Origin of the sequence: Mangrovicoccus algicola, assembly GCF_014903745.1 — a bacterium.
GTDB lineage: Bacteria > Pseudomonadota > Alphaproteobacteria > Rhodobacterales > Rhodobacteraceae > Mangrovicoccus > Mangrovicoccus algicola.
Genome location: NZ_JACVXA010000043.1, coordinates 1 through 43959, shown reverse-complemented (window position 1 = coordinate 43959; position 43959 = coordinate 1). Strand labels below are relative to the sequence as shown.

35 protein-coding genes and 5 tRNA genes are annotated in these 43959 nt (G+C 69.8%); 17 read left to right on the top strand and 23 right to left on the bottom strand.

Translation table 11 applies throughout. The features are described 5' to 3' along the window. Together xseA and ICN82_RS13985 are read right to left on the bottom strand one after the other, a co-directional pair. Positions 1-934: exodeoxyribonuclease VII large subunit (xseA, locus tag ICN82_RS13990; RefSeq protein ID WP_193183841.1), on the bottom strand; the 934-nt coding region annotated here is incomplete at its 3' end. Between the two features lie 56 nt (positions 935-990). After that, positions 991-1236 (bottom strand): hypothetical protein, encoded by a 246-nt coding sequence (locus tag ICN82_RS13985; RefSeq protein ID WP_193183840.1) that lies wholly within the window; start codon positions 1234-1236, stop codon positions 991-993. 171 nt (positions 1237-1407) lie between these two features. Between ICN82_RS13985 and purD the strand changes: the two genes are divergently transcribed. The 3 genes from purD (at position 1408) to ICN82_RS13970 (ending at position 6589) form a co-directional block, all read left to right on the top strand. After that, positions 1408-2670: a phosphoribosylamine--glycine ligase gene (purD, locus tag ICN82_RS13980; protein WP_193183839.1), complete on the top strand. Its 1263-nt coding sequence runs from the start codon at positions 1408-1410 to the stop codon at positions 2668-2670. Positions 2671-2771: 101 nt separating this feature from the next. Further along, entirely contained in the window at positions 2772-3896 is a 1125-nt protein-coding gene (gene ftsY, locus ICN82_RS13975) for a signal recognition particle-docking protein FtsY (protein ID WP_193183838.1), read from the top strand. Positions 3897-4252: 356 nt separating this feature from the next. Continuing rightward, positions 4253-6589, top strand: a complete 2337-nt coding sequence (locus ICN82_RS13970; protein ID WP_193183837.1) for a Tex family protein — start codon at positions 4253-4255, stop codon at positions 6587-6589. A 114-nt stretch (positions 6590-6703) separates the two neighbouring features. Here ICN82_RS13970 and argE read toward each other — a convergent pair whose 3' ends face one another. The 13 genes from argE to ICN82_RS13905 all read right to left on the bottom strand — a co-directional run bounded on the left by argE (position 6704) and on the right by ICN82_RS13905 (position 22142). Then, positions 6704-7795, bottom strand: a complete 1092-nt coding sequence (gene argE, locus ICN82_RS13965) for an acetylornithine deacetylase (protein ID WP_193183836.1) — start codon at positions 7793-7795, stop codon at positions 6704-6706. Continuing rightward, positions 7792-9405 carry an amidohydrolase gene (locus ICN82_RS13960; RefSeq protein ID WP_193183835.1) on the bottom strand — a complete coding sequence of 538 codons (1614 nt, stop codon included), beginning with the start codon at positions 9403-9405 and terminating at the stop codon, positions 7792-7794. Before ICN82_RS13960 ends, argE begins: the two co-directional genes overlap by 4 nt. 55 nt (positions 9406-9460) lie before the next feature. Beyond that, positions 9461-10474 (bottom strand): extracellular solute-binding protein, encoded by a 1014-nt coding sequence (locus tag ICN82_RS13955; protein ID WP_226898493.1) that lies wholly within the window; start codon positions 10472-10474, stop codon positions 9461-9463. 48 nt (positions 10475-10522) lie between these two features. After that, positions 10523-11329 carry an ABC transporter permease gene (locus ICN82_RS13950; protein ID WP_193183833.1) on the bottom strand — a complete coding sequence of 269 codons (807 nt, stop codon included), beginning with the start codon at positions 11327-11329 and terminating at the stop codon, positions 10523-10525. Beyond that, positions 11326-12207: an ABC transporter permease gene (locus tag ICN82_RS13945; RefSeq protein WP_193183831.1), complete on the bottom strand. Its 882-nt coding sequence runs from the start codon at positions 12205-12207 to the stop codon at positions 11326-11328. Before ICN82_RS13945 ends, ICN82_RS13950 begins: the two co-directional genes overlap by 4 nt. After that, positions 12204-13277, bottom strand: a complete 1074-nt coding sequence (locus ICN82_RS13940; protein ID WP_193183829.1) for an ABC transporter ATP-binding protein — start codon at positions 13275-13277, stop codon at positions 12204-12206. Before ICN82_RS13940 ends, ICN82_RS13945 begins: the two co-directional genes overlap by 4 nt. Before the next feature lie 42 nt (positions 13278-13319). Beyond that, positions 13320-15383: an oxidoreductase gene (locus tag ICN82_RS13935; RefSeq protein ID WP_330999008.1), complete on the bottom strand. Its 2064-nt coding sequence runs from the start codon at positions 15381-15383 to the stop codon at positions 13320-13322. A 182-nt stretch (positions 15384-15565) separates the two neighbouring features. Further along, complete coding sequence (locus ICN82_RS13930) at positions 15566-16501, bottom strand: LysR family transcriptional regulator (RefSeq protein WP_193183825.1); 936 nt, start codon at positions 16499-16501, stop codon at positions 15566-15568. A 73-nt stretch (positions 16502-16574) separates the two neighbouring features. After that, complete coding sequence (locus ICN82_RS13925) at positions 16575-18056, bottom strand: aldehyde dehydrogenase (RefSeq protein ID WP_193183823.1); 1482 nt, start codon at positions 18054-18056, stop codon at positions 16575-16577. After that, complete coding sequence (locus ICN82_RS13920; RefSeq protein ID WP_193183821.1) at positions 18056-18730, bottom strand: DUF1028 domain-containing protein; 675 nt, start codon at positions 18728-18730, stop codon at positions 18056-18058. Before ICN82_RS13920 ends, ICN82_RS13925 begins: the two co-directional genes overlap by 1 nt. 14 nt (positions 18731-18744) lie before the next feature. Then, positions 18745-19158, bottom strand: coding sequence for a RidA family protein (locus tag ICN82_RS13915; RefSeq protein ID WP_193183819.1), 414 nt, complete (start codon positions 19156-19158; stop codon positions 18745-18747). Between the two features lie 21 nt (positions 19159-19179). Next, entirely contained in the window at positions 19180-20454 is a 1275-nt protein-coding gene (locus ICN82_RS13910) for a flavin-containing monooxygenase (RefSeq protein ID WP_193183844.1), read from the bottom strand. Positions 20455-20552: 98 nt separating this feature from the next. Next, the gene (locus ICN82_RS13905) at positions 20553-22142 is read right to left on the bottom strand and encodes a GMC family oxidoreductase (protein ID WP_193183817.1); all 1590 of its coding nucleotides are present in this window, start codon (positions 22140-22142) and stop codon (positions 20553-20555) included. A gap of 279 nt (positions 22143-22421) precedes the next feature. Between ICN82_RS13905 and ICN82_RS13900 the strand changes: the two genes are divergently transcribed. The 4 genes from ICN82_RS13900 to rpmB all read left to right on the top strand — a co-directional run bounded on the left by ICN82_RS13900 (position 22422) and on the right by rpmB (position 27946). Next, on the top strand, positions 22422-23270 hold the full coding sequence (locus ICN82_RS13900) for a class I SAM-dependent methyltransferase (protein WP_193183815.1): 849 nt from the start codon (positions 22422-22424) through the stop codon (positions 23268-23270). Between the two features lie 69 nt (positions 23271-23339). Next, positions 23340-25640 carry a ribonuclease R gene (gene rnr / locus ICN82_RS13895; protein ID WP_193183813.1) on the top strand — a complete coding sequence of 767 codons (2301 nt, stop codon included), beginning with the start codon at positions 23340-23342 and terminating at the stop codon, positions 25638-25640. A gap of 565 nt (positions 25641-26205) precedes the next feature. Next, positions 26206-27495 (top strand): lytic murein transglycosylase, encoded by a 1290-nt coding sequence (locus ICN82_RS13890; protein ID WP_193183811.1) that lies wholly within the window; start codon positions 26206-26208, stop codon positions 27493-27495. Between the two features lie 163 nt (positions 27496-27658). Then, a complete protein-coding gene (gene rpmB / locus ICN82_RS13885) occupies positions 27659-27946 on the top strand; it encodes a 50S ribosomal protein L28 (RefSeq protein WP_193183809.1) in 288 nt (95 codons plus the stop codon). A gap of 127 nt (positions 27947-28073) precedes the next feature. On the opposite strand, the gene ICN82_RS13880 is transcribed toward rpmB, so the two are convergent. After that, positions 28074-29180, bottom strand: a complete 1107-nt coding sequence (locus ICN82_RS13880) for a mannitol dehydrogenase family protein (RefSeq protein WP_193183807.1) — start codon at positions 29178-29180, stop codon at positions 28074-28076. Positions 29181-29280: 100 nt separating this feature from the next. Here ICN82_RS13880 and ICN82_RS13875 point away from each other — a divergent pair, with 100 nt between their 5' ends. Then, complete coding sequence (locus ICN82_RS13875) at positions 29281-30156, top strand: GntR family transcriptional regulator (RefSeq protein ID WP_193183805.1); 876 nt, start codon at positions 29281-29283, stop codon at positions 30154-30156. A 3-nt stretch (positions 30157-30159) separates the two neighbouring features. Here the strand turns inward: ICN82_RS13875 and ICN82_RS13870 are convergent, their stop codons facing one another. After that, entirely contained in the window at positions 30160-31302 is a 1143-nt protein-coding gene (locus tag ICN82_RS13870; RefSeq protein ID WP_193183803.1) for a lytic murein transglycosylase, read from the bottom strand. Between the two features lie 187 nt (positions 31303-31489). On the opposite strand from ICN82_RS13870, the gene ICN82_RS13865 reads away from it, so the two are divergent. Further along, entirely contained in the window at positions 31490-32341 is an 852-nt protein-coding gene (locus ICN82_RS13865; protein ID WP_226898492.1) for a glycoside hydrolase family 25 protein, read from the top strand. A gap of 54 nt (positions 32342-32395) precedes the next feature. Here the strand turns inward: ICN82_RS13865 and ICN82_RS13860 are convergent, their stop codons facing one another. Together ICN82_RS13860 and ICN82_RS13855 are read right to left on the bottom strand one after the other, a co-directional pair. Then, positions 32396-32734, bottom strand: coding sequence for a hypothetical protein (locus ICN82_RS13860; protein WP_193183801.1), 339 nt, complete (start codon positions 32732-32734; stop codon positions 32396-32398). Then, the gene (locus ICN82_RS13855) at positions 32731-33018 is read right to left on the bottom strand and encodes a rod-binding protein (protein WP_226898491.1); all 288 of its coding nucleotides are present in this window, start codon (positions 33016-33018) and stop codon (positions 32731-32733) included. The genes ICN82_RS13860 and ICN82_RS13855 overlap by 4 nt, the downstream gene beginning before the upstream one ends. A gap of 185 nt (positions 33019-33203) precedes the next feature. Between ICN82_RS13855 and fliK the strand changes: the two genes are divergently transcribed. From fliK to ICN82_RS13820, 7 genes are all read left to right on the top strand, one after another. Further along, positions 33204-34541 (top strand): flagellar hook-length control protein FliK, encoded by a 1338-nt coding sequence (fliK, locus tag ICN82_RS21665; protein WP_193183799.1) that lies wholly within the window; start codon positions 33204-33206, stop codon positions 34539-34541. Positions 34542-34544: 3 nt separating this feature from the next. Continuing rightward, the gene (locus ICN82_RS13845; protein ID WP_193183798.1) at positions 34545-35234 is read left to right on the top strand and encodes a flagellar hook capping FlgD N-terminal domain-containing protein; all 690 of its coding nucleotides are present in this window, start codon (positions 34545-34547) and stop codon (positions 35232-35234) included. A gap of 129 nt (positions 35235-35363) precedes the next feature. Beyond that, positions 35364-35439, top strand: a tRNA-Val gene (locus ICN82_RS13840). Positions 35440-35740: 301 nt separating this feature from the next. Then, the gene (locus tag ICN82_RS13835; RefSeq protein WP_193183789.1) at positions 35741-36679 is read left to right on the top strand and encodes a pirin family protein; all 939 of its coding nucleotides are present in this window, start codon (positions 35741-35743) and stop codon (positions 36677-36679) included. Between the two features lie 91 nt (positions 36680-36770). Next, positions 36771-36847 (top strand) — tRNA-Asp (locus tag ICN82_RS13830). 145 nt (positions 36848-36992) lie between these two features. After that, complete coding sequence (gene fucP / locus ICN82_RS13825; RefSeq protein WP_193183787.1) at positions 36993-38315, top strand: L-fucose:H+ symporter permease; 1323 nt, start codon at positions 36993-36995, stop codon at positions 38313-38315. A 49-nt stretch (positions 38316-38364) separates the two neighbouring features. Further along, positions 38365-38441: transfer RNA gene (locus tag ICN82_RS13820), tRNA-Asp, on the top strand. 111 nt (positions 38442-38552) lie between these two features. Here ICN82_RS13820 and ICN82_RS13815 read toward each other — a convergent pair. From ICN82_RS13815 to mscL, 3 genes are all read right to left on the bottom strand, one after another. Continuing rightward, positions 38553-39590 (bottom strand): M42 family metallopeptidase, encoded by a 1038-nt coding sequence (locus tag ICN82_RS13815; protein WP_193183786.1) that lies wholly within the window; start codon positions 39588-39590, stop codon positions 38553-38555. Between the two features lie 77 nt (positions 39591-39667). Further along, positions 39668-41860, bottom strand: a complete 2193-nt coding sequence (gene selD, locus ICN82_RS13810) for a selenide, water dikinase SelD (RefSeq protein ID WP_193183784.1) — start codon at positions 41858-41860, stop codon at positions 39668-39670. A gap of 106 nt (positions 41861-41966) precedes the next feature. Next, entirely contained in the window at positions 41967-42413 is a 447-nt protein-coding gene (mscL, locus tag ICN82_RS13805; RefSeq protein ID WP_193183782.1) for a large-conductance mechanosensitive channel protein MscL, read from the bottom strand. A 142-nt stretch (positions 42414-42555) separates the two neighbouring features. Between mscL and ICN82_RS13800 the strand changes: the two genes are divergently transcribed. Further along, positions 42556-42645 (top strand) — tRNA-Ser (locus tag ICN82_RS13800). A 918-nt stretch (positions 42646-43563) separates the two neighbouring features. Here ICN82_RS13800 and ICN82_RS13795 read toward each other — a convergent pair. Continuing rightward, a tRNA-Cys gene (locus ICN82_RS13795) sits at positions 43564-43637 on the bottom strand. Positions 43638-43959 lie beyond the last annotated feature (322 nt).

Here is a 43959-nt window from a genome sequence, read left to right as displayed (position 1 = left end):
CGTGGTCGCGCAGCCGCTGGCGGCGCAGCACCACCCCCTGGCCCGCGGCCCGGCCCAGCCGCGCCCCCTGGCCGTCGAGCCAGGCCATCAGCTCCAGCCGCACCGGCACCGCCATCTCGGCCGCGGCGGTAGGCGTCGGCGCGCGCCGGTCGGCGGCGAAATCGATCAGGGTCGTGTCGGTTTCATGGCCCACCGCGGAGATCAGCGGGATCTCCGAGGCAGCAGCGGCGCGCACCACGATCTCCTCGTTGAAACCCCACAGATCCTCGACCGAGCCGCCGCCGCGCGCCACGATCAGCACGTCCGGCCGCGGCAGCGCGCCGCCCGGGGTCAGCCGGTTGAAGCCGCGGATCGCGTTTTCCACCTCGCGCGCGCAGCGCTCGCCCTGCACGGCGACCGGCCAGACCAGCACCTTGCGCGGGAAACGGTCGCGCAGCCGGTGCAGGATGTCGCGGATCACCGCGCCGGAGGGAGAGGTGACGACGCCGATGATCTCGGGCAGGTAGGGCAGCGGGCGCTTGCGCTCCGCGGCGAACAGCCCCTCGGCCTCCAGCTTGGCCTTGCGCTTCTCCAGCATCGCCATCAGCGCGCCGACGCCCGCGGGGGCCATGTCCTCGATCACCATCTGGTACTTGGACTGGCCGGGGAAGGTGGTCAGCCGCCCGGTGGCGATGACCTCCATGCCTTCCTCGGGCTGCATGGCCAGACGCGCCGCCTGGCCCTTCCAGATCACGCCCGACAGGACCGCGCGGTCGTCCTTGAGATCCAGATAGACATGGCCGGAGCGCGGCCGCGAGATGCGGCCCAGCTCGCCGCGCACGCGGACATGGGAGAACCCGCCCTCCACGGCGCGCTTCACCGCGCCCGAGATCTCGGACACGGTGAATTCCGGCGCATTGCCACCGCCTTGCGGCTCGTCTTCGAACAGGTCCATCTCTCGCCTCCGTCGCGGGAGGCCAGACTAGCGCCGGGGCGGGCGGAGGAAAAGGGTCAGGCGGTCGCCGCCTCGAATTCCGGCGAGCCGACATAGCACGCGGGACAGCACAGCGCGCAGGCATTGACGTCGCGATGGGCGGCGCGGGCCTGCTGGAGCGCCGGCGCACAGCTTTCGAACGCGCCCAGCGGCTCGGCTCCCTCGCGGGGCATCACCTGGCACTTGTCGCTGTGGACCACCCGGGCGGCGCCGGTTTCCGGTCCGGGGGCGAGATAATAGGCGGAGGTCAGGGGCAGGGGCATCGGGTCGTCTCCTTCGGGGTCAATGCAGGGCTCTGCCGGGGCAACGGCGCGCCCCGGACCGGGTTCCGCGCCGCGTCCGGGGCGGGGCGGCGCGCGGCGGAAACGCGCCTCCGCGCTTGCCTCGCGGCCCGCCCGGCCCTAGGAGGCGGGCAGACACGCGACGGAGGCGGCATGAACATTCTCATTCTCGGTGGCGGCGGGCGCGAGCATGCGCTGGCCTGGGCGGTGAAGCAGAACCCGAAATGCGACCGGCTGATCGTCGCGCCCGGCAATGCCGGGATCGCGCAGATCGCCGAATGCGCGGCGCTGGACATCAATGACGGCGGCGCGGTGGCCGAATTCGCGGGCGAGAATTCCATCGACCTGGTCATCATCGGCCCCGAGGCACCTCTGGTCGCGGGGGTCAGCGACCGCCTGCGCGAGGCGGGCATCCGCTGTTTCGGTCCGTCCAGGGCCGCGGCCGAGTTGGAAGCGTCGAAATCCTTCACCAAGGCGATCTGCGATGCCTGTGCCGCGCCCACGGCCGCCTATGCGCGGTTCGAGGCGGCAGGCCCGGCGCTGGATTACGTGCGCGCGCAGGGCGCGCCCATCGTCATCAAGGCCGACGGCCTGGCGGCGGGCAAGGGCGTGATCGTGGCGATGGAGCTGCAGGACGCGATCGACGCGGTCGAGGACATCTTCGGCGGGGCCTTCGGCGCGGCCGGTGCGGCGGTGGTGATCGAGGAGTTCATGACCGGCGAGGAGGCGTCCTTCTTCGTGCTCTGCGACGGCGAGACGGCGCTGCCCTTCGGCACGGCGCAGGACCACAAGCGCGTGGGCGAAGGCGATACCGGGCCCAATACGGGCGGCATGGGCGCCTATTCCCCCGCCCCGGTGCTGAGCGATGCGGTGATCGCGCAGACCATGGCCGAGATCATCCGCCCGACCCTGGCCGAGATGGCGCGCCGCGGCACGCCCTATATCGGCGTGCTCTATGCCGGGCTGATGATCGAGGACGGGCGCGCCCGTCTGGTCGAGTACAATGCCCGTTTCGGCGATCCCGAATGCCAGGCGCTGATGCTGCGGCTCGGCGGCCAGGTGCTGGACCTGATCGAGGCCTGTGTCGAGGGACGGCTGGATGCTATGCAGGTCAGCTGGGCGCAGGATCACACCATGACCGTGGTGATGGCGGCGGCGGGCTATCCCGGCAGCTATGCCAAGGGCACCGAGATCCGCGGCCTCGACGCGCTGGAGGAAGACGGCAACCGGGTGATGTTCCATGCCGGGACCACCGCGCAGGACGGCAAGGTGCTGGCCACCGGCGGGCGCGTGCTGAACGCCACCGCGCGCGGCGCGACGCTGGCGGAGGCGCGCGAGCGGGCCTATGCGCTGATCGACGCGCTCGACTGGCCCGAGGGCTTCTGCCGCCGCGATATCGGCCACCGCGCGCTCTGAACGGGACCACGCCCCCCGGGTTGCGGCATTCCCCGCCCCGGGGGCTTTTCTTGCCGGGCGAGGAAGGCTAGGCAGGCCCGAAGCCAGACGGAGCCCGCCCCATGTCGTTCTTCAAGAAAATGAAAGACCGGATGTTCAAGTCCTCCTCGAAGATCGAGGACGGGCTTGATGCCATCGTGGGCGAAGAGGCCAGCGTCGATGTGCCGGAGCCGCCTGCGGCCCCAGTGCCTGATGCGCCGCCCGCACCTGCCGCCGGGACCCCGCCCATGCCCGCGCCCGTGCCTGCCGCCCCTGTGCCGCCCGTGCCCGCGGCCATGCCCGCACCCGGGGCGGAGCAGCGGGGCGGCCTGCTGGCGCGGCTGACCGGGCGGGCCGACGGGGCGGGCGCGCTGCGCCGGGTCCTGGATGACGACATGCTGGAGCAGATCGAGGATCTGCTGATCACCGCCGATATGGGGGTGGAGACGGCCGCGCGCGTCACCTCGAACATGGCCGAGGGGCGGATGGGGCAGCGCCTGTCCACGGCCGAGCTGAAACGCCTCATGGCCGAGGAGATCGCGCGCATCATGGAGCCGGTGGCGCGGCCGCTGCCGCTTTACCCGAAGAAGCCGCAGGTGGTTCTGGTCGTCGGCGTCAACGGCTCGGGCAAGACCACCACGATCGGCAAGCTGGCCTCGCAGTTCCGCGCCGCCGGGAAATCGGTGGTGATCGCGGCCGGCGACACGTTCCGCGCCGCGGCGGTCGAACAGCTGCAGGTCTGGGGCACGCGCGCGGGCGTGCCGGTTCTGACCGCGCCTGCCGGGTCGGATCCCGCCAGCCTGGCCTGGGACGCGATGGAGCGCGCCGAGCGCGACGGTGCGGATCTGCTGATGATCGACACGGCCGGGCGGCTGCAGAACCGCGCCGACCTGATGGAGGAACTGGCCAAGATCGTCCGCGTGATCCGCAAGAAGGACCCCGAGGCGCCGCATAACACGCTCCTCGTGCTCGACGCGACGACCGGCCAGAATGCCGTGACCCAGGTGGAGGTGTTCCGGCGGCTGGCCGATGTCTCGGGTCTGGTGATGACCAAGCTGGACGGGACGGCCAAGGGCGGCGTGCTGGTGTCGCTGGCCGACCGGTTCGGGCTGCCGATCCATGCCGTGGGGCTGGGCGAGCAGATCGACGACCTGGCGCCCTTCGATCCCGAGGAATTCGCCGCCGCGCTGACCGGGCTCGACATCTGACTGCGCGCGCCGGGTCCCGGTGCGGCGGCGGCGCCACGCTCCGGGATCCGGTCCTGCCGCGGCCGCCCGCGCCATGCCCGCGCGGCCGGGGGGACGCGTGCCTCCCGGAAATGGTGCCGCGGCAGGCAGCCTCCGGCCGCGGCGCGGATGGTCGCCGCGGGCCCGATCCGGATGCCCTCGGGAAGGAAGGCGCGGGGGTGGCCGGGTCGGGCCTTGTCTTCCGCCCCGCCGCGGCGCCGGACCCGGCTGTGGCCGGGGGCCGGGAATGGGCCCATATCCGCGCGCGCCCGCCGCATCCCCTTGGCAGCGGCCGCGGCCGCGGCTAGGACTGGCCTCCCCGAACAGGAGGATCTCCCTTGGACCAGACCGCCGACCGCATCTCCCGCGCCATCGCCTCGGAAATCTCCGCCACGCCGAAGCAGGTCACGGCGGCGGTGGAGCTGCTGGATGGCGGCGCGACCGTGCCCTTCGTGGCGCGGTACCGCAAGGAAGTCACCGGCGGGCTGGACGACACCCAGCTGCGCACCCTGTCGGAACGGCTCGACTACCTGCGCGAGCTGGAGGCGCGGCGGGCCTCCATCCTGGCCTCCATCGAGGGGCAGGGCAAGCTGACCCCCGAGCTGGCCCGCGCCGTGGCAGGCGCCGGGACCAAGGCGGCGCTTGAGGATATCTACCTTCCCTACAAGCCCAAGCGCCGCACCAGGGCGATGATCGCGCGGGAAAACGGGCTGGAGCCGCTCCTGCGCGCCATTCAGGAGAGCCGCGGCGCCGATCCCGAGGCGCTGGCCGCCGCCTATGTCACCGAGGCCGTGCCGGGCACCAGGGAGGCGCTGAACGGGGCGCGCGACATCATCGTCGAGGAGCTTTCGGAAAACGCGGCCCTGCTGGGCCGCCTGCGCGATTTCATGCGCGCCGAGGCGGATATCTCGGCCGCCGTGCTGCCCGGCAAGGAGGCCGAGGGCGCCAAGTTCTCCGATTATTTCGACCATCGCGAGAAATGGAAGGACATCCCCTCGCACCGGGCGCTGGCGATCCTGCGCGCCGCCGCCGAGGAGGTGGTGACGCTCTCCATCGCCCCCGATCCGGAAACCGGCGCCGAGCGCGCGGCGGGCATGATCGCCGCCGAGATCGGCATCCGCGGCGACGCTCCCGGCGACAGGTGGCTGCGCAAGGCCGCGAGCTGGACCTGGAAGGTCAAGCTGGGCCTGTCGATGTACATGGACCTGCTCGGCGAGCTGCGCAGCCGCGCCCATGACGAGGCCATCCAGGTTTTCGCGCGCAACCTCAAGGATCTGCTGCTGGCGGCGCCTGCCGGGCCGAAGGCGGTCCTGGGGCTTGATCCGGGCATCCGCACCGGCGTCAAGGCCGCCGTCGTCGACGCGACCGGCAAGCTTCTGGATACCGCCACGATCTATCCGTTCCAGCCGAAGAACGACCTCCGCGGCGCCCAGACCGCGATCCTCGACCTCATCAGCCGCCACGGGGTGCAGCTGGTCGCCATCGGCAACGGCACGGCCAGCCGCGAGACCGAGCGCCTGGTGGCCGACACGCTGCGCATCCTGCCCGAGCGGCTGGCGAAGCCCGGCAAGGTCGTCGTCTCCGAGGCCGGGGCCTCGGTCTATTCGGCCTCGGAACTGGCGGCGAAGGAATTCCCGCAGCTCGATGTCAGCCTGCGCGGCGCCGTCTCCATCGCCCGGCGGCTGCAGGATCCGCTGGCGGAACTGGTGAAGATCGAGCCCAAGGCGATCGGCGTCGGCCAGTACCAGCATGATGTCGACCAGCGCAGGCTGGCCAAGACGCTGGAAGCGGTGGTGGAGGATGCGGTGAACGCGGTCGGGGTCGATCTGAACACCGCCTCCGCGCCGCTGCTGTCGCATGTCGCCGGGCTGAGTCCGCGCCTGGCCGAGGCGATCGTGGCGCATCGCGACCTCAATGGCGCGTTCCGCTCGCGCAGGGCGCTTCTGAAAGTGCCGGGGCTGGGCCCGAAGGCCTTCGAGCAATGTGCGGGCTTCCTGCGCATCCAGGACGGGACCGAACCGCTCGACGCGTCTTCCGTGCATCCCGAGGCCTATGGCGTGGCGCGGCGGATCGTGGCCGCCTGCGGCCGCGATCTGCGCGCGATCATGGGCGATCCCGCGGCGCTGAAGGGCCTGCGGGCGCAGGATTTCGTCGATGCGGATTTCGGCCTGCCCACCGTGCGCGACATCCTGGCGGAACTGGAAAAGCCCGGCCGCGACCCGCGCCCGTCCTTCAGGACCGCGACCTTCGCCGACGGGGTGGAGGAGATCAGGGATCTCAAGCCGGGGATGCGGCTGGAAGGCACGGTGACCAATGTCGCGGCCTTCGGCGCCTTCGTCGATATCGGCGTGCACCAGGACGGGCTGGTCCATGTCAGCCAGCTGGCCGACCGGTTCGTCAAGGATCCGCATGAGGTGGTGAAGGCCGGGCAGATCGTGCAGGTCACGGTGACCGAGGTCGACGTGGCCCGCAAGCGCATCGGCCTGTCGATGAAGAAGGATGGCGGCGCCTCGGCGAAGGAGGAGCGCAAGGCCCGCGGCCCGGGCGGGCCGCGCGGGGCGGGACCCAGGGGCGGCGGGCCGAAAGGCGGCAGCGCGGGACCGAAGGGCAAGCCGCAGGACGGCACGGGCGCCTTCGGCGCGGCGCTGCTGGATGCGATGAAGAGGAAACGCTGACCTCCGGCCGCGGCGCGGATGGTCGCCGCGGGCCCGACTCGGCCGCCCGTGGGCAGAAGGGCCGGAGGGCAGCCGGGTCGGGCCTTCCTGTCCGCCGGGCCGGGCGCCGCAATGTCAGGCGAGGCGGGCGAGCAGGCTGCGGCAGGCTTCCAGTTCGCAAAGGGCAATCGATTCGTCGGGCTGGTGGCCGTCCTTCATCGTCCCCGGCCCGCAGACCGCGGTCGGGATGCCGAGACCGGCAAAGAACCCGGCCTCCGTCCCGTAGGCGACCTTGACCGGCGCCGGATCGGGCAGAAGCCCTGCAAGCGCCGCGATCGCCGGATCGGCGGGATCCGCAGACAGCCCCGGATAGCTGCCGGTCCGGGCGATCTCGATCCCCCGGGGCAGCCCGGCTGCGATCCGCGCCAGGATGTCCTCCGCGGTTTCCTCCGCCAGATGCCGGATCTCGAACGCCACCTCGGCCAGTTCCGGCACCATGTTCAGCGCCACGCCGCCCGACATCTTGCCGGCATGGACGGTCGAGCAGGGCATGTCATGGGCCGCATCCTGCGCACCCTCGCGCAGCAGCCGCGCCTGTTCGGCCCGCAGCGCCCCGATCAGATCCGCCGCCAGGTGCAGCGCATTGACGAAGTTCGGCGCCATCGCCGAATGGCCCGGCTCGCCGCGGCAGGTGGCCAGATAGCTCGCCTTGCCCTTGTGGCCGGTGCAGAGCCGCATCGAGGTCGGCTCGCCGACGATGCACAGGTCGGGCCGCCCCAGCACCGGGATCACGCGGTCGATCATCCCGGGGATGCCCCTGCAGCCGATCTCCTCGTCCCAGCTGAGCGCGATCATCACCGGGCGCGCGGGGGGCGCCGCCTTCAGCCGCCCGGCCAGCGCCAGGGCGCAGGCGAGGAAGCCCTTCATGTCGGTCGCCCCGCGCCCGACCAGCCGGTCGCCGCGCCGGGTTAGGGTGAAGGGGTCGGTGCTCCAGGCCTGTCCGGCCACCGGCACGACATCGCTATGGGCCGACAGCAGCACGCCGCCGGGGCCCGCGCCGAACCGCGCCAGCAGCCCGGCCTTGGTGCCGCAGGCGGAGGGCACGCGGGTCACGGTGAAACCGCAGCCCTCCAGATGGTCCGAGACCCAGGAGATCATCTCCAGGTTGGGGCCGTCGGTGATCGTCGGGAAGGCGACGAGACGGGCGAGGATCTCGGCTTCGGTCATGGCAGGGCCTCGTGGGTGATCGCGCCGCCGCAGACGGTCAGCGCCGCGCGGCAGGCGCCGGGGCCTCGGGCCAGCCCGGCCGGGTCGCCTTCGAGCAGCACCAGGTCGGCTTCCATGCCGGGGGCGAGGCGGCGGCGCCGGTCCTCCATGTGCAGCGCATGGGCGCCGCCGGACGTGTAGGCGGCGAGCACGCCGGCCAGCGGCAGGCGCTGGTCGGGCCCGTCCGGCGCCCAGGGCTGGCGGGCCAGCGCGGCATGAATGGCGTTGAAGGGCGAGAGCGGCGCGGTCGGCCAGTCCGTGCCGAAGGCCAGCGGCACGCCCGCCCGCGCGATCGCCGCCCAGGGGAAGGTGTCGCCCCAGCGGGCGCGCCCCATGATCGAGACGGTCGGCTCCAGCGGCAGGCCGCTGGATCCCGGCGGATGCACGGGCTGCATCGAGGCGGTCGCGCCCAGGTCGCGCAGCCGCGGCAGGTCGTCGGGATGCAGCATGTCGATATGTTCCACCCGGTGGCGGGCATCGCGGCGGCCATTGGCGCGTTGCGCCGCCTCGTAGCCGTCGAGCACGGCCCGCACCGCGCCGTCGCCGACCGCATGGGTCTGGATCTGCAGGCCGCGCGCATCGGCGGCGATGCAGACCTCCGCGAAGCGGTCTGCCGGAAAGAGCGGTGCCGAGCGGAAACCGGGACGGCCGGGATAGTCATCGGTGCGCAGCGCGGTGAACGTGTCGAAGACCCCGTCCATGAACATCTTGACCCGGCCGAAGCTCAGCCTGCCCGCGGGCGGGCGGCAGGCCGCGTCCAGAAGCGCCGCGACGCGGGCATCGTCATGATCCGGCGCGACGGTCATGGGCAGCGAGACGCGGATCGGCAGCTCCCCGGCCGTCGCCATGTCGGTCAGCAGATCGGCGAGATAGAGGCTGCCATCCATGTTGGCGACCGCCGTGATCCCGAAACGCGCGCATTCCGCCATCGCCGCCGCCAGGGCGGCCCGGTCATGCGCGCGCGCGGCGGCATCCGGCGCCGCCGGTTCGCGCCCGGCCAGGGCCAGCCCCTCGCGCCCGCCGCTGGCGGCATGGCGCTGAACCAGCCCCATCGCCGCGAATTCCTGCAGCTCGCCATCGGGCAGCCCGTCCGGCCCGAGGATCACGCCGGGCATCTCGGGCACGGTCTCCATCAGCCCCGCGAGGCGCAGCGCCGCGGTATTGGCCCAGGCGCAGTGCCAGTCGACGGAGGTCATCAGCAGCGGCCGGTCCGGGCAGATCCGGTCCAGCAGGTGGCGGTCCGGACGGGTTCCGGGGCCGAAAATGTCGTAATTCGCCGACCAGCAGCACAGGACCGGATCGCGGTCGCGGCCCTCGGCATAGGCGGCGAGGGCGGCGCGGAAGGCGGCTTCGCCCTTCACCTCCAGCAGGTTCAGCTGCCCCAGCGCGACGCCGCCGGTCAGCAGGTGCAGGTGGCTGTCGATCAGCCCGGGCAGCAGGAACAGGCCGCGGCCGTCGATCTCGCGCGATCCGGGGGGCGGGGCCGGAACGATGATCCCGTCCGCCATCGCAACGGAGGTTTCGCGACCTGTCAGCGGGTCGGTGGCGCCGGTGATGTGGAGGGGGGGCATGGGATCTTCCGCCAGGTCGCGGCTCCGCCCCCGGGAAGGGGCGGAGCGGAGGGTCTTACTGCAGCAGGTCGGTCCAGACCTTGGTCACCAGGTCCTGCGCGGCGGGCGAACAGGCGCGGGAGAACTCGACCGGCACGTCCGGGAACAGCTCGGGCGCGTTCTCGGGCGTGTACTTGGCCGCGGCCTCGTCGATCTTCACCGGCGCGGAATGGGCGTAGTAATTGTACTGGATGGTGGCGTTTTCCTCGGTCGACATGAATTCGATGAACTGCTTGGCCAGGTCCACGTTCCCGGCGCCCTTGGGCACCACGAAGCTGTCGAGCCAGCCCACCAGGCCTTCCTTAGGCATCGCGTATTCGACATTGGCGCCGCCATTGCGGGTGCGCAGCGTGTTGCCGTCCCACCAGAAATGCGCCGCGACCTCGCCCGATCCCAGGCGGTTCTCGATATTGTCCGAGGAATAGGCGGCGACATAGGGTTTCTGCGCCATCAGCAGGTCATAGACCTTCTTCATCTCGGCCTTGTCCTCGGTGCAGAACTCGACGCCCAGGTAAAGCTGGGCCGCGCCCACGACCTCGTCGGGATAGGACAGGGACGCGATCTTGCCCTGCAGCGCCTCGGTCGGCTCGAAATAGGCGGCCCAGCTGTCCACGGGGCCGTCATAGAGGTCGCGGTTCACCGCGAAACCGGCCGTGCCATAGGCCATCGGTATGGAATAGGCGTTCTCGGGGTCCCACCACTGTCCCTTCCAGCGGTCATCGACCGCGGCATAGGCGTCGAGCTCTGCCGCCCCGATATCCTCAAGCAGCCCCTCGTCGATCATGATCTTCACGAAATGCTGGGAGGGCGTGACGATGTCATAGCCCGAGGCCCCGGCCTGCAGCTTGGTCAGCGCGTCCTCGTTGGAGTTGAACCCGTCGGTATTGACGGTCGCGCCGGTCTCGGCCTCGAATTTCTCGATCAGCTCGGGGGCGATGGAGTCGGACCAGGCATAGATGTTCAGCTCGTCGGCCATGGCAGGGGCGGCGAGGCAGAGCATCGCGGTGCCGGTCAGCAGCGTCTTCTTCATGGGAGGTCTCCTGTTGGGTCTGTTATCGTTTGCGGTCTTGCGGCGGCGTCAGGCCTCGCGCCGCATCGCCCGCGCCGCCAGCACGAGCGCGGCGGTGGCGATTACCAGCGAGGCCAGGATCATCAGGGTGGAGATCGCGTTCAGCTCGGGCGTGGTGCCGCGCTTGATCAGCGAGAAGATATAGACCGGCAGCGTGGTGGAGCCGCCGGAATTGAGCATGTTGGAGGTGATGAAATCGTCCATCGACATGACGAAGGCCAGCATCGCGCCGGCAAACACCCCCGGCGCGATCAAAGGCAGCGTCACCCGCCGGAACGCCGTCAGGGGCGGCGCATAGAGGTCCTGCGCGGCCTCCTCGAAATCGCGGCTCATCCCCTGAAGCCGGGCGCGGATCGGCAGGAAGGCGAAGGGCGTGCAGAAAGCGGTATGCGCCAGCGCCAGCTTGACCATCCCGTCGGCGATGCCGAGCTGCGAGAACAGGATCAGCACGGCGACCGCCACCACGATCTCGGGCAGCATCAGGGGCAGGTTCACCACCGCCTCGGACAGGCGGTAGATGCCCTTCGCGGGCGCGCGGCTGAGCACCATGGCCGCCATCAGCGCGATCGTCGTGGCGCCGATCGTGGCGATGACCGCGATGGTCAGCGACACTTCCAGCGCATCCATCAGCGCCTTGTTGGCCAGGGCGGCGGCGTACCATTCGGTGGAGAACCCGGTCCAGACCGAGACCAGCCGGTTCTGGTTGAAGGAGAAGCCGATCACCACGGCGATGGGCAGGTAGAGCCACAGGAAGAACACCGCCGTCAGCAGGCGGGCGCCGGGATAGCGGCGGATGTCGTGATCGCGGCGGCTCATGTGCGGGCCTCCGTGGCGGCCGCGGCGCGGCGGGCATTGAGCAGCAGCACCACGACCACCATGGCCATCAGCACCATGGCGATGGCGGCGCCGAAGGGCCAGTTGCGCCCGCCGCCGAACTGGGTCTGGATCAGCGTGCCCATCATCATCTGCCGCCCGCCGCCCAGCAGCATCGGTTCCAGCACCGTGCCGATGGCGGGAACGAAGACCAGGATCGCGCCCGCCGACAGCCCCGGCCAGGTCAGGGGCAGGATCACCCGGCGCAGCGTCACCCAGCGGTTGCCGTAAAGGTCGTGCGACGCCTCCAGAAGCGCGGGATCCAGCTTCTCGATGGCGGCGTATACGGGAAGCACCATCAGCGGGATATAGCTGTAGACCATGCCGGTCAGCATCGCGCCATTGGTGAACAGGAACGTGTCGACATCGCCGCCGCCGAGGAATTTCCAGGCTTTCTCGGCCAGGCCCTCATTGCCCAGGATGATCAGCCAGGCATAGACCCGCACGATCATCGACACCCAGAAGGGCAGGGTGACGAGATAGACGAGAAACGGTTTCCACCCCGCGCGGGCATTGGCGATCACATAGGCCACGGGCAGGGCCAGCGCCATGCAGATTGCCGTGGTGACGAGGCCATAGCCCAGCGTGCGGGCGATGATGACAAGGTATTTGGGGGCGAATTCCAGCTCGTCCGTCCAGCCCAGGGTGAACAGGATCTCGCGGTAGCTGCCGAAATTCAGCGCCCAGTCGAAGCCGCCATAGGGCCCGCGATCGGCCAGGCTGACCCCCGCGACGATGGCGACGGGGACGATCAGCGTCAGCCCCATCAGCACCCAGGCCGGGGCAAGCCCCCAGAGGCGGAAGCTTGTCAGCGCCCTCATTGCGCCAGCACCCGCACGCTGTCGGCGCGGAACCCCAGGGAGACGGGCTGGCCGGGCGCGTGGCCCTCGGCATGCGACAGCGCGTTGCGCCGCGACACGCGCAGGCTCTGGCCCGCGACATCGACCGTGTAATGGGTGAAACCGCCCATGTAGTTGCGCCCCGTCACCGTCCCTTGCAGCAGGTGGCCCTCGGCCTGGGACTCCATGCCGATCTTCTCGGGGCGCAGCGACAGGGTGGCGGGGCCGGGTCCGGCCAGACCCTTCTGCGGCGCGGTGATCTCCAGCCCGAAGGGCGTGCGGATCCGCGCCATGCCGCCCGCGAGTTCCAGAACCTCCGCCTCGAGGAAATTCGTCTCGCCGATGAAATCCGCGACGAAGCGGTTCTCGGGATCCTCGTAGATCTCCGAGGGCGTTCCGATCTGCTGGATCCGGCCCTGGCCCAGGACGCAGATGCGGTCGGACATGTCCAGCGCCTCCTCCTGGTCATGGGTGACGAAGATGAAGGTGATCCCGGTCTTCTTCTGCAGGCTCTTCAGCTCGTCGCGCATCGCCTGCCGCAGCTTGAGGTCCAGCGCGGAGAGCGGCTCGTCGAGCAAAAGCACCTGCGGCTCGGGCGCCAGCGCGCGGGCCAGCGCGATCCGCTGCCGCTGCCCGCCCGATAGCTGCGCGGGGCGGCGCCCGGCGAAGGGGGTCATGTGCACCAGCTCCAGCATCTCGGCCACGCGGTCCCGGCGGCGCCTGCGGTCCCAGCCCAGGTTCTCCAGGCCGAAGGCGATGTTCTGCGCCAGCGTCATGTGCGGGAACAGCGCGTAGGACTGGAACACGGTGTTCACCCGCCGCCGGTGCGGCGGCAGGGTCTCGATCTGCTGTCCGTCGAGGAGGATCGCCCCCTCGCTCGGGCTTTCGAACCCGGCGATCATCCGCAGGAGCGTGGTCTTGCCGCAGCCCGAAGGGCCCAGCAGCGTGAAGAACTCGTTCTCTTGGATGGTGAAGCTGACCTGGTCCAGCGCCTGATAGGTGCCGAAGCTCTTCGAGACGTTGTAGACCTCGACCGCCTTGCCGCGCGCCATATGTGTTTCCCCGTTGCTCTCCCGCCCCGCGGCGGGCACTCGTTACGCCAGTTCCGTGATCTCGCGGCGGAAGGGCAGGGCGTCGCCGATCGGCGCCATGTCCAGCTCGCGCGCATAGCGGTGCCCCGCATAGGTCGCCCAGGCGATCGGGCCCGGCGCCTCGGCATCGCCGATCAGCTTCACCGTCCGGATCCCGGCATCCGCCCAGTCGGCCTCGCGGGCCTTCAGCGCGCGGAACACCTCGTCGCGGCCGCTGCGCGAGGCGACTATCACCACGGCATCGCAGCCGAGATGTCCGCGCGCATCGGTATAGCTGCAGCAGGTCTCCGCCCCGTCCGCGCGGATCGAGGCGATGCCGGTATTCAGCACGATCTTCACCCCCGCCGCGACCAGCCGCCGGTGGATCTCGGCCTGTTCCAGCGTGTTCAGCGTCCAGTCCGAGACATAGGCCGAGGGTGTCACCAGCGTGACCTCGCAGCCCTTCTGTGCGCAAAGCTCGGCCAGCACGCCGCCCATGTAGTAATGGTCGTCATCGAAGACCACGACGCGCCCCGAGGGCAGGCGGCCCGCCATCAGGTCATCGGGGGTCAGCACGGTCATGGCCGCATCGATGGGCATGGGCACGACATGCTGGCGCGACACGCCATCGGCGCGCCAGGCGGCGCCGGTGGCCAGGCAGACATTCTCGAAGCCGAATTCCAGGATTTCCTCGGCGCTCAGCGGGCTGTCGAAATAGGTTTCCACATTCGGCCGCTGGCTGAGCTGGTAGGCGCGGTAATCGGCGACGCGCCCCCAGGCGGCAAGCCCAGGCAGCAGCCGTTCGCGCGCGACGCGGCCGCCCAGTTCCGTGCCCGCCTCGGCCAGCGCCACGTCATAGCCGCGCAGGGACAGCGCGCGGGCGGCTTCCAGCCCGGCGGGGCCGGAGCCCACGACTAGAACGTTGGAACTGCTGCCCTTGGCGTTCATCTTCTCGGGATGCCAGCCCTTGCGCCATTCCTCCATGAAGGTCGGGTTCTGGGTGCAGCGGCTGATCGACATGGTCATGTCGCCGGTGACGCAGATATTGCAGCCGATGCATTCGCGGATGTCCTCGATCCGGCCTTCCTCGATCTTCTTGGGCAGGAACGGGTCGGCGATGGAGGGGCGCGCGCAGCCGATGAAATCCAGCACGCCCTGCCGCACCAGCCGCGCCATCACGTCGGGCGAGGTGAAGCGGCCGACCCCGACCACCGGCTTCGAGGTCAGATCGCGGATGCCGCTCACCAGCACTTCCTGCGCCGCCTCTTCCTTGAAGCGCGAGGGCCCGGAACAGTCCTCCCAGGTGCCCTGCGCCAGGTCCCACAGGTCGGGCAGGTCGGCATTCATCTCGATGAAGTCGCGCAGTTCCGCGTTGGAAAAGCCCAGCTCGCCGATCGTCTCGTCGAGGCTGACCCGCAGCGTCAGCGCCATCGTGTCGCCCACCGCGTCGCGGATGTCGCCGATCACCTCGTTGACGAAGCGCGCGCGGTTCTCCAGCGACCCGCCATATTCGTCGCCGCGCTGGTTGGTGGCGCGGCTGAGGAAATGCTGGAAGATGCCGAAACCATGCGCACCGTAAAGGCAGATCAGGTCGAACCCCGCCAGTTTCGAGCGTTTCGCCGCATTCACGAACCAGCGGCGCAGGTCGCGGATGTCGGATTTGTCCAGGGCGCGCGCCTGCACCGGATCATTGGTGAAGGTGCGGATCGGCAGGGCGCTGGGCGCCAGAGGCACTTCCTTGGTATAAAGATTGGGTCCGTTGATCCCCGAATAGGCCAGCTGGATCCCCGCCAGCGCGCCATGGGTCTTCATCGCCTCGGACATGCGGTTCAGCGCCGGGATGTCGCGGTCGTCCCACAGGCGCAGCTCGATGAAGGGCGTGATCTCGGACGTGTGGTGCATCTCGGTCTGTTCGGTGAAGATCACCCCCCAGCCGCCCTCGGCCTTGATCCCGCGCATCGCCGCCGCGGCCGACGGGTCGCGATAGCCGCCGCCATTGCAATGCGGCACCTGGTAGAAGCGGTTCTTTGCCGTCAGCGGGCCGATGGCCGCGGGCTGGAACAGAATGTCGTAGGGGCTGGGGCTCACCTTGGCGTCCTCTCTGGGTCTCGCGGGCAAGGAAGCGCGAAACCGGGAGCAGGGTAAATTACGGCTTGCGGAAGCCCGTCTTAGGCAGGGCCTAATTGGCGCGGGTTTCATCGCGACTGCCCGGAAGAACGGCGGTTCGCGAAGATGAATGGTCTAGACAAAAGCTCGGCGGGGCCGCCGGGCTAGGTGCCCTGCAGGTGGATGCCGGGCGTGCGGGTCTCGGTGATCTCGGCCTGGCAATGGGCGACGAAGGCCGCGACGGTGCGCAGCGACCGCGCCCCCTCGGGCAGCAGAAGGCCCAGCGTCATCGGCCTGAGCGGGCCTTCCAGCGGAACGAAGCGCACCCGCCGCCCGTCCGGCGCCAGGTCGGTCACGGGACGGATATTGGCGATGGAATAGCCGAAGCCATTGGCCACCAGCGACCGCATCACCGCCATGTCGCGGGTGCGCTCGGCGATGGTCGGCACCACCCCCTGGTCGCGGAAGAAGGACAGGAAATATTCGCTGCTCATCGGCAGGTCCAGCAGGATCATGGGATACCCCGCCAGAAGCTCGGGCGAGATGCTGTCGAGATGCGCCAGGTCATGGGTTTCGGGCAGCAGCACATAGGGCGGCAGCGAGACCAGCGGGATGAAGTCCAGATCGCCGGGGATCGCCAGGTCATAGGTCAGCGCCAGGTCCAGCCGCGCGGCGCGCAGGTCGTCGAACAGCTCCTGCTGGTCGCGCTGGAACTGGCGGAACACCACATCGGGAAAGCGGTCGACGAAGCTGCGCCGCACCTGCGGCAGCACGATCTGCGCGAAGGTGACGAGGCAGCCGACATTCAGGGGACCGCGCACCTCGCCGGTGATCTCGTTGGACAGGTCACCCAGCCGCCGCGCCCGCTCCAGCACGTCGCGCGCATGCTCGAGGAACCGCTGGCCCCCCTGGGTCAGCGACAGGCCCTGGGCATGGCGGCGCACGAAGAGCTGAAGCCCGAATTCCGCCTCCAGCTGGGAGATGGCGGCGGAGATCGAGGGCGAGGAGACATTCACCTTCTCGGCGGCCAGCGCGATGGAACCGCATTCGCCCACGGCCACGAAATATTCCAGCTGTCTCAGGGTGAAGCGCAAAGCCATGCCGACCCCGTCCCACGGTTCAGAAGCGCTGACCAATTTCGTGGCGGGACGGGGCAAGGTCAATGGCCGGGGCTCAATACTTGATCCATACCGTCTTGAACGCGCTATATTTGTCGAAGGAATGGATCGACAGGTCGCGTCCGAAGCCCGACTGCTTCATGCCTCCGAAGGGCGTCATGGCCGAGAGCGCATCGACCGTGTTGACCGAGACCGTGCCGGCGCAGAGCCGGTCGGAGACCGACATCGCCCGGCTGAGATCGCGGGTCCAGACAGAGGCGGCAAGCCCGTAGACGGTGTCATTGGCCATCTCCACCGCCTCGTCATCGGTTGCGAAGCTCTGCACCGTCAGGACGGGGCCGAAGATCTCGTCGCGGGCGATCTCGGCGTCGCGCGGCACATCGGCGAAGATCGTCGGGCGGATGAAGGCGTCCGAGCCGCCGATGGTGACACGCGCGCCGCCGGTGACGAGCCGGGCGGAGGCGCGGCCCTTTTCGAGGAAGCCCGCCACGCGGGAGGCATGATGCGCATCGACCATGGCGCCCATCTGCGTTTCGGGGTCCAGCGGATCGCCCTGGCGGATCGCCTCGGCCTTCTCCTTCAGCCGCCGCGTCATCTCCCCGGCGATGCTTTCATGGACCAGCAGGCGGGAATTGGCGGAACAGACCTCGCCCTGGTTGAAGAAGATGCCGAAGGCGGCCATCTCGGCGGCCTTGTCCAGATCGGCATCGGCGAAGACGATGTTCGGGCTCTTGCCGCCGGTTTCCAGCCAGACCTGCTTCATGTTGCTTTCCCCGGCATAGCGCTGGAACAGCTTGCCCACTTCGGTGGAGCCGGTGAAGACGAGGCAGTCGACATCCATGTGGCGTCCCAGCGCCTGGCCGACATCCTCGCCGAAGCCCGGCACCACGTTCAGCACGCCATCGGGCAGGCCTGCCTCCTGCGCCAGTTCCGCGAGCCGCAGCGCCGACAGGGGCGACTGCTCGGCAGGCTTCAGCACGACGGAGTTGCCCGCCGCCAGCGCGGGCGCCAGTTTCCAGGTCGCCATGTCCAGCGGGAAGTTCCACGGCACCACGGCGCCGATGACGCCCAAGGGGACGCGCCGGATCAGGGCGATGTCGCGCCCGCCGGTGGGCGCCACCTCGTCATAGAGCTTGTCGATCGCTTCCGCGTGCCACTGGAAGAAATGGGCGGATCCGGGCACGTCGACATTCACCGTCTCGGAGACGGGTTTCCCCATGTCCAGCGTGTCGGTCAGCGCCAGCTCCTCGAGGTTCTCGCGGATGAGCGCGGCGAGCCTGAGGATCACCTCCTTGCGCTCGGAGGGCGTCTTTCCGGACCAGCGTCCGTCCTCGAAGGCGGCGCGGGCGGAGTTCACGGCAAGGTCGATATCCCCGGCACCGCCGCGGGCGACCTGGGCCAGCACCTTGCCGGTGGCGGGGTTCACCGTCGCGAAGGTTTCGCCGGAGGCGGCGGGGCGGAAGGCGCCGTCGATCCAGATGCCGGTGCGGAACTGCATGGCCGCGGCGGCGGCCTGGTAATGGGCGTGGCTTTGCATCATTCGTCTCCCGGCACGCCATAGGAGGGCGCGTCCGTCGGGTTGAGGGCGCGGGTCACATAGGCGTCGGCCTGCGGCTTGTAGACCGCCCAGGCGGCGGCGATTGCGGCGATCGGACAGTCTTCGGTCCAGTCGGCGCGCAGCTCGGCATAGGGCCAGGCCTGCCGGTCGACGACCAGCATCCCCGCCGAATGCACCGGCCCGGCCTCGCCGCCCGCCGCAAGCCCGGCCTGCATCGCCACGATCAGCCGGTCGCCGAGCGCGCCGGTGGCCGCCTCGAAGGCGGCGACCATGGCGGCCGGCACGCCGTCATTGGCCAGAAGGTTGCCGCCCGCGGCGCAATCCGTGCCCTCGGCCGCGGTCCATATGCCAAGCGCATTGCCGCCCGAATGGATATGCGTCCCGCCATTGGCGTCGACTGCCAGAAGCTGGCGGTAATCGGGGAAGGCATCGTGAGAAGCTGCCAGGGTGACGGCGGCCTCGGCCGTCATCCCCTCGGCCAGCCGCTCCAGCATGAAGGGCCCGAGCGCGGGGTTGGTCACGTTCTGCGAGGCGGCCGCGCCGGCACCCGCACGGGCGAAGGCGCAGCGCGCGGCGACGGCGGGGGAAGACGACGAGATCGCCACCCCGAACTGTCCGGTTCCGGCGCAGCGCGCCACGATGGAAAAGGTCATGCCCTGCCTTTCGTTCAGTCCGGGATCACGGCGGTGGCGTCGATCTCGACCAGCCATTCGGGCCGGGCAAGGGCGACGACGACCAGCCCGGTGCAGACCGGGTGCACGCCGCGGATATACTCGCCCATGGTGCGATAGACCGCCTCGCGGTGGCGCACGTCGGTGAGGTAGACGACCAGCTTGCAGACATGCTCCATCCTGCCGCCGGATTCCTCGACCAGCTGGCGGATGTTCTGCATCACCTTGTGGGTCTGCTCCACCGGGTCGTGGCTGTCGATGTTCTGCGCGGTGTCGAGGTCCTGCGGGCACTGGCCGCGCAGGAAGATCGTGGTGCCGCGGGCGACGACGCCCTGGGCGAGGTCGTTGTCGAGCTTCTGCTCGGGATAGGTGTCGCGGGTGTTGAACGGACGGATGCGGGTATGGGCCACTTGGGGTCTCCGGGTCGGGGCTCAGGCGGTTTCGGTTTGCGGCGCATGGGCCGGCTGATGGGCGAGATAGGCGCGCTGCATGGCGATATGTCCGGCGATGGCGGCCGCATCGTGCCACACCCCCCATATGAAGGAGGAGCCGCGCCGGGTCTGCCAGGGCAGGCCGAGATAATAGATCCCCGGCTCGGCGGTGCAGACCCCGCGCGCATGCCGGGGCCGCCCGGCCTCGTCGCGCGCGCCTTCGGGCAGCCAGGAATAGTCCTGGGTGAAGCCGGTCGCCCAGATGATCGCGCCGACGGATTCGGCGGCCAGGTCCAGCGACAGGATCGGGTCGGTGACGCAGGCGGGATCCGCGGGGATTTCGTGCGCCTCCGGCTCTTCGGGCAGGTCGAGCCCGTTGCGGGCGACGAAGGCGTCCGCCTCGCGCAGCACCGCCAGGTAATTGCGGTCGCCATGGGCGAGGCTTTCGGCCAGGTCCGGGGTGAAGGACAGCGTGCCCTGCGCGTAGCGCTCGGCCCGGCCCAGCAGCGTGACGCCCTGCGCGGCCATGCGGCGGAAATCGACGGTCTGCCCGCCATGAGCCCCCGAGACGGCGAAGGTGACATGCCGCGCCCCGGGGCGGGTTTCCATGTCCCACTTGTTCAGCACGCCCAGCCACCAGACGAAATCGCGGTCGCGATAGCGGCGCGGCGGGCGGTCATGCGGCCCGACGGCCAGGAAGACCCTGCGCCCGGCCTCGTTCAGTTCCTGCGCGATCTGCGCGCCCGACGCGCCGGCGCCCACGACCAGCACCGCGCCGTCGGGCAGCTGGCCGGGATTGCGGTAGGCGGAGGAATGCAGCTGCGCGATCCCGGCCTCCCGCGGCACGATGGCGGGGATCACCGGTTTCTGGAACGGGCCGGTGGCGGCGATGACGGTCCGGGCCTCGATCACGCCCTCGGCGGTCTCCACGCGGAAGCCCGGCCGCCCGTCCAGCCGCGCGACGCGCGTCACCTCGACGCCGCAGCGCACGGGGGCGGCGATCTTCCCGGCATAGCGCACGAAGTAGTCGGCCACCGCCTCCTTCCCGACGAAGGCGCCGGGGTCGTGGCCCTCGAAATCCAGCCCCGGAAAGCGGTCATGCCAGGCCGGACCGTTGGCCACCAGCGAATCCCAGCGTTCCGAGCGCCAGCGCTCGGCGATGCGGGCGCGTTCCAGCACCAGATGGTCGATCCCCTCCCGGGACAGGTGCTCGCTCATCGCGATGCCCGCCTGTCCGGCGCCGACCACCAGCGCCTGTGTCGTCTCGATGGCCATGGTCGCGTTCCTTTCCGGCATGTCCCTGTCCCCTCCGTGCTGCCGCATGCGGGGGCGGGGCAAAAGCATTACCTCCGTCACCGCTGCTTAGCCCCTGCCTAAGCGGCAAGGACCGCGCGGGCGCAGCGTTCCCCGATCATCATGCTGGGCACGTTGGTATTGCCGCCGATCAGGGTCGGCATGACCGAGGCATCCGCCACGCGCAGCCCCTCGATGCCGCGCACCTTCATCTGCGCGGGGTCGATCACCGCCATCGGGTCGGTGCCCATCCTGCAGGTGCCGACCGGGTGGTAGACGGTCAGCGCCTCGGCACGCAGATAGGCGAGGATCTCGTCATCGCTCTGCACGCCGGGACCGGGCAGGATCTCGGGGCCGCGGATCGCCTCGAAGACCGGGTCGGCCAGGATCCGGCGCGCCAGCTTGATGCCCTCCACCAGGGTCGCGGCATCCTCGGGCGCGGTGAAGAACCGGTGGTCGATCTCCATGGTGCCATCGGCGGCCAGCCGGATCTCGCCCACGGATTTCGGGCGCAGCACGCAGGTATGGACGGCATAGCCATGGCCGTATTCGACCAGCTTGCCGCGGTGGCTGCGATAGCCGGGGACGAAATGGAACTGGATGTCGGGCTCCGTCCCAGCATGCCGCGTGCGCGCGAAGCCCCCGGCCTCGACATAGTTCGTGCTCAGCATGCCCTTGCGGGCGGCAAGCCACTGGAGCGGAGCCGCGATCATCGAGGGCAGGTTGCCGACCGACAGCCCCAGGGTCATGATCGAGTCCGAGCGCACGGTGATCATGCCGTCGACATGGTCGCGCAGGTTCTGTCCCACGCCGGGCAGGTCATGGACGACCCCGACGCCCGCCGCCTTCAGCATTTCGCCCGGCCCGATGCCCGAGCGCATCAGCAGCGCGGGCGACCCGATCGCCCCGCCCGACAGGATCACCTCCCGGCCTGCGCGGATTTCCCGTTCGCCCTCGGGGCCCGCCACCACGACGCCGGTGACGCGCCTGCCTTCGAGCACCAGCCGCCGCGTCTCGGTGCCGGAGAGGACCGTCAGGTTCGGGCGGTCCTCCACCGGCTTCAGGAAGGCGCGGTAGGAGGACCAGCGCCTGCCGTCCTTCTGGGTCACGTCGTAGATGCCCAGGCCTTCCTGGGTGCCGTCGTTGAAATCCGTGTTCTCCTGCAGCCCGGCGGCGCGGCCCGCCCTGACCCACATGGCAGAGACGGGGTTGGGGTCCCTGGGGCGGTCGACGAAGACCTCGCCATCCTGCCCGTGCCAGTCGGGCGACTGGCCGATCACGTTGCGTTCCAGCGCCTTGAAGACCGGCAGCACATCGTCCCAGGCCCAGCCCTCGCAGCCCAGCTCGGCCCATTCGTCATAGTCGGAGCAGGCCCCGCGGATGAACAGCATGGAGTTGATCGTCGAGGATCCCCCCAGCGCCTTGCCGCGATTGACCGGGATGCGGCGGTTGTTCAGTTCGGGCTGCGGCGTGCCGGTATAGGCATAGTCGTATTTCGGGTTGCCGTAGAGCGACAGGATGCCGGCGGGGACCTGCACGTTGGGCGCGCCTTCGCGGCCGCCGCCCTCGATCACGCAGACCGTGGCCGATCCGGCCGACAGGCGGTTGGCGATCACGCAGCCCGCCGAACCCGCGCCGATGATGATGTAGTCATAGGTCTCTGCCGTCATGCCCGTCTCCGCTTGCCATGCGGGCATAGCGGGCCCGTCCCGCGCGGCGCGGGCCAGAAGCTTTTCGCTTGGCAGGGGATCGGAAATTCCGAACCCTGCCGCGGCGCCCGGTATTGCAGGCCGCGGGCGGGGCGGCTGCCGGGGCGATGGCGCGGCGATTTCGCGGATGCGCAAAAAAGGGGCGGTTCTGCCCTCGCTGCAGGCAGGGGAAATATCCCGCCCCGGGCCTCGACCCGGGGCCTGCCCGGGGTTAGCGTCGCGGCGAAGGAGTCTCCGCTCATGAGTGATACCGACGACGCGCAGCACGATTTCTGGAACAAGGGGCCCGGAGAACGTTGGGCGGAGTTCCAGCCCGACCTGGACCTGATGCAGCAGGGGGTGGCCGACCGGCTGATGGCGCTGGCCGCGCCGCGGCCCGGGATGCGGGTGCTCGATATCGGCTGCGGCGCCGGGGCCACGACGCTGGCGGCGGCGCGGGCGGTCGCGCCGCAGGGGCAGGTGACGGGGGCCGACATCTCGGAGGTGCTGCTGGCGCGGGCCCGGGACCGGGCCGCGGCGGAGGGCGTCGCCGATGCCGCCTTCCTGCGGGCGGATGCGCAGACCGCGCAGATGGGCGGGCCCTTCGACCTGGCGCTGTCGCGCTTCGGGGTGATGTTCTTCGCCGATCCGCAGGCCGCCTTCGCCAATATCCGCCGCCAGCTTGCCCGGGCCGGGCGCCTGGTCTTCGCCGCCTGGAGCGGATCCGCCCGCAATCCCTGGTTCCACGTGCCCCGTGCCGCCGCCGAGGCGCGGCTGGGCCGGGGGGCGCCCGGCGATCCCGAGGCGCCGGGGCCGATGGCGCTGCAGGATCCGGCGCGGATCGCCGCGCTGCTGAGCGCGGCGGGATATGCCCGGCCGCAGATCCGCACCGAAGAGGTCGTGCTGCATCATCCCGGCGGGCTTGACGCGGTGATGCGGACGATCCCTTTCATCGGCCCGGTCGGCGGCCTGATGCGCGAGAAGGCGGGCGACGCGGCCGATCTGGAGGCGATCCTGGACAGCGTGGCGATCACCTTCTCGCAATGGGACCGCCCCGACGGCCTTCACCTCCCGGCCGAGATCAACCTGGTCACCGCCGCCGGGGCGTGATCCGGCGCGGCGCGCGCGGGCCCTGCGCTTCCCCGTGACGCCGCCCCGGGCGCGTGCTATGCGCGATTCATGAACCGTATTCCGACCAAGGAGGAGATCCTCGCCTGGATCTCCGACAATCCCGCGCTCAGTTCGAAACGTGACATCGCCAAGGCCTTCGGGCTGAAGGGCGCGGACCGGATCGGGCTCAAGGCAGTGCTGAAGGACCTGGAGGCCGAGGGCCACCTGGAGAAGCGCCGAAAGAGCTATCGCGACCCCGAACGGCTGCCGCCGGTCTCCATCCTGATGGTGGAGGCGCCGGATGCCGATGGCGACCTGTTCGGCCGTCCGCTGGAATGGCAGGGCGAGGGCCCCGAGCCGCGCGTGCTGATCCGGCCGCGGCTGAACGACCCGGCGCTGGCGCCGGGCGAGCGGATCCTGGCGCGCGTGCAGAAGGTCGAGGGCGAGGCGGATCATGCCTATACCGCACGGCTGGTGCGCCGGATCGGGCATAATCCGCAGCGGATCCTGGGGCTGTATCGCAAATCCGCCGAGGGCGGGCGGATCGTGCCGGTCGACAAGAAATCCGACCGCGAATGGCGCGTGCCGCCCGGTGCCAGCCATGGCGCGAAGGATGGCGAGCTGGTCGAGGCCGAACAGTCCGGGCCGCGGGTGCGCATGGGCCTGCCGCAGGCGCGGGTCATCACCCGGCTGGGCGATCCGTCCCAGCCCAAGGCCGTGTCGCTGATCGCCATCCACCAGCACGGCATCCCCGACGATTTCCCCGATGCGGTGGTGGCGGAGGCCGACCGGGCGAAGCCCGCGGGGCTGGCGGGGCGCGAGGATCTGCGCGACCTGCCGCTGGTGACGATCGACCCCGCCGATGCGCGCGACCATGACGATGCCGTCCATGCCGCGCCGGACGAGGATCCGGGCAATCCCGGCGGCCATGTCGTCTGGGTCGCCATCGCCGATGTCGCCGCCTATGTGACCCCGGGATCCGAGCTGGACCGCGAGGCGCGCAAGCGCGGCAACTCCACCTATTTCCCCGACCGCGTGGTGCCGATGCTGCCCGACCGGCTGTCGGGCGATCTGTGTTCGCTGCACGAGGGCGTGGCGCGGCCGGTGATCGCGCTGCGGATGGTCTTCGATGCCGAGGGCGCCAAGCGCGGCCATTCCTTCCACCGCGCGCTGATGCGCTCGGCCGCCTCGCTGACCTATGAGGAGGCGCAGGCCGTCATGGATGGCCGCCCGTCCTCCGAGCGCGCCGAGATGCTGGCCGATACGGTGATCCGGCCGCTTTTCGCCGCCTATGCCGCCTGTGCCAAGGCGCGCGAGCGGCGCCAGCCTCTGGAACTGGACCTGCCCGAGCGGCGCATCCAGCTCAGCGAGGACGGGCGGGTGACCTCGGTCGCCTTCCGCGACCGGCTGGAGGCGCATCGCCTGATCGAGGAATTCATGGTCATGGCCAATGTCTGCGCCGCCGAGACCCTGATCGCCAAGCGCCAGCCGCTGCTGTTCCGCATCCACGAGGAGCCCGATCCCGACAAGCTGGAGGCGCTGCGCGAGACCGCGACCGCCTCGGGGCTGGTGCTGGCCAAGGGGCAGGTGCTGAAGACCGCGCATCTCAACCGCCTGCTGCAGCAGGCGGCGGGGACGGACCAGGCCGAGCTGATCAACCTGACCACGCTGCGCTCGATGACCCAGGCCTATTACACGCCGACCAACCTGGGCCATTTCGGCCTGGCGCTGAAGGCCTATGCGCATTTCACCTCGCCGATCCGGCGCTATGCCGACCTCGTGGTGCACCGCGCGCTGATCGCGTCGCATGGCTGGGGGCCGGACGGGATCACCCCCGCGGAGGAGGAGGGCCTGGAGAAGACCGCGCAGCATATCTCGGATACCGAGCGGCGGTCGATGGCGGCGGAACGCGACACGACCGACCGCTATCTGGCCGCCTTCCTGGCCGAGAGGGTCGGGGCCGAGATGACCGGGCGGATCGCGGGCGTGGCGAAATTCGGGCTGTTCGTGAAGCTCGACGAGACCGGCGCCGACGGGCTGGTGCCGGTGCGCACGCTGGGACATGAATTCTTCCACCACGATCCGGCGACGCAGTCGCTGATGGGCTCGGAATCGGGGCGGGTCTTCACCACCGGCCAGCGCGCGCTGGTGAAGCTGCAGGAGACCGAGCCGGTCACCGGCGGCGTCCTGCTGGAGCTGCTGGAGGTGGAGGGCGAGGAAGTGACCCGCACCGGCGCCCGCCGCGCGCCGCCATTCGGGCGCAAGGCGCCCAAGCGGAAGGGGCCGGGAAAGGGCCCCGGCCGACGCTTCGGTCCGTCCGCCGGAGCAGGGGGTGGCGGGCGCAAGGTGACGCGCAGCCGCCGCAAGTAAGCCTGCCGGACCGGGTCGGCTGGCCCGGTGGCGGCGCGGCGCAGGTCCGGCAGGTGTGCCGAGCGCGCGTGTGAAGGGGGGCGCTTCCCCGGCGCGCTGCGCTGCCGGGCAGGAGCGATGCCCCGCCGCGAAGACGGGGTCGGAAGGATGCAGGAGCGCCGCGGCCTGGCCGCGACGGATCCGGCATCCCTCCGCCGCCTTTAATGCCCCCGATCCGCGCCTTCCCCGGCAGGAAGAAACCTGACACACCGCCAAGCCGCCTCGGGAAGGGTCAGGCCTTGGGCATGCCATGGCAGGAACGGTGGGCTGCCTGAAATGATTTGGTCATGAAATCAGGGCTGACGCCCCGGAGGCGGCACCGGCGGCCCCCTCCATTGCAGGGATGGCACGGCAAGGGTTAACAAAAGGTTTACGCGAGGGAAGGTTTCTGCGGTCGCCTTTGCCGATTCCGGCCGGGCCCTGCGCATAGACTAGGAGATCTGCCGCAGTTGCGCTAGAATCCATTCAAAATGACAAGACCAAGAACAAACGCCCCCGAGAGCAGTCTCAGAGCAGGAGCAGGACCATGGCAGCCAGGATCGCGGCGCTCGCCTATGCAGGCCTTTTGACGTTTCTTCCCCTTCATTGCGCCGCGCAGGCCGGCGAGGGTCCGGCGGTCACCCGCGCGGTCACGCCCTCGCCGCGCCCGCTGGCGCGCCCCGCCGGTGACGGGGTCATGGTGATGCCGGTGGTGGCCAATACCGGCTTTGCCCGCTGGATCAGCGGGTTCCGCGGGCGCGCCCTGTCCCAGGGGATCTCGGCGCGCACCTTCGACCGGGCCTTCCAGGGCGTCGAATACGATACCGACGTGATCGGCCGGGACCGCAACCAGGCGGAATTCGCCCGCAGCCTGTGGGACTATCTCGACAGCGCCGTCTCGCCCACGCGCATCGCCAATGGCCGCGCCGCGCTGGCCAGCTGGGGTCCGGTGCTGGACCGGATCGAGGCGAAATACGGGGTCGACAAGGAGGTCGTCGTCGCGGTCTGGGGCCTGGAAAGCGCCTATGGCACCTATCGCGGCTCGACCCCGATCATCCCGGCCCTGGCGACGCTGGCCTATGACGGGCGCCGCGGCGCGTTCTTCGAGGAACAGCTGGTCGCGGCGCTGAAGATCCTGCAGGCGGGCGATACCGATCCGCGCCACATGACCGGAAGCTGGGCCGGCGCGATGGGCCATACCCAGTTCATGCCGACCTCCTTCCTGCAATATGCGGTGGATTTCACCGGCGACGGGCGGCGCGACATCTGGTCGGAGGACCCGTCCGACGCGCTGGCCTCCACGGCGTCCTACCTCGCGCGCTTCGGCTGGGCGCAGAACCGGCCCTGGGGCGTCGAGGTGCAGCTTCCGCAGGGATTCGACTATGCCCAGGCCGATCACGACATCCGGCGCCCCGTCTCCGCCTGGACCCGCATGGGGGTGCGCGGCATGGACGGCGCCCGCGTCGCCGATCACGGCAAGGCGGCGATCCTGCTGCCTGCGGGCGCGCGGGGACCGGCCTTCATGATCTTCCAGAACTTCAACGTGATCGAACGCTACAACGCCGCCGATTCCTACGTGATCGCGGTGGGGCACCTGTCGGACCGGCTGAAAGGCGGCCCCGCCTTCACCCGCGACTGGCCGCGCGGCGACCGCGCGCTGAAGTCGGCGGAGAAGAAGGAGCTTCAGACCCGGCTGACCGCGGCGGGCTTCTCCACCGACGGGGTGGACGGCCGGATCGGCCCGAACACGATCAGCGCCATCCGCCGGTACCAGTCGGCCCGGGGGCTCGTGCCCGACGGCTATGCCAGCGCCGCCCTGCTGGAGCATCTGCGCTGACGGGGAGGGGGCGGGAAGCGGTGCCTTTGCGCTTGACCTTCCCGGAGACTCCCCATATGACACCGCAACTCGGGCGGCGCGGGGTTTTTCCGCGCTGCTTTGACGTTAAAAACCACACGCCATGCCGCTTGCCGTATGGCTGACACCAGACGAGGATACCCCCATGTCGCGCCGTTGCGAACTGACCGGTAAGGGCCCGATGGTTGGCAACAATGTCAGCCACGCCAACAACAAGACCAAGCGTCGTTTCCTGCCGAACCTGAACGATGTCACGCTGATTTCCGATGCGCTCGGCCGCTCCTTCAAGCTGCGGATCTCCGCGGCTGCGCTGCGCACCGTCGATCACCGCGGTGGCCTGGACGCCTTCCTGGCGAAAGCCAAGGATGCGGACCTGTCCGACGCTGCGCTGAAGATCAAGAAGGACATCGCCAAGGCGCAGGCCGCGGCCTGATCCGGCGCGCCCGCTCCGGCGGGCCACATCTTGAACGGCATGATCGCGCGGCAGGTTTCTGTCGCGCGTTTCGCTTTTTGCGCCCCCCTGCAGAAGGGGGGCCGGGCGCCGGGCGCCCGGCCGGAGGTCAGGCCGGAACCGCCGCCGCGCAGATCGCATCCAGCGCAGGCGCGGCAAAACCGGGTTGCGCCGCCCGCACCCAGGACAGGAAGGCCGCGATGCGGCGCTCGATCTTCTGCGGGTGGTTCTGCGCGATATCGGCGATGCGGTGGTCGAGGAAGGGATTGGCGAACCGTTCCAGCGTGACGGCCAGGTAGGCGCGGGCCTCCTCCTCCATGCCGCGCGCGGCGAATCCGGGGATCACCTCCTCTTCCATCACCCGGGCCAGCCTGTCGCCCACCGGCCCCTCGAGCAGATCGCGCACGATCGCGTCGGGCGCCGCGCCCGCCTGCTGCCAGTAGGCGGCCATGGCGGTATGGCCGAGATTGAGGATGTGCAGCTTCAGCCGTTCGATCGTCTCAAGGCTGTCGACCATCCGGACCGAGGGGTGGGTGACCGGGGCGTCCAGGCCGGGCTGCGCCTCGATCGCCCAGAGCGCGTAGGGTTCGGCCACCGCGCCGACGGGGTCCAGCGGCGCCGAGACGATGCGGTCGACCAGGCTGTTGGCCCAGATGCAGGTGCCGAGCCAGCCGGTCAGGGCGGAATCGGCCCCCTGCTGCGCGGCGATGTCCAGCACCCGGGCCTTCAGCACATGGCCGTTATCGGGGATCAGCTCCATCGGGAAGATGGTCAGCGGTGCCTTGCCCGCAGCGTGGCGCGCCTTCAGCAGGTGGAACAGCTTGGCCGGATAGCTCATCGCCTGCTCGGGGGCCGCGGCGGTATCGGCGGGTTTCGGATCATAGCCCGCATCGCCGGTATTCGACAGGATCACCTCGGCCTCTTCGGTGACGATCCGCGACAGCTCTGCCCAGTCCGATGCCGTCGACAGCGTCCGCTTGACGGAGTGGACGCGGCGTTCCTCGTCCACGACCGCGCCCTCCTCGATGCCGCGGATCAGCACCGGATAGCCCCCGGGCGCGGCCAGCGCGCCCAGCCGCCCCGCGCGGGACGGGTCGCCCGAGCTCTGCACGACGGTGATCGCGCCTTCGGGCGTGCCCTCGGAGAAGAACAGGTCGGCATGGGCCTGCAGGAAACGGGAGGTTCCGAACTGGACGACGGGGGTGGGGGCGGGCATGTGTATCCTCGATGGCTGTCGGCGCTTGCGCCATGTGTCGGTCTTTTATTTATAATGAACCAAACACCACGCGCCCCGCCGGGGCAAGAGGGGGATCGCGATGTCGCGGCGCAATCGGGCCTTCGTTGCCGGGGTTTCGGCCTTTCTCGACGATCTCGCGGGGATGGTGCCCGGGGCGGGGCTGGGGTCGGAACAGGAGATCGCGGCGCGGCTGGGGCTGAGCCGGACGACGGTGCGCAGCATCCTGGCGCATCTGGCCGGGCGCGGGCTGATCGTCTGGGAAGGGCGGGACAAGCGGCTCCTGCGGCTGCCCGGGCCCGCGGACCGGCCCGATCCGCCCGAGGATCCGGCAGCGGCCTTTCCCGGTCGTTTCCTGGGCTGGATCCTGGAGGGCAACGTGCCGCCGGGCACCGCGCTGAACGAAAGCGAATTGTCGCGGCGCTTCGGCGTGCCGGTGGCGGCGGTGCGCGATTTCCTGATCCGCTTCGAGCCGATGGGGCTCATCGCGAAGGAGCCGAACCGGCATTGGCGCCTGAAGGGGTTCACCCGTGCCTTCGCGACCGAGATGTTCGAGATGCGCGAGCTGATCGAGATGCGGGCCATGCGCGCGCTGGCGGCCCGCCCCGACCGGGCGGAGGTCGCGGCGCTGGCTGCGGCGCATCGGCGGATCCTCGACGGGCCCGAGGCGGGGCTGGCGGCTTTCCCGGCGCTGGATGCCCGGTTTCACGCGCTGGTCTGCGCGGCGGGCGGGAACCGGTTCTTCGACGAGTTCATGCAGCGCATCTCGATCATCGTCCATTACCACTATCAGTGGCGCAAGGAGGATGAATTCGCCCGCAACCGCGGCGCCGCGGAGGAGCATCTGCGGGTGCTGGAAGCCGTGGCGGCGGACCGCCCCGAGGAGGCGGTCCGGCTGTTCGCGGCGCATCTGGCCACGGCGCGGGCGAATCTGCTGCGCTCCGTGGCCTGGGACTGAGGCTCAGCCGAGCATCGACAGCAATTGCAGCGACGGCTCGCCGGTGACGGGCAGGCCGCGCGCGCGCTGATAGGCCGAGATTGCCTCCTGGCTTTTCGGGCCCAGCACTCCGTCGACGCCGCCGGTATCATAGCCCGCCCGCGTCAGCCGCGACTGAAGCGCCATGCGGTCATCCTTGGTCATGCCGTAGCGATCCGGCGGGAAGGGGGTGCGCAGCGGGCCGCCCCCGGCGATGCGGTCCGACAGGTGGCCGATGCCGATCGCGTAGGAATCGGAATTGTTGTAGCGCTTGATGACGCTGAAATTGCGGGTGACGTCGAAGCGCGGCCCGCCCGGCTGCGGCTGGATCAGGCTGCCCGAGACCGCGCCGCCCAGGTATTCCTTGCCCCAGCGCTGGCCGCGCACCCAGCCGTTCTTGGCCAGGTAGGCGGCGGTGGAGGCCAGCGCGTCGGTCGGGTCCTCCGACCAGATGTCGCGCCGCCCGTCGCCGGTGAAATCGACGGCGAAGGCCAGGTAGGAGGTCGGGATGAACTGGGTATGGCCCATCGCGCCCGCCCAGCTTCCGGTCATGTGTTCAGGGTCGATATCGCCGGCCTGGATGATCTGCAGCGCCGCGATCAGCTGGCTTTCGAAGAACTGCCCGCGCCGCCCCTCGTAGCCCAAGGTGGAAAGCGCCGAGATGACCGGGATATTGCCGCGTCTTTCGCCGTAATAGCTTTCCAGCCCCCAGATCGCGCAGATGATCTGGGCATCGACCCCGTAGCGCGATTGCAGCGCCTCCAGCGTGGAGCGGTGCCGCGCATAGGCCGCGCGCCCCTTGGAGACCCGTTCATCCGAAGCGGCGGTGGAGAGGTAGTCCTCGAGCGTCCGGGAGAATTCCGCCTGGTTGCGGTCGCGCGACACGACCCCGGGCAGGAAGCCCGCGTTGCGGAAGGCGCGGGACAGCGTGGCATCGGAGATGCCCTTGGCGCGGGCCCGCGGCCGGAATCCGGCGACCCAGGCGTCATAGCCCGCATTGCGCTGCGGCAGCAGGTCGGGAGCCAGACCCGCGGCGGCATCCGGTCCGCGCGTGACCGGCCCGGCGCAGCCTGCCAGCCCCGCCGCGGCCAGAGCGCCCAGTCCGAAACCTCTTCTGGTGATATACATGTGCCTTGCCCGTGTTCTTTGTGATTTGCCTCTCGGCCAGACTAGGCGATCGCGGCGAACAAGCAATGGCTGCAGGTGATCCGCGGGTGTCGAGACGGCTTCGCCCGGCGCGCGGATATGCTATCGTCGCGATGAATCCGCGGGCCGGACCCGAGCAGTCCCGCCGGCCACAAGAATGGAGCACCCGATGTCCCACCCGATGCCGCGCCTGCGCGCAGGCCGTCTTGCGCTTGCCGCCCTGGTCCTGCTGCTGAGCGCCTGCGGCAGCGGCCCGAATGCGCCGGGCACGCCGCGCCTGGGCGAGCCGCGACAGCTTGATCCCTCCGACTATCGCGCCTACGGCATTCCCCGCCAATTCGGCGATCTCAGGCCGACGGACTGGCGGGGGCGGATCGCGCCCGACCGCTACGCCGTTCACGGGATCGACGCGGCGCGGTATCAGGGCGAGATCGATTTCGCCGCGGCGCGCGCCTCCGGGGTGGAATTCGCCTGGCTCAAGGCGACCGAGGGCGGCGACTATGCCGACCCGGCCTTCGCGCTGAACCATGCGAATGCCCGCGCGGCCGGGGTGCCGGTCGGGGCCTATCATTTCTATTATTTCTGTCGCACCGCACGGGAGCAGGCCAGCTGGTTCATCCAGAACGTGCCGCGCCGCCAGGGCGACCTGCCGCCGGTTCTGGACATGGAATGGAACCACCAGTCCCGCACCTGCCGACTGCGGCCCGATCCGGCGACGGTGCGCGCCGATATACGCACTTATCTGGACATCGTGGGACGCCATTACGGCACCGTGCCGGTGGTGTATACCACGCCCGATTTCTACGAGGAAAACGGGCTGGGCGCGATCCAGGGGGCGGAGTTCTGGCTGCGCTCGGTGGCCGGGCACCCGTCCGAGCGCTATCCGCAGGAAAGCTGGTCTTTCTGGCAGTATACCGGAACGGGCGTGGTGCGCGGGATCGGCGGGCAGGTCGACCTGAATGCCTTTGCCGGAAGCCGGAGCAGCTGGACCCGCTGGCTGCAGATCCGCCGACAGAACTGATCCCGGCGCAGCAGGCGCGTCGGTTGCAGACCGCAATGGGCGCCCTGCGCTGCCTTACACCTTGCGGGCCTGCCCCGCCGGTCCGTCATGAAGCAGCCGCGCGCCGCCTCGGGCGCCATAGACGCGCTGACCGCCGGACAGGTCGGCAATGTCCTTCAGGCGGCGCTCCACCGCCGACGCGCCGGAGCGTGCAGCATCGATCAGCTTCATGTTGCGCCTTGCCATCCCGTTGATGGCGGCCAGCTCCGCCCGGGAGACGCCGCCCTCGCGGTCCAGCCTGTCGCAGGCCTGTTCCAGTTGCCCGGCAAGATCCCGGAGGCTGTCGAGATCGCCGCAAAGCAGCGCATCGCCCTGGCGGCGCAGCAGCGCGGCAAGCGTCGCGGCCGGGGTCATGGTGCCTGTCCTTCCATGCAGCCGAGGTTCTTCACGATCATCTCCGACAGGCCGAGCGCGCCGGAGGAGGACAGCTGCCTGGCGCGTTCAAGCGTGAGAAAGCTGCTGAACTGATCCTCGCCGATGCCTCCGGAAAAGCCGGACCCGGACTCTTCGGGTTCGGCCGTTTTCATGAATTCATAGAGAAAGTTCGTTTCCACCTCGCCGGCCAGCTTCGCCATCTGGCCGCAATGGGCGGGGCGGGGCGGAAAGGAACCTGCAAGGGGGGAAATGTCGCCGGTCATGATGTCGCCTCCTGTATGTCCCCAGAGCTAGCCGGGCGAAGTAAACAACTTGTAAGCACGAATCATATAATTCACCGCTGATCTTCGAGAACTGGACCTGTTTCATGGACATTCTTCCCAGCGTCGTTTCGTCGAAACCGGCATCCGCGGATGCCGCAAAACCGTCCGCCGGAAAATCCTCTTCCGTGGGTGGTCCCCTCACCGGGCAGGAGGGTGCCGCAACCGCCGGTCCCGCCCCGGAGCATGACCAGCCGAAGGGAAGCTTTCTGGGCGAGTTCCGGCGCCTGGCGCGTCCGTCCGGCGAGGCGCCGGAGGAACCGAAGGCGATGATCCTGCTGCCGGCGGGCGCCGCGGCCGACGAAGTCGAGCAGGATGGGGCGGCAACCGATGCGATCGCCCAGGAGGAGGAGGCGGGAAGCGGGCCCTCCATCGCGGTGGAGGAGGCGGCGGATCCCCGTCTGGCCCTGTCCGCCACGGAGGAAGCGGCGCTGCCCGCGTCCGCCCCGCTGCCGCTGTCCCCGGTCCGCGATGATCTGCCGTCCGGCGCGCGGCCGGGCGGTCCGGCGGCGCCCCCCCGGATTGCGGCGCTTCCGGTTGCGGCGGATCTGCCCGATCCGGGCGGAATTCCCCGGCCGGAGGCAAATGACGGTGCCGTGGAGCTCCCGTTTCCCGCGCCGGGTCCGGTGGCGCGCGGCCCGGCGGTTTTCCCGGATGGGCGGACCGGCCCGGTCATCGCGTCAGGCTCCGTCGCTGCACCTGCCGAGGCGGCGGAGGGGCTCCCGGAGATGCCCGGCGCCCTGCCGAAACCGGCGCCGCCCCTGGTCGCGGCTTCGGCCGGAGGGGCGGCGGGCGATCATTCCGTGGCGCCGCCGCATGCCTTGCCGGACCTGCGGGATCCGCGCATCGTGGTGACGGTTCCCCAGCAGGCGGGCCATGCCGACATGCCGAAGGCGCCCTGGCGCGTCAGCGACCCGGCGGGCGCGATCCCGGAGGAGGCGGGAAACATCGCCGAGACCGGAACCCGCATCCAGCAGGGGCAGCCCGGCAGGGCGGAGCCGGCGGCTCAGGGTCTCAGCGTTGCCACGCATGGCGCGCCCGCCGCGCCGGACGGCGCGCGCAACGCGCCCGTCCAGGCCGCGCATGTGCAGATCGCGACGGCGATCCAGCGCAAGGAAAGCGACCAGTTCGTGCTGTCGCTGGATCCGCCTGAACTGGGGGAGGTGAAAATCACCCTGTCATCGCGGGACGGGGTGATGTCGGTCTCGATCCATTCCGACCGTCCGGATACGACGGCCCTGCTGCGGCGGCATCTCGAACATCTGGAAGCCGAGCTTCTCGATGCCGGGTACAGCAACCTGGATTTCAGCTTTTCCTCCGGGCAGGAGAAGGACGCCCGGCAAGAGCCTGCGCCCGCTGCGGAATTTTCGGTCCCGGCAGAAGGCCGGAGCGCGGCGGAGGAGATGCGGAAACCGGCCGCGGGATACGCCCTCAGCCCTCATTCCACCATGGATATCCGGATATGACATATGACGATAGATAACATTCAGGCCGTGCAGCCCGCCACCACCGCCACCGCGGGTTCGACCGGAACCGCGGGCGGGGAGGGAACGATCTCGTCGGATTTCACCACCTTCCTGCGCATGCTGACGGCGCAGATCCAGAACCAGGATCCGCTCAACCCCATGGACAGTGCCGATTTCGCGGTCCAGCTGGCCACGTTTTCCGGGGTGGAGCAGCAGGTGCTGACCAACGAGCTTCTGGGATCGATCCGGGGCGGGCTGGGCGGTGCGGGTCAGCTGGACACGCTCGCCGCCTGGGTCGGAAAGGAGGCGGGAGTGGCAAGCCTCATCAGCTTCGACGGGGAACCGGTCGCGCTCGATCTGCCGCAGGGTCCGGGTGACGCGGCGCGAAAGCTGCTGATCCGTGACGGTTCAGGGCAGGTGGTACGGCGCGTGGATGTCAGCGCGCAAGCGCAGGCCGCGACCTGGAACGGCCGGACGGAGAATGGCCAGCGCGCGCCCGAAGGCGTCTACCTGGCCAGCCTGCAAAGCGTCGATCCGGTTTCGGGGGAGGTCACGGAGGCCGCGATCGTGACCTATTCGGCGATCCGGGAAATGCGGCGCGGCGCAGACGGGGCCGAGGCGCTGCTGGCCAATGGCGCCACCGTCGCGGTGGATGACATCACCTCGCTGCGGGATCCGGCTCCGCTGCCCTGAGCTGCTGCGCCGTCCCGGCCGGGCGGCCCGGCGCGGCGGGCCCGCGACGCGGTTGCCGCCGCCGGAACGGAGCCTGCTGCGCGTCCCCGGCTTGCATCACCCCCGGGCATTCGCTAAGCGGACCGCGCCGGGTGATTAGCTCAGTTGGTAGAGCGCTTCGCTTACACCGAAGTGGTCGGCGGTTCGAGCCCGTCATCACCCACCATGATTTCAAATCCTTACGGTCGTTTCGCGAAGTGTAGCGCGGTTCACCGGGTCCGGTGGCCTCCAGATCGGTCCGCGCGAGGCTCGGCATCGCGGCCGAGCTGGCCTGTGCCGGGCGTCAGGCAGGAATGGGGCCGGTACGCGATCCGCAAGTTGACATGCCCCGGGGTTGGCGCGTCAGTGCGCGACAACCTTGGTTGACATGGCAATACTGCGCGTTTCCGCACATCTCACCTTGAGAAACGCCGGTTTGCGCGGGCCCGGTATGGCGTATCCTCGATGCTGCAACCGGAGGAATGCCCATGTCCTGGAATCCCGTGCTCGACCCGCAGACGCCGATCGGCGATCAGGTGGACCTGATCGACACGCTGATCATCCCCCGTGCCCGCGATATCGGCGGTTTCGAGGTGCGCCGCGCCCTGCCTGCGCCGAAGCGGCAGATGGTGGGTCCGTTCATCTTCTTCGATCAGATGGGGCCGGCGGAATTCGTGACCGGGCAGGGGATCGACGTGCGGCCGCATCCGCATATCGGCCTGGCGACCATCACCTACCTGTATCGCGGCAGGCTGCATCATCGCGATTCGCTGGGAACGGACCAGTGGATCGAACCGGGGGCGGTCAACTGGATGGTCGCCGGCAACGGGATCACCCATTCCGAACGCACCGACGGCGCCATGCGCGCCGCGCCGCATGGCTTGTTCGGCATCCAGACCTGGGTCGCGCTGCCGAAGGATCACGAGGACCGGGCGCCGGAATTCGACCATGCCGGCAAGGAGGCGCTGCCGCTGCTGGAGGGAGAGGGCAAGTCCGTCAGGCTGATCCTCGGCCGCGGTTGGGGCGAGAAGGCGCCGGTGCGGACCTTCTCGGACATGATCTATGCCGATGCCGTGCTGGAGCCGGGCGCGGCCATTCCGCTTCCTGCCGATCACGAGGATCGCGGGATCTACGTCACCGCGGGGTCGGTTCTGGTCGCGGGCGAGGAACATGCGGCCGGGCGGATGGCGATTTTCCGTCCGGGCGACGAGATTACCCTGCGGGCGGGCGGCCAGGGGGCGCGGCTGGTCATCCTCGGCGGCGAAACCCTGGAAGGGCCGCGCTATATCTGGTGGAACCTCGTGGCGTCCTCGAAGGAGCGCATCGAGGAGGCCAAGGAAGCCTGGCGCAAGGGGGACTGGGCGCATGGCCGGTTCCGGCTCCCCCCGGGCGATGACGCCGAATTCATCCCCGCCCCGCCGCGCTGAGGCCGGGAGGCGAGGGTGACGCAGGGGAGGATCAAAAACCTGCCGAAAGCGGCTTGACCTCCCCCGTGGCTATGACTATCCCCCGCCACACGCGGTTGTAGCTCAGTTGGTTAGAGTACCGGCCTGTCACGCCGGGGGTCGCGGGTTCGAGCCCCGTCAACCGCGCCACTTACGTGGACCTCCCTCAGGACATCCTGAAGGCAAATCGCCCCGGCGCCCCGTGCGCCGGGGAGATTGCGTTTGCCTGTCGCTCCGGCGTGGACATGGGCCGCCTTATTAGTCTACTGGTTTGATTAATTCGGGGGAGGGCAAGATGGCATCCGAAACTGCAACTTCGGCAGGGGGCGGCCGGCACGCGGCGCGCATCGGCACGGGTCGGCTCCCCTTCATTCTGATCACCGCCTGTTTCGCGGCCTGGGGCGTAGCGGCGAACATGACCGATCCGCTGGTGCAGGTCTTTAGCCGCGTCTTCTCCATGAGCACGCTGCAGGCCTCGCTGGTGCAATTCGCCTATTACGGGGCGTATTTCTGCCTCGCGCTGCCGGCGGCCTTCCTGATCCGCCGGTTTTCCTACCGGGCGGGCATCCTGACGGGACTGGGCTGCGCGATCCTCGGCGCGGTGATGTTCTATCCCGCCAGCCTGACCATGACCTACGGCACTTTCCTGGCGGCGCTGTTCCTGCTGGCGGGGGGATTGTCGATCCTGGAAACCTCGGCCAATCCGCTGGTCATCGCGCTGGGGCCGCAAGCCACGGCGACGCGGCGGCTGAACCTGGCCCAGGCCTTCAACCCCGTGGGCACGAATATCGGCGTCCTGCTCTCGACGGTGCTGATCCTGCCGCATCTGAACCCGGCCAGCGCCGAGGACCGTGCCGGGCTGGGCCGGGAGGCCTTGCTGGCAATGAGATCCGCCGAGCTGCAGGCGGTGATGACCCCCTATGTCGGCTTTGCCGCGGTGCTGGCGGTGCTGTGGCTGGCGGTGGCGCTGTGCCCCATGCCCGCCGCGGGCGAAAGCGCGGCGGCGGCGGATCGCCAGCTGCGCGTCGGCGCAACGCTGCGGCGGCTGGCGGCCAACCGGCATTACCGGCTGGGCGTGGCGGCGCAGTTCTTCAATGTCGGCGCGCAGACCTGCGTCTGGACCTTCACCATTCCCTACGTGATCGCGGCCATCGGCGGCACCGAGGCGCAGGCGGGCTGGTACCTGCAGGCCAGCCTGCTGGTCTTCCTCGTCTCGCGCTTCGTGATGACCTGGGTCATGGGGCGGGTGCGTCCCGCCTTGCTGCTGGCCCTGATGGCGGCGCTGGGGGCGGGGCTGTGCCTGGTGGCGGTGCTGCTGCCCGGCGGGATCGGGGTGGCGGCGGTGGTGGCGTGTTCCGCCGCGCTGTCGCTGATGTTTCCCACCATCTACGGCATCGCGCTGGAGGGGCTGGGCGCGGACACGAAATTCGGCTCGGCCGGGCTGGTCATGGCGATCCTCGGCGGCGCGCTCCTGCCGCTGGTCTTCGGCGCGGTGGCCGACGCGGCGGGGCCCGTCGCGGGCTATCTGGTGCCGGGGGGCTGTTTCCTTCTCGTGGCGGCATACGGGCTGTTCGATCTGCGCGCCGGGCGGGGCGGGAAAATTTCCGGGGTGACGTAAGGAAAATGCTTGCGGCCGCCCGCACCCATGGCTATACGCGCCGGACAACGCGGTTGTAGCTCAGTTGGTTAGAGTACCGGCCTGTCACGCCGGGGGTCGCGGGTTCGAGCCCCGTCAACCGCGCCACTTCTCCTTCGGGAGATATGCAAAACCCGGCCCTTGCGGCCGGGTTTTTGCGTTTCTGCCCGGCATGTTCCGCCCCTGGCGGGGGAAAGGGGGCGTCGCCGCCCCCTCCGGTCACAAGCCGCCCAGATAGGCTGCCAGAACGGCCTCGGCCGCTTCCAGGTCGCCCTTGTGGATCATCTCGCAAACCGTGTGGATGTAGCGTGTTCCCACCACGATGCCGATGGCGCGCGCGCCTGCCGCCGCCTGCTGGGCCGCCGCGCCATCCTGTCCGCCCGCGCGCAGCATCGTGCGCTGGAACGGAATGCCGCGGCTGTCGGCCAGCGCCGCGAATTCCGCTGCCAGCGCCCTGTCGGCGATGAAGGAGGAATCGCGCAGATGCAGGCCGAAGCCGTCGCCCTGTTTCGTCACCCGGTCGACCTCGCCCACGCCGGGCGTGTCGCAGGCCAGGGTCGTGTCCACGCCGATGCCGATATCGGGGGCAATGGCATGGGCGGCCGTGCGCGCGCCGCGCAGCCCGACCTCTTCCTGGCAGGTGAAGGCGACGTGGATCTCGGCCTCCGGCATCCTGCCCGACAGGCTCTTCAGCGCCTGGATGCCGAGGTAGCAGGCGATGCGGTTGTCGAGCGCCTTCGACACGATCTTCTCGCCCATCTCCAGGAAGGGTTCGTCCATCACCACCATGTCGCCCACGCGGACCACGTCCTTGGCCGCCTTGCCGAGCCCGAGATCGATGTAGAACTCGTGCACCTCGGGGACCTTCTTGCGTTCCTCGGGCGAGGAGATGTGCAGCCCCTTGCCGGAGGGGTTCATCACCCCCTTGAGGTCGCCCGACTCGGTGCAGACCAGCACCCGGCGCGCGAACAGGGTGCGCGGATCGAACCCGCCCACGGGCAGGACATGGACCCAGCCCTCGTCGCTGACATGGCTGACGAGGAAGCCGATCTCGTCCATGTGGCACAGCAGCATGACCTTCTGCGGATGCTCGCCCTGTCCGGCCTTGCGGCACAGGAGCGATCCCATCGCATCGATGCGGATCTCGTCGCAATGGGGCAGGACCTCGGCGCGGATCAGGTCGCGCACGCGGTCCTCGGCGCCCGGCACGCCGGGGGTTTCGCAAAGGCGTTTGAGGAGGTCGAGATCGAGGGGCATGGAGGTCTCCGTTTGTCTTTCGCCCCAGTATCTAGGGGCGATGGCGGGAAATCCACGTCTGTCCGCGCGGCAGATCGTCAGCCAAGCACGATCCCCGGCGCGCCCTGTGCCACATGGCCGACGATCCGCGCCGTGCCGCCTGCCGCCCCGATCTCGGCCAGCGCCTCCTCTGCCGCCTTGCGCGGCAGCGCCGCCAGGAACCCGCCGCAGGTCTGCGGATCGTGCAGCAGCGGCACGCGCGGATCCTCGCTCCGTCCGCTCATCTGCCAGTTGGTCGCCGCGCGGTTATCCTCGTAGATGGTCGACCGGATGCCCGCCGCGCAAAGCTCCCGCGCGCCGTCATGGAAGGGCAGGTCGTCAAGCTGCAGCACCATCTGCACGCCCGAGGCCCGCGCCATCTCCAGCGCATGGCCCGCCAGCCCGAACCCCGTCACATCGGTCATCGCATGGGCGCGCCCGGCCAGCGCGGCGGCCTCCGCCACGGGCGGCTCGGCCATCTGCCCCAGCAGATCGGCCACCCAGGCGCCGCGCGCCTGCATCCGCATCTCCCCCGCCAGGATCGTGCCGCTGCCGAGCGCGCCGGTCAGGATCAGGACGTCGCCCGGGCGCGCCCCGGCCTTCGAGACCGGCGGCTGCGGGCTGAGCCCGGTGACGGTGAAGCCGATCGTCGTCTCGGCGCCCATGGTCGTGTGACCGCCCGCCAGCGCCGCGCCGATCCGGGTGCAGAGATCCGCGGTGGCCGCGGTGATCTCGGCCAGGGTGCGTTCCTGCAGCGCCGCGGACATCCGCGGGATGACGATCTGCGCCAAGGCCAGCTGCGGTGTCGCCCCCATCGCCCAGACATCGCCCATCGCGTGGTTCAGCGCGATCCGCGCCATCAGCCCCCAATCCTCGGTCACGGCGCGCAGATGGTCCGTGCTGATCACCTGCCAGCGATCCCCGGCCTTCAGGATCGCGGCATCGTCGCCCGGCCGGTTCTGCAGCTCGGCGGCTTGGGGGGGCGCCAGCCCGGCCAGCGCATGGCTCAGCGCCCCGGCCCCCACCTTGGCCCCGCAGCCGCCGCATACCGGTGCGTCCGACGGAAATTCGCGGGCCAGCGCGGGCGGGGCGCCGCGGGGCAGGGCCGGGGCGGGCATGGGGGGAAGGTCGTCGAATTTCTCCATGAAGCGACGGTCGATCCGGTCCTTCCAGCGCCACATCCGCGGCCCGCTCATCAGCAGCGGCCCCTTCTGGGCCAGGGCCGATTTCGGCCCCAGCGAGACCAGTTTCAGATAGCTGCGCTGCGGCCGGAAGGGCCGGAGGGGCGTCTCCGTCAGCGCGGCGCGCAGGTTGTGCTCCAGCACGGGGGCGGCGCGCACGGCGAACACCCCTGCCTTGGGGCGCGGCGAGGCGCTCAGATGCGCGCAATCTCCGCAGGCGAAGACGGTCTCGTGGCTGAGGCTGCGCAAATGGGCATCGACCGCGACGAATCCGTCGCGCAATGCCAGGCCGCTGTCCTGCAGCCAGGGGGCGGGGGCGGCCCCCGCGGCCCCCACGGTCAGCGCGGCCGCGATCTGCCGCCCGTCGGCCAGGCGGGGGCCGGAGGCGGTGAAGGCGGCGACCGGTGCGTCTTCGATCACGGCGATGCCGCAGGCGGCCAGTTCTGCGAGCAGGCGGCGCCGGGCGCGGGCGGGCACGCCCGCGAGGGCGGCGCCATGGTCGATCAGCGTGACGGCGGGGCCGGCGGCAATCGCGGACAGGCGGTGGCGCATCGACAGGGCCAGCTCCGCCCCTGCCAGCCCGGCACCGATCACCGCGACGCGCGGTGCCGCATGGCCTGCCGCGACCTGCGCCAGGAAATCCCGCCACCCCGCGGCGAATCCCGCCAGCGGCTTGGCGGGCAGGGCGTGTTCGGCGAAGCCGGGCGGTGCGGTCATCCGGGTGGTGATGCCGATATCCAGCGACAGCAGATCGTAGCCGATGCTGCCACGGCCGGCCACGTCGAGGCGCCGCGCCTGCGCGTCGATGCCGGTCACGGCGCCGGCGATCAGGCGCGCCCCGGCGAACCGCGCCAGCCGCACGAGGTCGATCTCCATTTCCCGGCTGTCGTAATGTCCGGCGACATGGCCGGGCAGCATGCCCGAATAGGCGGCGACGGGGCCGGGATTGATCACGCTCAGCCGGATGCCGGGCACCGGGCGCATCCCCCAGCGCCGCAGGATCAGGGCATGGGCGTGGCCGCCGCCCGCCAGGACCAGGTCCCGCAGGAGCGGGAGGGCTGACGGATTCATCTGGGTCTCCCTGGCTGGCGCATGGCGCCGACTTTGCGGCCGCCGTCGCGCGGGGCCCTCCTAGCCGGGATCGCCGGGCGGGAAAAGCCCCGCCCGGGGCGGGCGGTCACGCGCCGGTTTGCGGCCCCGGGGCGGCCCGGGCCTTCAGCAGGTCGCGAATCTCGGCGAGGATCTCGGTCTCGGTGGGTGCGGGCAGTTCCGCCGCATCGGCGGGATCGGGCTCGTCATCCTTGGTCTTCTGCGTCAGCCCGTCCTTGATGCGGTTGACCAGCTTGACCAGCAGGAACACCACCCAGGCGATGATCAGGAAGTTGATCACGGCCATGATGAAGCGGCCATAGGCCAGGGTGGCGGCGGTCTCGCCCTCGCCGAAGGTGACGGCCAGGTCGGTGAAGTCGATGCCGCCGACGATCAGCCCCAGGATCGGGTTGATCAGATCCGCGACCAGCGAGCTGACGATGCCGGTGAAGGCGGCGCCGACGATGATGCCCACGGCCATGTCCATGACATTGCCGCGCGAGATGAAGGCCTTGAATTCCTGGACGAGCGCCATCGGCTTCTCCTTACGTCACGATCCACATGCAATCGCGATACCATGGGGCTCCCGGCGGCGGAACCCGCGGCCGTGCTTGACCTCGGCCGCATTGCTCGTCATGACACAGTCCGGCGGCCCGCGCTCCGGCGGCGGCCCGCGCGGAGGAGTGGCAGAGTGGTCGATTGCACCGGTCTTGAAAACCGGCGTGCGTGAGAGCGTACCGTGGGTTCGAATCCCACCTCCTCCGCCACATTTATTCGAAATAATTTGAAAATTTGTGATTTTTGGTGCCGCATCCGCCAATCTGCCCGCCAGCAGAAAAACGCTTGAACGCGACAGGCTGCGACATGGCGGCACCGCCGGAAGATAGGTCAAGCGTGCTTCCGGCCGGCAGCAAGGCACGGCATGCTTCATGGATTGGTTGGCTGAGCACTGGAAGGATGTAACCTCCCTTGCTGGCATTCTTCTCACAGTTGCCGGTGCCGTGACGGCATCGTGGGCAATCAGGACGAACCCGCGCCAATCTGGTGAAGACACTGTGCCAAGACTGGCGGAGAACGACCCAGCGAATTGGCGGAAGTCCAAATCTGCCCGTGCCAGTCAGAAGGCTTGGCGCGGCGCAGCGCGCGGCTTGTACCTTGTTGCCGCGGGCGCGCTACTTCAAGCCATCCCAGTTATTGCAAACTTGATTTCATGATGTTCGGCGGCGCTGCCGCCAGTCTTCGGCACTTCCACCGTGGACAGATCACGCTGTGGCCGCCTTCCGCGAGAATGCGACGACTGTCGAGCGACTTATCTTCGAGATCGGTGAGGGTACGGTGCAGCGGCCAGGGGAGTGGGCGGATTCCGCCTGGTCGGACTTTGACGGCGACACGTTGGCGGTTCAGCGGAACAAGACTGGCTGCGCGCTTCAATTGCCCTGCACAGCGGAGCTGAAAGCCGCGCTGCTCGATGCGCGGGCGCGGTTTGGCGGTACTGTGGCGGAGTGCCCGATCCTGCGGACGCAGACCGGCGGCAAGATGAGCTATCGCTACATGGCGCAGATCACGCGGGCGCGGCAGGCGGCAGAGAAGCGAAAGGACACGGGGAACGAACGGGGATCAGGGAAAGAACCTGATACCTACAGTGACACCCCGAGAAGAGGAACCAGCTACGTCTTTGAGTATATTGGAGGCGAGTACCGGAATCGAACCGGTGTACACGGATTTGCAATCCGCTGCGTCACCACTCCGCCAACTCGCCTAGAGCCGTGAAAGGCCGTGGTGTTCGCGGCTTCTACATCGGCCGTCCGGACAGTGCAAGTGCCCTTGATGGTCCATTCCCGATCCCTGCCGCGGCTCGTCGGGCGGGCCTGCCGGGCCGGGCCAGGCCGCGGTCGGCGCCGTCCGGCGGCTGACGCAGATGCGCCGCCGGAGACGCCGGTCGGCTCGTCTCCGCCGCGGTCCGGCCCGTCGGGTCCTGCCGCCCTTGCCAGCGATGGCGGGGGCGGGGAAACGGGGCGGCGATCCGTCCGGCGGTGGCCGCGCGGGGCGGTGGGGGAGGATGGCGCGTGGCCGGGGTGCGG

Coding starts and splice junctions, on each gene's coding strand:
- ICN82_RS13945 (WP_193183831.1), bottom strand. CDS start 12,207: ATGAGGGCGCTGACAAGCTTCCGCCTCTGGGGGCTTGCCCCGGCCTGG.
- ICN82_RS13835 (WP_193183789.1), top strand. CDS start 35,741: ATGTCCTGGAATCCCGTGCTCGACCCGCAGACGCCGATCGGCGATCAG.
- ICN82_RS13955 (WP_226898493.1), bottom strand. CDS start 10,474: ATGAAGAAGACGCTGCTGACCGGCACCGCGATGCTCTGCCTCGCCGCC.
- ICN82_RS13905 (WP_193183817.1), bottom strand. CDS start 22,142: ATGACGGCAGAGACCTATGACTACATCATCATCGGCGCGGGTTCGGCG.
- purD (WP_193183839.1), top strand. CDS start 1,408: ATGAACATTCTCATTCTCGGTGGCGGCGGGCGCGAGCATGCGCTGGCC.
- rnr (WP_193183813.1), top strand. CDS start 23,340: ATGAACCGTATTCCGACCAAGGAGGAGATCCTCGCCTGGATCTCCGAC.
- ICN82_RS13860 (WP_193183801.1), bottom strand. CDS start 32,734: ATGACCCCGGCCGCGACGCTTGCCGCGCTGCTGCGCCGCCAGGGCGAT.
- argE (WP_193183836.1), bottom strand. CDS start 7,795: ATGACCGAAGCCGAGATCCTCGCCCGTCTCGTCGCCTTCCCGACGATC.
- ICN82_RS13910 (WP_193183844.1), bottom strand. CDS start 20,454: ATGGCCATCGAGACGACACAGGCGCTGGTGGTCGGCGCCGGACAGGCG.
- ICN82_RS13815 (WP_193183786.1), bottom strand. CDS start 39,590: ATGCCCCTCGATCTCGACCTCCTCAAACGCCTTTGCGAAACCCCCGGC.
- ICN82_RS13930 (WP_193183825.1), bottom strand. CDS start 16,501: ATGGCTTTGCGCTTCACCCTGAGACAGCTGGAATATTTCGTGGCCGTG.
- ICN82_RS13940 (WP_193183829.1), bottom strand. CDS start 13,277: ATGGCGCGCGGCAAGGCGGTCGAGGTCTACAACGTCTCGAAGAGCTTC.
- ICN82_RS13875 (WP_193183805.1), top strand. CDS start 29,281: ATGTCGCGGCGCAATCGGGCCTTCGTTGCCGGGGTTTCGGCCTTTCTC.
- ICN82_RS13985 (WP_193183840.1), bottom strand. CDS start 1,236: ATGCCCCTGCCCCTGACCTCCGCCTATTATCTCGCCCCCGGACCGGAA.
- ICN82_RS13855 (WP_226898491.1), bottom strand. CDS start 33,018: ATGACCGGCGACATTTCCCCCCTTGCAGGTTCCTTTCCGCCCCGCCCC.
- ICN82_RS13925 (WP_193183823.1), bottom strand. CDS start 18,056: ATGCAAAGCCACGCCCATTACCAGGCCGCCGCCGCGGCCATGCAGTTC.
- ICN82_RS13865 (WP_226898492.1), top strand. CDS start 31,490: ATGTCCCACCCGATGCCGCGCCTGCGCGCAGGCCGTCTTGCGCTTGCC.
- ICN82_RS13920 (WP_193183821.1), bottom strand. CDS start 18,730: ATGACCTTTTCCATCGTGGCGCGCTGCGCCGGAACCGGACAGTTCGGG.
- ICN82_RS13950 (WP_193183833.1), bottom strand. CDS start 11,329: ATGAGCCGCCGCGATCACGACATCCGCCGCTATCCCGGCGCCCGCCTG.
- ICN82_RS13870 (WP_193183803.1), bottom strand. CDS start 31,302: ATGTATATCACCAGAAGAGGTTTCGGACTGGGCGCTCTGGCCGCGGCG.
- fucP (WP_193183787.1), top strand. CDS start 36,993: ATGGCATCCGAAACTGCAACTTCGGCAGGGGGCGGCCGGCACGCGGCG.
- ICN82_RS13880 (WP_193183807.1), bottom strand. CDS start 29,180: ATGCCCGCCCCCACCCCCGTCGTCCAGTTCGGAACCTCCCGTTTCCTG.
- ICN82_RS13890 (WP_193183811.1), top strand. CDS start 26,206: ATGGCAGCCAGGATCGCGGCGCTCGCCTATGCAGGCCTTTTGACGTTT.
- selD (WP_193183784.1), bottom strand. CDS start 41,860: ATGAATCCGTCAGCCCTCCCGCTCCTGCGGGACCTGGTCCTGGCGGGC.
- ftsY (WP_193183838.1), top strand. CDS start 2,772: ATGTCGTTCTTCAAGAAAATGAAAGACCGGATGTTCAAGTCCTCCTCG.
- rpmB (WP_193183809.1), top strand. CDS start 27,659: ATGTCGCGCCGTTGCGAACTGACCGGTAAGGGCCCGATGGTTGGCAAC.
- mscL (WP_193183782.1), bottom strand. CDS start 42,413: ATGGCGCTCGTCCAGGAATTCAAGGCCTTCATCTCGCGCGGCAATGTC.
- ICN82_RS13900 (WP_193183815.1), top strand. CDS start 22,422: ATGAGTGATACCGACGACGCGCAGCACGATTTCTGGAACAAGGGGCCC.
- ICN82_RS13960 (WP_193183835.1), bottom strand. CDS start 9,405: ATGCCCCCCCTCCACATCACCGGCGCCACCGACCCGCTGACAGGTCGC.
- ICN82_RS13845 (WP_193183798.1), top strand. CDS start 34,545: ATGACGATAGATAACATTCAGGCCGTGCAGCCCGCCACCACCGCCACC.